The 55,909-nt window shown below is 74.5% G+C and carries 49 protein-coding genes, 1 tRNA gene and 1 pseudogene; 30 read left to right on the forward strand and 21 right to left on the reverse strand.

Annotation, left to right across the window (positions count from 1 at the left end):
- The 3 genes from ACH4J0_RS35900 to ACH4J0_RS35910 form a co-directional block, all read right to left on the reverse strand.
- Positions 1–209, reverse strand: a 209-nt coding sequence (locus tag ACH4J0_RS35900; RefSeq protein ID WP_396245368.1) for an acetyl-coenzyme A synthetase N-terminal domain-containing protein, incomplete at its 3' end; no start/stop codon positions are given.
- A 240-nt stretch (positions 210–449) separates the two neighbouring features.
- A complete protein-coding gene (locus ACH4J0_RS35905) occupies positions 450–2,849 on the reverse strand; it encodes a SulP family inorganic anion transporter (RefSeq protein WP_396245369.1) in 2,400 nt (799 codons plus the stop codon).
- Positions 2,850–3,272: 423 nt separating this feature from the next.
- The gene (locus ACH4J0_RS35910; RefSeq protein WP_396245370.1) at positions 3,273–4,292 is read right to left on the reverse strand and encodes an ATP-binding protein; all 1,020 of its coding nucleotides are present in this window, start codon (positions 4,290–4,292) and stop codon (positions 3,273–3,275) included.
- Positions 4,293–4,509: 217 nt separating this feature from the next.
- Between ACH4J0_RS35910 and ACH4J0_RS35915 the strand changes: the two genes are divergently transcribed.
- Positions 4,510–5,400: an oxidoreductase gene (locus ACH4J0_RS35915; RefSeq protein WP_396245371.1), complete on the forward strand. Its 891-nt coding sequence runs from the start codon at positions 4,510–4,512 to the stop codon at positions 5,398–5,400.
- A 368-nt stretch (positions 5,401–5,768) separates the two neighbouring features.
- On the opposite strand, the gene ACH4J0_RS35920 is transcribed toward ACH4J0_RS35915, so the two are convergent.
- Positions 5,769–6,689 carry an HAD family hydrolase gene (locus ACH4J0_RS35920; protein WP_396245372.1) on the reverse strand — a complete coding sequence of 307 codons (921 nt, stop codon included), beginning with the start codon at positions 6,687–6,689 and terminating at the stop codon, positions 5,769–5,771.
- Positions 6,690–7,417: 728 nt separating this feature from the next.
- On the opposite strand from ACH4J0_RS35920, the gene ssd reads away from it, so the two are divergent.
- The 8 genes from ssd to ACH4J0_RS35960 all read left to right on the forward strand — a co-directional run bounded on the left by ssd (position 7,418) and on the right by ACH4J0_RS35960 (position 13,201).
- On the forward strand, positions 7,418–8,542 hold the full coding sequence (gene ssd / locus ACH4J0_RS35925) for a septum site-determining protein Ssd (protein ID WP_396245373.1): 1,125 nt from the start codon (positions 7,418–7,420) through the stop codon (positions 8,540–8,542).
- Positions 8,542–9,879 carry a TadA family conjugal transfer-associated ATPase gene (locus tag ACH4J0_RS35930; RefSeq protein ID WP_396245374.1) on the forward strand — a complete coding sequence of 446 codons (1,338 nt, stop codon included), beginning with the start codon at positions 8,542–8,544 and terminating at the stop codon, positions 9,877–9,879. The genes ssd and ACH4J0_RS35930 overlap by 1 nt, the downstream gene beginning before the upstream one ends.
- A complete protein-coding gene (locus tag ACH4J0_RS35935; RefSeq protein WP_396245375.1) occupies positions 9,876–10,046 on the forward strand; it encodes a hypothetical protein in 171 nt (56 codons plus the stop codon). The genes ACH4J0_RS35930 and ACH4J0_RS35935 overlap by 4 nt, the downstream gene beginning before the upstream one ends.
- Before the next feature lie 17 nt (positions 10,047–10,063).
- On the forward strand, positions 10,064–11,056 hold the full coding sequence (locus tag ACH4J0_RS35940) for a type II secretion system F family protein (RefSeq protein ID WP_396245376.1): 993 nt from the start codon (positions 10,064–10,066) through the stop codon (positions 11,054–11,056).
- 218 nt (positions 11,057–11,274) lie between these two features.
- Positions 11,275–11,874: a type II secretion system F family protein gene (locus ACH4J0_RS35945; RefSeq protein ID WP_396245377.1), complete on the forward strand. Its 600-nt coding sequence runs from the start codon at positions 11,275–11,277 to the stop codon at positions 11,872–11,874.
- Between the two features lie 94 nt (positions 11,875–11,968).
- Entirely contained in the window at positions 11,969–12,226 is a 258-nt protein-coding gene (locus ACH4J0_RS35950; RefSeq protein WP_396245412.1) for a DUF4244 domain-containing protein, read from the forward strand.
- Positions 12,227–12,248: 22 nt separating this feature from the next.
- Positions 12,249–12,698, forward strand: a complete 450-nt coding sequence (locus ACH4J0_RS35955; RefSeq protein ID WP_396245378.1) for a TadE family type IV pilus minor pilin — start codon at positions 12,249–12,251, stop codon at positions 12,696–12,698.
- On the forward strand, positions 12,686–13,201 hold the full coding sequence (locus tag ACH4J0_RS35960) for an Rv3654c family TadE-like protein (protein WP_396245379.1): 516 nt from the start codon (positions 12,686–12,688) through the stop codon (positions 13,199–13,201). The genes ACH4J0_RS35955 and ACH4J0_RS35960 overlap by 13 nt, the downstream gene beginning before the upstream one ends.
- Here ACH4J0_RS35960 and ACH4J0_RS35965 read toward each other — a convergent pair.
- The gene (locus ACH4J0_RS35965; protein ID WP_396245380.1) at positions 13,196–15,613 is read right to left on the reverse strand and encodes a DEAD/DEAH box helicase; all 2,418 of its coding nucleotides are present in this window, start codon (positions 15,611–15,613) and stop codon (positions 13,196–13,198) included. The genes ACH4J0_RS35960 and ACH4J0_RS35965 overlap by 6 nt on opposite strands.
- A 222-nt stretch (positions 15,614–15,835) precedes the next feature.
- Between ACH4J0_RS35965 and bldG the strand changes: the two genes are divergently transcribed.
- The 12 genes and pseudogenes from bldG to ACH4J0_RS36025 all read left to right on the forward strand — a co-directional run bounded on the left by bldG (position 15,836) and on the right by ACH4J0_RS36025 (position 32,638).
- A complete protein-coding gene (bldG, locus tag ACH4J0_RS35970) occupies positions 15,836–16,177 on the forward strand; it encodes an anti-sigma factor antagonist BldG (protein ID WP_188305076.1) in 342 nt (113 codons plus the stop codon).
- Positions 16,178–16,336: 159 nt separating this feature from the next.
- Positions 16,337–16,756, forward strand: coding sequence for an ATP-binding protein (locus ACH4J0_RS35975; RefSeq protein WP_396245381.1), 420 nt, complete (start codon positions 16,337–16,339; stop codon positions 16,754–16,756).
- A 213-nt stretch (positions 16,757–16,969) separates the two neighbouring features.
- Positions 16,970–17,059: pseudogene (locus ACH4J0_RS35980) on the forward strand (hypothetical protein); the annotation flags it as partial.
- A 110-nt stretch (positions 17,060–17,169) separates the two neighbouring features.
- Entirely contained in the window at positions 17,170–17,478 is a 309-nt protein-coding gene (locus ACH4J0_RS35985; protein WP_396245382.1) for a cyclophilin-like family protein, read from the forward strand.
- Between the two features lie 41 nt (positions 17,479–17,519).
- Positions 17,520–18,308: a small secreted protein gene (locus tag ACH4J0_RS35990; RefSeq protein ID WP_396245383.1), complete on the forward strand. Its 789-nt coding sequence runs from the start codon at positions 17,520–17,522 to the stop codon at positions 18,306–18,308.
- 382 nt (positions 18,309–18,690) lie between these two features.
- Positions 18,691–20,223: a methyltransferase gene (locus ACH4J0_RS35995; protein WP_396245384.1), complete on the forward strand. Its 1,533-nt coding sequence runs from the start codon at positions 18,691–18,693 to the stop codon at positions 20,221–20,223.
- Between the two features lie 177 nt (positions 20,224–20,400).
- Positions 20,401–20,853, forward strand: a complete 453-nt coding sequence (locus ACH4J0_RS36000; protein ID WP_396245385.1) for a DUF3592 domain-containing protein — start codon at positions 20,401–20,403, stop codon at positions 20,851–20,853.
- A gap of 357 nt (positions 20,854–21,210) precedes the next feature.
- A complete protein-coding gene (topA, locus tag ACH4J0_RS36005) occupies positions 21,211–24,087 on the forward strand; it encodes a type I DNA topoisomerase (RefSeq protein WP_396245386.1) in 2,877 nt (958 codons plus the stop codon).
- A 270-nt stretch (positions 24,088–24,357) separates the two neighbouring features.
- A complete protein-coding gene (tmk, locus tag ACH4J0_RS36010) occupies positions 24,358–27,837 on the forward strand; it encodes a dTMP kinase (protein ID WP_396245387.1) in 3,480 nt (1,159 codons plus the stop codon).
- A 257-nt stretch (positions 27,838–28,094) separates the two neighbouring features.
- The gene (locus ACH4J0_RS36015) at positions 28,095–29,306 is read left to right on the forward strand and encodes a DNA polymerase III subunit delta' (RefSeq protein ID WP_396245413.1); all 1,212 of its coding nucleotides are present in this window, start codon (positions 28,095–28,097) and stop codon (positions 29,304–29,306) included.
- 320 nt (positions 29,307–29,626) lie between these two features.
- Positions 29,627–30,781, forward strand: a complete 1,155-nt coding sequence (locus ACH4J0_RS36020; protein ID WP_396245388.1) for a hypothetical protein — start codon at positions 29,627–29,629, stop codon at positions 30,779–30,781.
- A gap of 114 nt (positions 30,782–30,895) precedes the next feature.
- Positions 30,896–32,638, forward strand: coding sequence for an alpha/beta hydrolase (locus ACH4J0_RS36025; RefSeq protein WP_396245389.1), 1,743 nt, complete (start codon positions 30,896–30,898; stop codon positions 32,636–32,638).
- Between the two features lie 288 nt (positions 32,639–32,926).
- Here the strand turns inward: ACH4J0_RS36025 and leuE are convergent, their stop codons facing one another.
- Positions 32,927–33,607, reverse strand: a complete 681-nt coding sequence (gene leuE / locus ACH4J0_RS36030) for a leucine efflux protein LeuE (protein ID WP_396245390.1) — start codon at positions 33,605–33,607, stop codon at positions 32,927–32,929.
- 155 nt (positions 33,608–33,762) lie between these two features.
- Here leuE and ACH4J0_RS36035 point away from each other — a divergent pair.
- Positions 33,763–33,836: transfer RNA gene (locus ACH4J0_RS36035), tRNA-Thr, on the forward strand.
- 297 nt (positions 33,837–34,133) lie between these two features.
- On the opposite strand, the gene ACH4J0_RS36040 is transcribed toward ACH4J0_RS36035, so the two are convergent.
- The 9 genes from ACH4J0_RS36040 to ACH4J0_RS36080 form a co-directional block, all read right to left on the reverse strand.
- Positions 34,134–35,846, reverse strand: a complete 1,713-nt coding sequence (locus tag ACH4J0_RS36040; RefSeq protein WP_396245391.1) for a phytoene desaturase family protein — start codon at positions 35,844–35,846, stop codon at positions 34,134–34,136.
- On the reverse strand, positions 35,818–36,273 hold the full coding sequence (locus ACH4J0_RS36045) for an SDR family NAD(P)-dependent oxidoreductase (protein WP_396245414.1): 456 nt from the start codon (positions 36,271–36,273) through the stop codon (positions 35,818–35,820). Before ACH4J0_RS36045 ends, ACH4J0_RS36040 begins: the two co-directional genes overlap by 29 nt.
- Positions 36,270–36,722 carry a hypothetical protein gene (locus tag ACH4J0_RS36050; protein WP_396245392.1) on the reverse strand — a complete coding sequence of 151 codons (453 nt, stop codon included), beginning with the start codon at positions 36,720–36,722 and terminating at the stop codon, positions 36,270–36,272. Before ACH4J0_RS36050 ends, ACH4J0_RS36045 begins: the two co-directional genes overlap by 4 nt.
- Before the next feature lie 218 nt (positions 36,723–36,940).
- Positions 36,941–37,507, reverse strand: coding sequence for a hypothetical protein (locus ACH4J0_RS36055; protein WP_396245393.1), 567 nt, complete (start codon positions 37,505–37,507; stop codon positions 36,941–36,943).
- 154 nt (positions 37,508–37,661) lie between these two features.
- The gene (locus ACH4J0_RS36060) at positions 37,662–39,248 is read right to left on the reverse strand and encodes an ABC transporter permease subunit (protein WP_396245394.1); all 1,587 of its coding nucleotides are present in this window, start codon (positions 39,246–39,248) and stop codon (positions 37,662–37,664) included.
- The gene (locus tag ACH4J0_RS36065) at positions 39,242–40,138 is read right to left on the reverse strand and encodes an ABC transporter ATP-binding protein (protein ID WP_396245395.1); all 897 of its coding nucleotides are present in this window, start codon (positions 40,136–40,138) and stop codon (positions 39,242–39,244) included. Before ACH4J0_RS36065 ends, ACH4J0_RS36060 begins: the two co-directional genes overlap by 7 nt.
- Before the next feature lie 213 nt (positions 40,139–40,351).
- Complete coding sequence (locus ACH4J0_RS36070; protein WP_380421146.1) at positions 40,352–40,927, reverse strand: TrmH family RNA methyltransferase; 576 nt, start codon at positions 40,925–40,927, stop codon at positions 40,352–40,354.
- The gene (locus ACH4J0_RS36075; RefSeq protein ID WP_396245396.1) at positions 40,924–41,568 is read right to left on the reverse strand and encodes a class I SAM-dependent methyltransferase; all 645 of its coding nucleotides are present in this window, start codon (positions 41,566–41,568) and stop codon (positions 40,924–40,926) included. Before ACH4J0_RS36075 ends, ACH4J0_RS36070 begins: the two co-directional genes overlap by 4 nt.
- 179 nt (positions 41,569–41,747) lie before the next feature.
- A complete protein-coding gene (locus ACH4J0_RS36080) occupies positions 41,748–42,215 on the reverse strand; it encodes a carboxymuconolactone decarboxylase family protein (RefSeq protein ID WP_396245397.1) in 468 nt (155 codons plus the stop codon).
- 199 nt (positions 42,216–42,414) lie between these two features.
- Here ACH4J0_RS36080 and ACH4J0_RS36085 point away from each other — a divergent pair, with 199 nt between their 5' ends.
- Positions 42,415–42,612 (forward strand): hypothetical protein, encoded by a 198-nt coding sequence (locus ACH4J0_RS36085; RefSeq protein ID WP_396245398.1) that lies wholly within the window; start codon positions 42,415–42,417, stop codon positions 42,610–42,612.
- Positions 42,613–42,696: 84 nt separating this feature from the next.
- On the opposite strand, the gene ACH4J0_RS36090 is transcribed toward ACH4J0_RS36085, so the two are convergent.
- Positions 42,697–46,083, reverse strand: coding sequence for a lysylphosphatidylglycerol synthase domain-containing protein (locus ACH4J0_RS36090; RefSeq protein ID WP_396245399.1), 3,387 nt, complete (start codon positions 46,081–46,083; stop codon positions 42,697–42,699).
- A gap of 57 nt (positions 46,084–46,140) precedes the next feature.
- Positions 46,141–46,902: an SDR family oxidoreductase gene (locus ACH4J0_RS36095; RefSeq protein WP_396245400.1), complete on the reverse strand. Its 762-nt coding sequence runs from the start codon at positions 46,900–46,902 to the stop codon at positions 46,141–46,143.
- A gap of 181 nt (positions 46,903–47,083) precedes the next feature.
- Here ACH4J0_RS36095 and ACH4J0_RS36100 point away from each other — a divergent pair, with 181 nt between their 5' ends.
- The 4 genes from ACH4J0_RS36100 to ACH4J0_RS36115 all read left to right on the forward strand — a co-directional run bounded on the left by ACH4J0_RS36100 (position 47,084) and on the right by ACH4J0_RS36115 (position 49,866).
- Positions 47,084–48,070, forward strand: a complete 987-nt coding sequence (locus ACH4J0_RS36100) for a helix-turn-helix transcriptional regulator (protein ID WP_396245401.1) — start codon at positions 47,084–47,086, stop codon at positions 48,068–48,070.
- Between the two features lie 9 nt (positions 48,071–48,079).
- Entirely contained in the window at positions 48,080–48,346 is a 267-nt protein-coding gene (locus ACH4J0_RS36105) for a UBP-type zinc finger domain-containing protein (protein ID WP_396245402.1), read from the forward strand.
- Positions 48,347–48,463: 117 nt separating this feature from the next.
- On the forward strand, positions 48,464–48,733 hold the full coding sequence (locus ACH4J0_RS36110) for a hypothetical protein (RefSeq protein ID WP_396245403.1): 270 nt from the start codon (positions 48,464–48,466) through the stop codon (positions 48,731–48,733).
- A gap of 155 nt (positions 48,734–48,888) precedes the next feature.
- Positions 48,889–49,866 carry a sigma-70 family RNA polymerase sigma factor gene (locus ACH4J0_RS36115; protein WP_396245404.1) on the forward strand — a complete coding sequence of 326 codons (978 nt, stop codon included), beginning with the start codon at positions 48,889–48,891 and terminating at the stop codon, positions 49,864–49,866.
- Here ACH4J0_RS36115 and ACH4J0_RS36120 read toward each other — a convergent pair.
- The gene (locus ACH4J0_RS36120) at positions 49,774–50,109 is read right to left on the reverse strand and encodes a hypothetical protein (RefSeq protein ID WP_396245405.1); all 336 of its coding nucleotides are present in this window, start codon (positions 50,107–50,109) and stop codon (positions 49,774–49,776) included. The genes ACH4J0_RS36115 and ACH4J0_RS36120 overlap by 93 nt on opposite strands.
- A 110-nt stretch (positions 50,110–50,219) precedes the next feature.
- Between ACH4J0_RS36120 and ACH4J0_RS36125 the strand changes: the two genes are divergently transcribed.
- The gene (locus ACH4J0_RS36125; RefSeq protein WP_396245406.1) at positions 50,220–50,711 is read left to right on the forward strand and encodes an NUDIX domain-containing protein; all 492 of its coding nucleotides are present in this window, start codon (positions 50,220–50,222) and stop codon (positions 50,709–50,711) included.
- 67 nt (positions 50,712–50,778) lie between these two features.
- Here the strand turns inward: ACH4J0_RS36125 and ACH4J0_RS36130 are convergent, their stop codons facing one another.
- The 3 genes from ACH4J0_RS36130 to ACH4J0_RS36140 all read right to left on the reverse strand — a co-directional run bounded on the left by ACH4J0_RS36130 (position 50,779) and on the right by ACH4J0_RS36140 (position 53,224).
- On the reverse strand, positions 50,779–51,540 hold the full coding sequence (locus ACH4J0_RS36130) for a Clp protease N-terminal domain-containing protein (RefSeq protein WP_396245407.1): 762 nt from the start codon (positions 51,538–51,540) through the stop codon (positions 50,779–50,781).
- Between the two features lie 101 nt (positions 51,541–51,641).
- Positions 51,642–52,379, reverse strand: coding sequence for a tyrosine-protein phosphatase (locus ACH4J0_RS36135; RefSeq protein ID WP_396245408.1), 738 nt, complete (start codon positions 52,377–52,379; stop codon positions 51,642–51,644).
- A 131-nt stretch (positions 52,380–52,510) separates the two neighbouring features.
- A complete protein-coding gene (locus ACH4J0_RS36140) occupies positions 52,511–53,224 on the reverse strand; it encodes a VC0807 family protein (protein WP_396245409.1) in 714 nt (237 codons plus the stop codon).
- A 429-nt stretch (positions 53,225–53,653) separates the two neighbouring features.
- Here ACH4J0_RS36140 and ACH4J0_RS36145 point away from each other — a divergent pair, with 429 nt between their 5' ends.
- Complete coding sequence (locus ACH4J0_RS36145) at positions 53,654–54,430, forward strand: RNA polymerase sigma factor (RefSeq protein ID WP_396245410.1); 777 nt, start codon at positions 53,654–53,656, stop codon at positions 54,428–54,430.
- The gene (locus ACH4J0_RS36150) at positions 54,427–55,389 is read left to right on the forward strand and encodes a hypothetical protein (protein WP_396245411.1); all 963 of its coding nucleotides are present in this window, start codon (positions 54,427–54,429) and stop codon (positions 55,387–55,389) included. The genes ACH4J0_RS36145 and ACH4J0_RS36150 overlap by 4 nt, the downstream gene beginning before the upstream one ends.
- Positions 55,390–55,909 lie beyond the last annotated feature (520 nt).

Genomic DNA, 55,909 nt, shown 5'->3' on the forward strand with positions numbered 1-55,909 from the left:
TTGGCGAAGGGCGGGTTGGACCAGTCGAGCGTCTCGGTCGGCTCGACGGCCCAGCTGAGACGGCGGGCCTGCTCGGCCCAGAAGCCCAGACGGTCCTCGGAGGCGTGAGCGTACGCGTCCGCGGTGACGTTGGCGGCTGCGGCGAGCTCTGTCGGCGGGGCGAAACGCCGCTCCTCCTTGAGCAGGTTGGCCAGGCTCTCGTTGCTCAACGCGCACTCCTCATCGAGTCATGATCTGGGGCGATCCCGTGCGTGGGGATTGTCCCGTGTGTCCCAGCGCACAAGCTCACCAGGCAAACGGGTCACTTGACAAGAGGCTCCTTGGAATTGGTGTAGACCTTTGACCGGACATCGAACGACCGGCGTGCGGTCGGTCGCGCGGGCGGCGGGTCGTACGGGGGTCGGTGGGCCCGTGCCCCGGCCCGCCCGGCGGGGACACGGACCCGGCTCTCAGGCGGCCAGCTGGGGGCCCTCCTCGCTGCCGCCGGATGGAACCCTGCCGTCCTCCCTCACGCGTTCGGCCGATTCCCCCTCGCGCTGCTCGTCCGGCCGGGCTCCGGCGCAGGCGCCCGAGCGGGCCTCGACCGGGCTGAACGTCCCGGCGGCGCGGTCGAGGACGTAGGCCTGGGCGGTGGCGAGGTCGAAGTACATCCCGACCAGCCGCAGGCTGCCCTCCTCGACCCGGCGCTCGACGGCCGGATTCGCCATCAGCTGGTCCAACTGCTGCACCACGTTGGTGATGCAGAGCTGCTCCACGAGATCGGCCACCGGCCGGTCGGCGAACTCGGCCGGGACCCGCCGCAGCCGGTCCAGCGAACCGCGGCCGTTGCGCAGCCAGCGGGTCAGCGGGGTGGGCGGCCCGGTGCGCTCGTGCACGCCGTCCAGCAGGGCCTTCATCGCGCCGCAGCCGGAGTGGCCGCAGACCGTGATCGAGCGCACCTCCAGCGCCTCGACCGCGTACTGCACCGCGGCGGCGACCGAATCGTCGGCCGCGCCGGGCTCGAACGGAGCTGGCACCAGGTTGCCCACGTTCCGGACGGTGAACAGGTCGCCGGGACCGCTGTTGGTGATCATGCTGGTCACCATCCGGGAGTCCGCACAGGTCAGGAAGAGCTGGGAGGGCGTCTGCCCCTCCCGAGCCAGCCGGGCGAGTTCGGGCCTGATCAGCGGGGCGGTGTGCTGCTGGAACACCCGGACGCCGTCCAGCAGCCGGCCGTGCGGGTCCTCCTGCTGCTCGATGCAGTGGTGGCCGACCCAGGGCGTCCAGGCCCGGCAGCGGTGCGGGGCTGGTGAACTGCCCGCGCGGACCGTGCCGTCGGGGTCGAGCACCTCGTCGTCCTGGCGCCGCGTCACCAGCGAGACCCGGCCGCCCGCGGCCTGGTGCCCCGTCCGCCAGTCGTGCAGGGTCTCGTACGCGGCGTGGTCCAGGAAGGAGCCGTCGTGCACCACGGTGACCTCGGCGGCGGCGGGGATCCCGGCCAGTGCCCGGCTCAGTCGGGGGACGGCGGTGAAGGTGAGCGGCCCGTGGGTCTGGACGGTGACCGAACCGCCGGGGCCGGTCTCGACGTCCACGTGGGCGCGGGTCAGCCGGTAGAGCGCGAGCACCACGGCGGTGGCGGCGCCGAGGCCGACACCCCACAGCACGCCGAAGGCGACCACGGTGAGCATGGTGGTCAGGTAGACGGGGAACTCGCGGTGCCGGTGCACGTTGCGGATGTGTGCGAAGCTCACCATCTGCAGCCCGACCACCAGCACCATCGCGGCCAGGGCGGCCAGCGGGATCCGGCGCAAGCCGCCGGCCAGCGCCAGCGCGGCGGTGAGCACCCAGACGCCGTGCAGCACCGAGGCCCACCTGGTCTGCCCGCCGGCCCGGACGTTGGCGGTGCTGCGCACGGCGCCGCCGGCGATCGGCAGTCCGCCGACCAGCCCGCTGACCAGGTTGGCGAGACCCTGTCCGCGCAGCTCGCGGTCGAGGTCACCGGTGCGCTGGGACATCCGGTCCACCGCCACGGCGGACAACAGCGACTCCACGCTCGCGACGGCGGTAACGGTGAGGACGGCGGCGAGCACCCCGGTGGGCGAACCGTGCGGTAGTGCGGGCGCGAGCGAGTGCGGCTGCCAGGCGGGCAGTTCGATGTGGGCGAGCCGCAGGTCCAGGGCGAGGGCGAGCGCGGTGGCGACGGCCACGGCGGCCAGCGGGCCGGGCACCTTGGCCAGGCGGGCGCCGAACTCGGCCGCCCGGCCGGGGAGTCGGTCGAGCCGGGGCCAGCCCAGCAGCACGGCCACGGTCACCGTGCCGGCCAGCAGCGCCGGTGGGTGCGGACCGGCCAACTGCCCCGGCAGCGCGAGGAGGTTGGCGATCGCCGAGCTCTGCGGGGAGCCGCCGAGGACGACGTGCAGCTGCGCGATGGCGATGGTGAGCCCGACTCCGGCCAGCATCCCGTGCACGATCGCGGGCGAGACGGCGAGTGCCGTCCGGGCCACCCGGCGTGCTCCGAGCAGGAGTTGGAGCAGCCCGGCGGCGACGGTGACGGCGCAGGTGGCGCGCCAGCCGTACTGGGCGATCAGCCCGGCGGTGATCACGGTCAGTGCGGCGGAGGGGCCGCTGACCATGAGCGGGGTGCCGCCGGACAGCCCGCCCACGATGCCGCCCACGGCCGCGGCGGCCAGTCCGGCGCTGAGCGGGGCGCCGGTGGCGAGCGCGATGCCGAGGGAGAACGGCACGGCGATCAGGAAGACCACCAGGGAGGCGGAAAGGTCGCGGGCCCAGCGGGCCCGCGGGCCGGGGCCCGGTGGCGCGTGGTCGGTGGTGTCGGAGGCGATGGGGGCGCTGGAGATGTCGAGTGTCATGGTCTTCCCGTCTGTCCGGGGGAACGAACGCAGTCAGGTCCGGTGGTGAGTCCGGGGTCGGGCTCCGGGGCGGATCGGCTGTCGTGGTCGCGACGGTGTGGCGGGATGGCGTGGGCGCGGCAGGGAGTGCGGTGTCACCGGCCGGCGTCGACCATCTGCCCGCCAAGGGCCAGGGCGAGGTGCGGGGGTCTCGCCGAGGGCCGTCGGGACGGGCTGTCAAGACTCGGTAAACCGAGGGTAATGAAAGCTTTGCATAGCGTCGTTCCCGGAGGAAGCGGAAAGTCCCCGGTTCACCCCATTGGGTGGCATTCGAACCGACGGGAATCCGCAGGTGGGCGGCTCGGGCCGACACGGCGGACGGGCCGTGGCCGCCCCGGATGGAGGGGAGGCCACGGCCCGTCGGTGGCGGTGTCGTAGGTGGGATCAGGCGGTGACGCCCGCCGGGGCGGTCGGCGCGCCGTCCGCCGCGAACTCGCCCGGGAACCCGCCGAGCACGAATCCCTCGTCCACCTGGGTCGCGAGGTCGATCCCGACCTTGGCGTTGGCCCAACTCTCCGCGTTGCGCCGGTGGAAGTGCACGGCCTGCTCGGTGTAACGGTGCGCGTCGCGCAGTCCGTACGCCGCCTCGGCCTCGGTCCGCAGCTCCTCCAGCACGGCCCGGTTGGCCGGCTCCAGCGACCTCAGCGGCGGCTCGGCGCCCTGCTCCAGCCGGCGCACCCAGTCCGACTGCCCGAAGGTGGTGAGCAGGTCGTCGCCGACCTCGCGCCGCAGGAACGCCAGGTCGTCCGGGCCCTGCACCTTGTTGCCGATCACCCGCAGCTGGACCCCGAAGTCCCGCGCGTAGTCCTTGTACTGGCGGTAGACCGAGACGCCCTTGCGGGTCGGCTCGGCCACCAGGAAGGTGAGGTCGAAGCGGGTGAACAGGCCGGAGGCGAAGGAGTCCGAACCGGCCGTCATGTCGGTGACCAGGTACTCGTCCGGTCCGTCCAGCAGGTGGTTGAGGAGCAGTTCCACCGCGCCGACCTTGGAGTGGTAGCAGGCCACCCCGAGGTCCTCCTCGGTGAACGCGCCGGTCGCCAGCAGCCGGACCGAGCCCTCGTCCAGTGCGATCGGTCGGGCGCAGGCGGCGTAGACCGGGTTCTCCTCGACGATCCGCAGCAGGCGCGAACCGCGGCCGGGCGGCGTGGTTTTGATCATCTCGTCGGACGAGCGGATCAGCGGGTTGCTGCCACGCAGGTACTCCTTGATCTCCGGCAGGTGTCCGCCGAGCGGGGGCAGCTCGGCCGCCTGAGCGTCGGTCAGGCCGAGGGCGGGGCCCAGGTGCTGGTTGATGTCGGCGTCGACGGCGATGACCGGCCGACCGATGGCGGCCAGGTGGCGGATGAACAGTGCGGACAGCGTGGTCTTCCCGCTGCCGCCCTTGCCGACGAAGGCGATCTTCATCTGGGGCTCCGGCTCTCGCTCTGGGCCCTGGGGGGCGGGCCGCGTGCTCAGGGGCGCGCGCGGGGGCACCCCTAATTGGAAATCGTTATCGTCTCCGATAGTGGCCATGCTAGCCGGGGTTTGGGCCCCACCGGGAGAGGGAAGTGAGGATTGCCTCGAAAGGGTGATGCGGGGTTGCTGTTCCGGGAGGGGCGGGCTGTTCATTACTCTCGGGTAGGTGAGCACTGGAACAGATCCCCTCGCCCCGCTGGCCCAGCTCCCCGGGGTGTCCGACGCCGTGGCCGAAGTGCGCAAGGCCGTCGACCGGCTCTACGGCCACCGGGTCATGCGCCGCCGCGCGGCCGAGGTCACCTCCGAGTCCGCGCTGCGCGGCGCCCGTGCGTCGGCGGCCGTGGCCGGGGCCGACTGGCCGCTAGAGGAGGTCCGGCGCCGCACCGACTTCAGCCTGGACGCCGACGCCCGCACGGTCGGCGCTGCCCTGCGGATCGCCGCCGAGGCGGGGCAGCTGCTCAGCGTCTGGCGGCACTCGCCGCTGCAGGTGCTGGCCCGGCTGCACCTGCTCGCGGTCGGCGACGCCGACCCGGCCGCCGGCCGGCCGCGCCGGGCGGGGGAGCGCGCCGAGGAGCTGTTTCCGTTGGAGCTCGAGCCGGTGGAGAGCGTCGAGGTCGACGCCGGGGTCGGGCCGCTGCCGGTGCTGCCGCCCGCCCCGGACGCGGAGGAGGTCGCGGCCCGGCTGGACCAGCTCTCCCGCCTGCTGGTGGCCCGCACGGAGGGCCACGGCGTGGGCGCGCCGGCTCTGGTGGTCGCCGCGGTGGTGCACGGCGAGCTGCTCGCCCTGCGGCCGTTCGGCACCAACAACGGGCTGATCGCGCGGGCCGCCCAGCGGATCGTGCTGATCGCCGAGGGGCTCGACCCGAAGTCGATCTGCCCCGCCGAGGTCGGCCTGGCCGAGCTGGGCACCGACGCCTACCGCCGCGCCCTGGCGGGCTACCTGGCGGGTACGTCCGAAGGGATGGCGGCCTGGATCGCGCACTGCGGACGGGCGCTGCGGCTCGGCGTCCGGGAGAGCACGGCGGTCTGCGAGGCGATGCAGCGCGGCATGGTCTGAGCGGCCCGGCCCGCGGGTGCTGCGGGCATCACCCGCCTCGCGGGCACGGAGATGCGGCGGCACCTGATCCTGCTGGGTGCCGCCGCTGGTGCAGATACCGGGTGACCAAGCATGCACCGGAAGTGCCGATCAGACGGGGATCCTGCCCGTTCGTCTGGTCCGGCGGCCCGACAGCGGGTCGGCTGCATGTGGGTGCTCGGTTATCTGTACGTGCGGTCCGTGGGCCTGAACTGCGTTGTCGGTTTGACCTCTTCGGTCCTGACCGGGTCTCGCGGGCCGTGCTTCATTTGTATCGCGTTTCGGCCGAAAGGGGAACCCGAAACGAGAAGTCTGTACCGATTACCCGTTTTAGCAGCCTTGCTGCCGGATCACGGCTTCTGGCGGGGGCTCCGCGCGGCGGGCCGGCGCCGCCGCGCCAGGTACCAGATGACCCTGGCGGTCACCGCGGCCGTCCCGATCGCCACCGCGGTCAGCACCGAGCCGCTCGGCGCGGAGAACTCGGGCAGCCGCCGTCGCAGTTGCACCGGCCGATCGAAGACCAGCACGGGCCATTCCCGGGCGTGCGCCTCCCTGCGCAGCGCGCGGTCGGGGTTGACGGCCGAGGGGTGGCCGACCGCCTCCAGCAGCGGCAGGTCGGTCGCGGAGTCGCTGTAGGCGTAGGACTCGGCGAGGTCGTAGCCTTCCGCCCCGGCCAACTCCCGAATGGCGGCGGCCTTGTTCTCGGCGTAGGCGTAGTACTCGATCTCGCCCGTGTAGCAGCCGTCCTCGACCTTGAGCCGGGTGGCGATCACGTGGTCCGCGCCGAGCAGCGCGCCGATCGGCTCGACCACCTCGGAGCCGGAGCTGCTGACGATCACCACGTCCCGGCCGGCCGCGTGGTGCTGTTCGATCAGTGAGGCGGCCTCGTCGTAGATGATCGGGTCGATCAGGTTGTGCAGCGTCTCGGCGACGATCTCGCGGACCTGCTGGACGTTCCAGCCCCGGGTGAGCGCGGAGAGGTACTCGCGCATCTTCTCCATCTGGTCGTGGTCCGCGCCGCCGACCAGGAAGACGAACTGGGCGTACGCGCTGCGCAGTACGGCCCGACGGTTGATCAGACCGCCCTGGTAGAAAGGGCGGCTGAAAGCCAGCGCGCTCGACTTCGCGATGATGGTCTTGTCGAGGTCGAAGAAGGCGGCCGTGCGCGGTCCGCCCGGCCGGGGGCGGGCGGGGGCGGTCGGCTCATCGGGCCCGGTGGGGCCGCCCTGGGACTCGTCGGCGGGGTCGTCGGCGTTCTCGGTGGTGTCCACGGGAACCGAGGATAGAGGGAGCCACAAAACACCCCGCCATTCGGTGTACTCGCGGGCGTGCGGGTTTGTGTTTCTGGCCGCTCGGGTACACCATGGAAGTCACGGATCGTTCGCGACCGTGCTAACCCGGTCCGGCTCCTCCCCCCCGAGTCGGGCTGTGGATAGACGACCCCCGCTCTCCCCCCCGGCGGGGGTCGTCGCACGTCCGGGGCCATTTTCAGGGCTTGGAAGCCGTTCTCGGCGGCTTCCGCGAAGGCCTCGCTGACGGTGTGCAGGGGGTGTCGCCAGCTTCGTCCGCCCACCACCTTTCGTCACTCTGCGTTGCCGTTTGCTCATGGCGCCCGCAGCGCGGGCGGCTGGTTGCGGGAGGCGCCACGGGGCCGCACCGACGGGCGCGGGAGGGCCTGCGCGAGGGTGTGGGGAAGGCGGTCGGAGGAGGGTCGATGGATGGCCGGTTCATCTCCGTGACCCCTTTCGTCAATTCTTCGCCGAATAGCCCCCCGCCCGGGTGAACGTTTTCATCCACAGCCCCCGAGTTATCCACAGGCAATCGGAACGTGGATGACGGAATCCGGATCTCCCCCCACCGTGATGGTCGGCGGCGGTCGCCGGGCAGGGCCTCAAACCCCTTCATCCCCCAAGAGGTCTGCCTGGCGGCCGTCCGTCGGAACCGTCCGACGCGCGTCGTGGCCGCCCCGGGTGGCCCGCGGCGCAGAGGGGAGAACACCATGTCGACGCCGATCGCCGACCACGTCACCGCCGAGGGGCCCGCGGCCGCCGGGCCGCTCGTCGTCACCGAGGACGAGGGCCTGGCCGAGCACCTGCTGCGGCTCTGCGCGGCGGCGGGCAGCGAACCCAGGCTGATCAGGGGTGAGCCGCCGCCGCGCGAGCTGTGGGAGGCCGCCCCGCTCGTCCTGGTCGGGGACGACCAGGCGGAACGCTGCGCCGGGCTGGACAGGCGTACCGGGGTGCTGCTGCTCGGGCTGGACCTCGATGATCCCGGGGTGTGGGTCAGAGCCGTCCGACTCGGCGCCGAGCACGTGCTCTTCCTGCCCGACGCCGAGGCCTGGCTGTTGGACCGGATCGCGGACGCGGCCGAGGGCGTCGGCTCGCCGGCGGTCACCGTCGCCGTGCTCGGCGGACGGGGCGGGGCCGGGGCCTCGACGCTGGCCTGCGCCCTCGCGGTCACGGCCGCGCGGACGGGGCGGCGGACGATGCTCCTCGACGGTGATCCGCTCGGCGGGGGCCTGGACGTCCTACTCGGCGGCGAGGCGGCCCGCGGGCTGCGCTGGCCCGACCTGGCCGGCGCGCGGGGGCGGGTCAGCGGGGCCGAGCTGGCCAGGGCCTTGCCGGCCCTCAAACGGCTTTCCGCGCTGTCCTGCCTGTCCTGGGACCGCGGCGACACCCTGATGGTGCCGCCGGAGGCCATGCGCAGCGTGCTGGCCGCCTCCCGGCGACGCGGCGGCCTGGTGGTGGTCGACGTGCCGCGCCATCTCGACGCGGCCGCCGGGCAGGCGTTGCTCCAGTCCGACCTGGCGTTGCTGGTGGTTCCGGCCGAGCTGCGCGCGGTGGCCGCCGCCGACCGGGTCGCGGCGGCGGTCCGGATGCGGCTCGGGGACGTCCGGGCGGTGGTCCGGCCGGTGCGGACCGGCGGGCTTCCGGCGCACCGGATCGCCCGCGGACTGCGGTTGGAGCTGGCCGGGGAGTTGGAACCGGAGCCGGGCCTGGCCGAGGACGTCGAGAAGGGTGTCCCGCCCGGCATGCGGGACGGCGGCCCGCTCGCGCGCTTCTGCGCGACCTTCCTGAACGAAGTGCTGCCGCCGGTGTCGGCGGTCGGAGGAGGTGTGTACTGATGGTCCGTCTGCGCAGAACAGGACTTCGGGTCGGTGCCCCGGTCCCCGGCGACGGTGCGCGGGAGCACCGGTGGCTCAGGAGCGTGCCGCCGCCCGGCGGGCCGCCGTCGGCCGAACACGGTCCCTGCCCGTACGGCCGGACGGCCCGCGAGGAGCGGACGGCGGAGCTGGTGGACGCGGTGCGGCTACGGCTCGCCGAGTCGGGGTCCGCCCCGACGGCGGGCTCGGTCGCGGCCGTGCTGCGGGCCACCCGGCCGCCGCTCGGCGGGGACGAGGTGCTGGACACCGTGCGCTCGCTGCGTGCCGAACTGGTGGGTGCGGGCCCGCTGGAGCGGCTGCTGGCGGCGCCGGACGTCACGGACGTGCTGGTGAACGGTCCGGAGGAGGTGTGGGTCGACCGTGGCGGCGGCCTCCACCGAGCCAACGGAATCCGGTTCGCCGACGCCGAAGCGGTGCGGCGGCTGGCCCACAGGCTGGCCACCGCGGCCGGGCGGCGCCTGGACGACGCCCGGCCCTGGGTGGACGCCCGGTTGCCGGACGGCACCAGGCTGCACGCGGTGCTGCCGCCGATCGCGGCCGGCTGCACGCATATCTCGCTGCGGGTGTGCAGGCCCCGGCCGTTCACGCTCGACGAGTTGACGGCGGGCGGGGCGCTGCCACCCGAGGGTGCCGAGCTGCTGGCCGGCATCGTCCGGGCGCGGCTGTCGCTGCTGGTCTCCGGCGGGACGGGATCGGGCAAGACGACCCTGCTCGCGGCGTTGCTCGGCCTGGTCGGACCGGACGAACGGATCGTGGTCGCCGAGGACTCCGCCGAGCTGCGGCCGGCCCACCCGCACGTGGTCCGGCTGCAGAGCCGACCGCCGAACCAGGAGGGGCTGGGCGAGTTCACCCTGCGCGACCTCGTCCGGCAGGCACTGCGGATGCGGCCGGACCGGTTGGTGATCGGCGAGGTGCGCGGGGCCGAGGTGTCGGACCTGCTGGCCGCGCTCAACACCGGACACGAAGGCGGCTGCGGCACCGTCCACGCCAACACGGCGGCGGACGTGCCGGTCCGGCTGGAGGCGCTGGGCTCGCTCGCCGGGCTCGACCGGCCGGCGCTGCACAGCCAACTGCGCGCCGCGCTCGACGTGGTGGTGCACCTGGTCCGGGATCCGGGCTCCGGGTGCCGCCGGGTGGCGGAGATCCACACGCTGACCGGGGACCGCGACGGGCTCGCCGTGACCATCCCGGCGGTGGAGTTCCCCGCGGCGGGCGGCCTGGTGCCCGGGGCGGGCTGGGAGCGGCTGGTCAGGCTGCTGGCCGCGCGCGGGGTGGTGCTCGGGGCGGTGGCGCCATGAGTGCGTCAGCGGTGGTGCCGGTGGTGGTCGCGTCGGTGCCGATGGCATCGGCGGCCCAGGCGGCGCGGGAGTTGCGGTTGGTGGAGATCGGGTTCGTGCTGCTGCTGGCTGCGTGCGCGGCGGGCGCTCTGGTGCTGCTCGGCTCGTGGGGCCGGAAGGGGCGATGACGTTGGAGGCGATGGCTATGACACGTGATCAGGTCCTGCTCTGCTGGGCGACGGTGCTCTGCATGCTGGCTGTTGCCGGATGGCGCGCCGTCCAGGAACAGTTGCCCGGCGGGCGGCGCTCCAGGCTGGTGCTGGCAGGCAGCGGGCCTCCGGTGTGCGGGCCGGGTCCGCGGGCGGTGCGACGCGGGCGGGCTCTCCTTCCGGGGCTGCTGGCTCCCGAACTGCTGATCCTGCCAGTGGGGTTGGTCTTCGGGCAGGTCACTGCCTCGCCGGTACCGGTGCTCGCGGCGGCGCTGGCCGTCCTGCCGTTGCGGCGGTGGCGGCTGCGGCGACGCCTGGCCGTGGAGGCCGGGCAGCGGGCCACGGCGGTGGTGGAGCTCTGTGTCGCGCTGGCAGGGGAGTTGCGCAGCGGTGCGACGCCGGAGCAGGCACTGCACCTGGTCACCGCGCGGCTCACCGTCGAGCCGGACGGGCTGCGCCGGCTCGGAGCCGAACCGGTGGCCCGGTTGGCGGCGGGCCGCTACGGCGGGGACGTCCCTGCCGCGCTCCGACTGCTGGCCGAGCTGCCCGGTGGCAGTGGGGCGGCAGCGATCGCGGCCTGCTGGCGGGTCGCCTCCGACGGTGGGTCGGGGCTGGCCGCGGCGCTGGACCGGGTCGCGGAGGCGCTGCGCGGTGAACAGGCGCTGGCGGAGGAGATCGCCGGGGAGTTGGCCGGACCGCGTACGACGATCGCGGTCCTGGCCGCCCTGCCGGGCGCGGGTCTGCTCCTGGGCGGTGGGCTCGGGGCCCGTCCGCTGGAGGTCCTGCTGCACACCTCGGCCGGACTGGGCTGCCTCGTGGCGGGAGCGGTCCTGGAGGGGCTGGGGGTGCTCTGGACGGCCCGTATCGTCCGGGCGGCGGCCCGGGGTGCGCTGGAGGCTCCGCGAGGCGCTGAGGACCGGGGTGAGGGTGGTGGTCGTCGAGGGCTTGTGCGGGCGCGGGCCCTCGGTGCCGGAGCGGGGGCGGCGTGATGCGGAACCTCGGATGGGTGGCGGCCGAGTCCCTGGTTGCGACGGCAGTGACAGCGGCGGTGATGGCGGCGGTCGTGGCGGCGGGGTCGGCGCGGCGCAGGACCGGGCGGCGGGCGTTCGCCTGGGAACGGGAACGAGAACGGGAGCGAGAGCGGGAACAGGAGGCGGCGCCACTGCGAACGGGGCTGAGACCGCGGGGTGTTGGGCTCCGGCGCCGAGTGGTCTCGGCACTCGGCGCAGGGCTGGCGGTGGCGGTGCTGGTCGGCGGTGGGGTCGGGGCGGTGGCCGGGGTGCTGGCGGCGGTGGGCGTCCATCGGTGGTCGGCTCGGGCCCGGTCGCCGACGGATCGTCGGGCAGCGCGGGAGGAGGAGTCGCTGACCAGGCAACTCCCGCTGAGCGCGGAACTGTTGGCCGCCTGCCTCGGATCGGCGGTGCTGCCCTCGGCGGCGGTGTCTGCGGTGGGCCGGAGCATGGGCGCGCCACTGGGGCCGAGGCTGGTGGCGATCGGGGCCGAACTGGCCCTGGGCGCACCACCAGAGCTGTGCTGGACCAGGCTCGGCGAACAGCACCCGTCGCTGGCTCCGCTGGCGCGCTGCCTGGTCCGGACGAGTGTCGGCGGGGCGCCCGCGGCCGGTCCGCTGATCGAACTGGCCCAGGCGCAGCGGACGGCCGCCGCCCGGACCGCCCACACCCGGGTCCGCCGAGCCGCAGTGCTCGCCACCGCTCCGCTAGGGCTCTGCTTCCTCCCGGCCTTCGTTCTGATCGGGGTGGTGCCGGTGGTGATCGGCCTCACCAGCCGGTTCGCCCAGGCCATGTGAGAGGGCGTCGGGTCCGCTATCGCCGGAGCCGTGGAAGGGGCCGGAACAAACCCAAAGACAATCCAGACAGGAGAGAACGATGGCCGCAGTGCTGATGATCAAGGCTGGGACGGGGCAGCCGCTCCGGCAGTTGCTCGGGGTGTGGCGACGGAGGAGTCGCGGGGCCGAGGGCCGGGTGCGCAGGGCGGTCCGGCGCCGGGGTCGGTCGGACGCCGGAATGACCACCGCCGAATACGCGGTGGGAACCCTGGGCGCGTGTGCCCTCGCCGCCGGGCTCTACAAGGTGGTGACCAGCACGGCCATCACCGGGGCGCTGACCGAGATGCTGGAACGGGCACTCCATGCGACGTAGGGGCAGGCCGGGAACCCCCGCCGTGCCCGCTCTCCAGCTGGTCGGCGGGAGTTCGCGGGCAGGGTGTGGCCGGGTGGTGCGGCCGCTGCGGCGTGGGGACGGGGGCTTCGTCACGGCGGAGACGGCGGTGGTGCTGCCGGCGCTCGTCCTGCTCGCGGCGATGCTGATCTGGGGCGTGCTCGCGGCGGCTGCGCAGATCACCTGCGTGGACGCGGCCCGGATCGGCGCCAGGGCCGCCGCGCGCGGGGAGGCGGACGCCGTCGAGCTCGCCCGCGCGGCGGCCCCGCCGGGAGCGCGGGTGCGGTTGGCGGTCGCGGCGGACACGGTGCGCGTCGACGTGGACGCCCCGTGCGCGGCGCCGGGCAGGCTGGGCGGTCTGCTGGCGGTGCGGGTCGGCGCGATGGCCGTCGCCGCCCGGGAGGACGTCCTGGACAGCACCGCGGAGGGAGGTGGCGGCCCGTGGCCCGCCTGACCGGTCCCTGGCGGGCGGTGGAGCGGTTGGTGCGAGCCCGGACCGCCCGCGCCGCCGCCGTCGGCCGGCACGGGTACGGGGCGGACGCGGGCTCGGCGACGGTCTGGCTGCTCGCCCTGGCGATGCTGGGCACGGGGGTCTTCGCCGCGACGATCGCGGTCGGTGCGGTGGTGGCCGCCCGGCACCGGGCCGAGTCGGCCGCAGACCTGGCGGCCCTCGCGGCAGCGGACCGACTCCTGCTGGACCCGGACGGCGGCTGCGGTCGGGCCGCCGGGATCGCCGCGACCCAGGGTGCCGCTCTGGCCTCCTGCGCGGTGGACCGGTCGGCGGACGCCGTCGAGGTGGTGGCCGAGGTGCCGGTCGGCGGGCTCCCGCTGCGGCTGCCGGTCGGACCGGCGCGGGCGAGGGCCCGGGCCGGACCGGTTCGGGCTCCGGTCACCCCGCCCGGGGACGGCGCCGGTGACGTTCCGCACAGCACGAGCGGTGCGGTGGCGGTGTCATGAAGCGGCCGGCGCTCCGCCGTCCGGGCCCGCACCTTCGCCGGGGCCCGCACCTTCGCCGGGGCCCGCACCGCCGCCCGGGCCCGCTGCGGAGCCGGTCTCCGGTGCCCCGGCCAGCAGGATGTCCAGCAGCCGGACGGCTGCCGCCTTGTCCAACGGGTCGTTCCCGTTGCCGCACTTGGGTGACTGGACGCAGGACGGGCAGCCGCGCTCGCACTCGCAGGAGGCGATCGCGGCGCGGGTGGCGGTGAGCCACGGGACGGCCCGCTGGAAACCGCGTTCGGCGAAGCCGGCCCCGCCAGGGTGGCCGTCGTAGACGAACACCGTGGGCAGCCCGGTGTCGGGGTGCAGCGGGACGGACACGCCGCCGATGTCCCACCGGTCGCAGGTGGCGAACAGCGGCAGCAGGCCGATCGAGGCGTGCTCGGCGGCGTGGGCGGCGCCGGGCAGCCGGTCGAGCGGGAGGTCCGCGTCGAGCAGCTGGTCCTCGGTGACGGACCACCAGACCGCGCGGGTGCGCAGTGTGCGGGGCGGGAGGTCGAGCTTGCTCTCACCCATGATCTCCCCGGTGGAGATCCGTTTGCGGAGGTAGCCGACCACCTGGTTGACCACCTCCACCGAGCCGAAGCTGAGCCGGCCCTCGCCCCACCGGACGGTGGTGTCGGTGTCGAGGACGGAGATGGAGGTGATGTCACGGGCGGCCGTCGTGTACGGCGGGTCGGCCGGCTCCACCAGGGCGACCGAGTCCTCCAGGTCGAGCTCCCGGACCAGGTAGGTGCGGCCCTGGTGGAGGTGGACGGCTCCGGTGTGGACCGTGGTGTGGGCGGCCGCGGTGTCCACCGTGCCGAGCAGCCGGCCGGTGTCGGCCTCGACGATCTGCACCGGGCTGCCGCCGCTGCCGCGCAGGTCCACGGCGTCGGCGGCGCGCTCCCGGCGGGTCCAGTACCACGAGCCGTCAGTGCGCCGACGCAGCAGTCCGCGCCGCTCCAGCACCGGCAGCAGCGGTGCGGTGGAGGGGCCGAACAGCTCCAGGTCGGCGTCGGTGAGCGGGAGTTCGGCCGCCGCCGCGCACAGGTGCGGGGCGAGTACGTGCGGGTTGTCGGGGTCGAGCACGGTGGCCTCGACGGGCGTCGCGAACAGCGCCTCCGGGTGGTGCACCAGGTAGGTGTCCAGCGGGTCGTCCCGGGCGATCAGGACGGCCAGCGCTCCCTGGGCCTCACGGCCCGCCCGGCCCGCCTGCTGCCAGAGCGAGGCCCGGGTGCCGGGGTAGCCGGCCATCAGGACGGCGTCGAGTCCGGAGATGTCGACGCCGAGTTCGAGAGCGGAGGTGGAGGCGAGGCCGAGCAGTCGGCCGGAGTGCAGATCGCGCTCCAGGGCCCGGCGCTCGTCGGCGAGGTAGCCGCCGCGGTAGGCGGCCACCCGATCGGCGAGCGGCCGGCCGAGCTGGTCCTGGGTCTGCAGTGCGACCAGTTCGGCGGCGCGGCGGGAACGGACGAACACGACCGTCCGGGTCTGCCGTTCGACCAGGTCGGTCAGCAGGTGCGCGGCCTCGGCGGTGGCGGTTCGGCGCACCGGCGCGCCGTGCTCGCCGACGTTCTCGGTCAGCGGCGGCTCCCAGAGGCCGAAGACCATCGGTCCGCGCGGCGAGGCGTCCTCGGTGACGGCCACGGCGGGCAGGCCGGTCAGCCGCCGGGCCGTGACGGCCGGGTCGGCGGTGGTGGCGGAGGCGAGCAGGAAGGTGGGTGACGACCCGTAACGGGCACAGATGCGGCGCAGCCGCCGCAGCACTTGGGCGACGTGCGAGCCGAACACGCCGCGGTAGCTGTGGCACTCGTCGACGACCACGTAGCGCAGCACCTTGAGGAAGGAGGACCAACGGGCGTGCGCGGGCAGGATACCCCGGTGCAGCATGTCCGGGTTGGTGAGCACGTAGGAGGCGTACTGGCGGACCCACTCGCGTTCCTCGGGCGGGGTGTCGCCGTCGTACAGGGCGGCCCGGACCCGCGGCGGGGCGAGTTCGGCGGCGCGGCGGCGCTGGTCGGCGGCCAGCGCCTTGGTCGGGGCCAGGTAGAGCGCGGTGGCGCCGCGGCCGTTGCGGGCCTCGGTGCCCTGCAGCAGGTCGCTGAGCACCGGGGCCAGATAGCCCAACGACTTGCCCGAGGCGGTGCCTGTGGCGATGACCACAGTCTGGCCGCTTTTGGCCAGGTTCATCGCTTCTGCCTGGTGCGCCCAGGGCTGTTCCACTCCGACGTCCAGGGCCGCGGCGACGATCTCCGGTCGGATCGAGTCGGGCCATGGCGCATAACGTGCGGGTCGGGCGGGAAGGTGCTCCGTATGGGTGAGCCGGTCGGCCCGCCCCCGACTGATGGACAGGGTCGTGAGCAGTGCCTCGGGCAGGCTGTGTCGGGGCGGCATGAGGACCCAGTGTGTCACCGGCGTGACGGAGAATCGTCGTAAGCCATCGTGCGGGCATGGTCGCAGGTGGTTGAATGTGGCCGTGACGGCCGTACGGCCGTGGGTCGCAGCGCCGAGGCTTGCCACGCGTTTGCTTGGCGCGTCCGGGCTCGCGACCATGCGGTGGCGGCCGTCCGGCCGAGGATCGCACATGACGTAGCAAGGCAAGGTGCTGGAGGTTCCGTGGACCTGTCCCTGTCGACCCGTGCAGTCGGCGATCGTACGGTCGTCGAGGTTGGCGGCGAGATCGATGTGTACACCGCCCCGAAGCTGCGGGAGCAGCTGGTCGAGCTCGTCAACGACGGCAAGTACCACCTCGTCGTCGACATGGAAGGCGTTGACTTCCTCGACTCGACCGGCCTGGGCGTGTTGGTTGGTGGCCTGAAGCGGGTGCGCGCCCACGAGGGCTCGCTGCGCCTGGTGTGCAACCAGGAGCGCATTCTCAAGATCTTCCGGATCACCGGTCTGACCAAGGTCTTCCCGATCCACACCTCGGTGGACGACGCGGTCGCCGCGACCGACTGACGCGTCCGGGCCGGTCCACGCGGCCGGCCCGCCCGTTCCACGCGTCCGGGGTGCGGGGCCCGCGCGGCCCCGTGCTCCCCGGGCGCCTCAGGGCCGGTCGAGTGCCGGCTCGCGGGGCCGCTTCGTCGGCTCCGGTCTGGAGCACCCCGAAGGGGAGAGATGGCAACCGTCGAACTTCGATTCAGCGCGCTTCCCGAGCACGTGCGGACGGCCAGGCTGGTCGCCGCGGCCGTCGCCAGACGGGCCGGGGTCGACGAGTCGGTGCTCGACGAAGTGCGGCTCGCGGTCGGTGAGGCGTGCTCGCGCGCGGTCGGTCTGCACCAGCGCGGTGGCATCGGTGGCACGGTGCGGGTCGCGCTGATCGACCAGGAGAAGCGTTTCCTCATCGAGGTCGAGGACGAGGCGGGCCCCGCCGCCGTCCCGGCCTCCGGCGCTGCCGAGGGCGGCGACCCGGACGAGGACACCCTGGGCCTCGCCGTGATCACCGGTCTGGTCGAGGACCTGGAGGTCAGCAACGGCGCCGACGGTGGCGTGATCCGGATGAGCTGGCCGGTCTCGGTCGCCTCCGTCGCGGTCTGAGGCGGCTGCTCTGTCGCGTTGCCGTGATGTCGCTCTGTCGTGAAACGACGTCGACGACATCGCCGACGTCGTCGTGGTCCGCGAACCGCTTCCTGGCCGTGCCCGGATCCCGCCCCCCGGCACTCGTTGACAAATTGTTGATCCTGGCGGTTCGCTGCTTCCGGCACGACCAGGTCCGATCCTCGATCGGACCTGTCGCGGAAGAGGAACCACATGCGGATACGCATCCTGTGGCCGGCCGGGCAGGTTACCGCCACGCTGGCGGCCACCTCCGCCACCAAGGCGCTCTGGGCCGAGCTGCCGATCAGTTCGACCGCCAGTACCCGGGGCGAGGAGGTCTACTTCGGCACGTCCGTCAGCGTGCCGCGCGAGGACGGTGCCCGACGGCGCGCGAGGACGGTGCCCGACAGGTCGTGGAGCCGGGCACGGTCGCGTTCTGGACCGACGGCGACAGCCTCGCACTGCCCTACGGCCCGACCCCGGTCTCGCACGACGGCGAGTGCCGACTGGCCAGTCCCTGCAACGTCCTCGGTGCGCTGGACGGGGACTCCCGGGTGCTGCGCACCGTCCGGCCGGGCGATCCGATCGGGTCGAGCGGGCCTGAGTGGCGCCGTGAGCGGGCGCTGGGTCTGGGTGGTGGCGTGAAGTTCGGGGCAGGCGCGGACAGGGGCCGTCCGGGGGACGAGCAGCCGGGAACCGGGCACCGGTTGACGGCCGTGTAGGTTCGACGACCGAAGACGACCGAACCGAAAGGCTTCTCCCGGTGAACAAGCGACTGCTGGCCGTACCCGCCCTCGGCGTGCTGCTCGCGTTCGGAGCCGTCGGCTGCGGCGGCGACAACAGCAAGCAGCTGGAGTCCTGGGCGTCGAACGTCTGCGGCGCGGCCAAGGACCCGATCGCCCAGGCGCAGACCGCCCTCGCCGACACCGGCCAGGTGAAGACCGGTGAGTCCCCGGCCGACCTGCAGAAGCGGCTCTCGACGGACATCGGGCGACTCGCCAAGACCAATCAGGACATCGCGGCTGCCATCGACGCGGCCGGTGCACCCAAGGTGGACAACGGTGCGACGCTGCAGAAGGACACCGTCGACGAGCTGAAGAAGGCGTCCGACGGCTACCTGGACGTCCAGAAGAAGCTGGACGGGTTGCCCAGCAACGACCAGGCGAAGTTCGCGGACGCACTGCACAGCGTCGCCGACCAGCTGCAGCAGCTGTCCTCGCTGTCCACCCAGGCACAGGCCAAGCTGCAGCGCGGCGACCTGGGTGCGGCGATGGCCAAGCAGGAGGGCTGCAAGTCGACCCAGGCCGCTCCGGGCGCCGGTGCGAGCGGCAGCGTCGGCGGTTCCCCTGCCCCTGCGGGCGCGAGCGCGGCTCCGAGTGCCGGCGCCTCGGCCTCGACCGGCGCCCCCAGCGGCACCCCCGCGCCGGGCGCGACGGCCCCCGCGAGCCCGGCAGCCACGCCCTCGGCGGGCGCCGCCAACACCCCGGCGGCCCCGGCCCCGGCCACGACTCCGGCCACGACCCCAGCCACTCCGGCACCCAGCGCGAGCTGACCCGAGGCGGAGAGCGGCCGGGAGAAGGCCTGGAGAGAGGCCGACAGAAGGCCGGGAGGGGGCCGGGAGAAGGCGGGGAGGGGGCCGGGAGAAGGCGGGACGGACCGAGGGAAGCAGGGGGCCGGGACCCGCTCGAGGAAGCGGGCCCCGGCCCCGCCGCATCTGGGGTCGGCGTTCCGGTTCGCGGGCGGTGAGGCGCCTTGGCCGTGGCGGGGACGCGGGGACGAGGACGCGCTCCTGGTGAGGGGCGGGGTCCGCGGCCCGGCCGAGGGGGCGGTCGTCCGACCCGTCGGGTTGACGGGCCGGTCGGAACCGGGCCCACTCGCCCGTTCCGTACGGGCCGGTGGGGCCGGAGCGGGGCGGGGCGGGGGACAATGGCGGGGTGATCAGTAGTCCCGTTCTCGACCCGACCCGTCTGGCCAAGCTGCGCGAGGCGCTGCTCGCCGCCTCGTTCACCGCCGACGGGTGCCTGGACCTGCTGGGGCCCACCGGCTACGCGGCGTTGGCCCGTAGCGAGGCGGTCCCGGCGCTGCGTGCGACGCGTGGCGGCAGCCCGCTGGAGACGCTGGTGCGGCTGTTCCTGCTGCAGCAGCCGGTGCCGTACAAGGCGGCCGCCGCCGCGCTGCCGGTGGAGGACTGCCTGGCGGACGGCTGGCTGCGCCCGGATGGTGATCTGGTGCGCGCCACGGTGGACGTCCGGCCGTACGCCAACGAGGTTGCCGGGCTGCCCAGTTCGGATGCCTGGGTGGTCTCCGACCTGGGGTGTGCGGTGGGCGGCGCGGGCGGGATCGGCTCCGGCGAGACCGCGCACGGAGTGGTCCGCAAGGACCTGGTTCTGGGGGTTGGCGGGGCGTCCACGACGCTGGCCAACATCACCGTGCGCCGGCCCGTCCGGGCGGCGCTGGACCTCGGTTCGGGCTCCGGCGTGCAGGCACTGCACGCGGCCCGGCACGCCCGCAGCGTCACCGCCACCGACCTCAACCCGCGCGCGCTGCGGTTCACCGAACTGACCCTGGCGCTGTCCGGCTTCGACAACACCGAGGCGCTCACCGGGAGCCTCTTCGAGCCGGTCGGGGAGCGGAAGTTCGACCTGATCGTCTCCAACCCGCCGTTCGTCATCTCGCCGGCCGGTCGGTTCACCTACCGTGACGGCGGCATGGCCGGGGACGACCTGTGCCGCAGCCTGGTGCGCTCGGCCGCCGACCACCTGGAGCCGGGCGGATACTGCCAGTTGCTCGCCAACTGGCAGCACGTCAGGGGCGAGGACTGGCACGAGCGGCTGGCCGGCTGGGTGGCGGGCACCGGGCTGGACGCCTGGATCGTCCAGCGCGAGGTCCAGGACGTGGCCCAGTACGCCGAGTTGTGGCTGCGCGACGGCGGTGACCACCGCGGTCCGGGCGGTGACTACCAGGCCCGGTACGGCGAGTGGCTGGACGCCTTCGAGGCGGGCCGGGTCGAGGGCATCGGGATGGGCTGGATCACCCTGCGGGCGAGCGGTGCCGAGCGCCCGACCGTCCGGGTGGAGGAGTGGCCGCATCCGGTGGAGCAGCCGCTCGGCCCGCACATCGACGAGTGGTTCGACCGGCAGGACTTCCTGCGCTCCCACGACGACGCAGGCCTGCTCGCGGCCCGCTACGTGCTGGCCGACGAGGTGGTCCAGGAACAGGTCGGCGCGCCGGGGGCGGAGGACCCGGAGCACGTGGTGCTGCGGCACAACCGGGGCATGCGGCGGGCCACCAAGGTGGACACCGTCGGAGCCGGCTTCGTCGGGGTCTGCGACGGAACGCTGTCGGCGGGCGAGATCGTGGACGCCATCGCGCACCTGCTCGGTGAGGACCGGGTGGTGCTGCGGGACCGGGTGCCGGAGTCGCTGCGGCTGCTGACCGAGCAGGGGTTCATCAACCCCGTCCGCTGAGACCCGGTCCGGTCCGGTGAGTCCGCGTCGGTGCGGCCCCGCGCGGAGAACCCCTGGTTCACCCGCCCGTGTCCCCGGGTTCGTCCGCCGCCCCCCGTCCGGCCACTCCCTGTTGGCCGGATGCTGTGAGGCTCCGTCCACAGGCTGTGGACAGAGCTGGGGAGCCGGGGGCCAGGGGTGGACGCGACGACGGCGGTCGTGAGCGGGCTGGTGCTCGCCCTCTTCGGTGGCGCGCTGCTGCTGTGGTGCGCCGCCGAAGTGCGCCTTCGCCACCGGGTACGCCGCCGCGGGGTGTCGGCGGTGGCCACGGTCGTGGCCGAGAACGACCCGCACGGCCAGCTCGACAGCGCGCCGCTGCTCTCCTTCTCCGTACTGCCGTCGGTGGCCGGCGCCGGCCGGATCGCGGAACTGGTGCTCACCCGGCCGCGCGGGCACACCCCGCTGCGCCGTCCGGAGCGCCTCGCGCCCGGTGCCTCGGTGCGGATCTGCTACGACCCGGACCGCCCCTGCCGGGCGGTGCTGGCGGCGAGGGAGGTGGGCCGGGCAGCGGTCGCCGACCTGCTGTGGACCGCCCTGGGCGCGGCCTGTCTGGTGGCGGGCGCCGGACTGCTGGCGGCGGTCGGCCGCTGAGGCCCCGGCCGTCCGGTCGTCGCCCCCGGCGCGATCCGGAGAGCGCAATGCCGCGAGCGCGCCGATTTATCCGTTGACAGATCTTGAAATCCGTCATTCCATCCTCCGGAACCTGCCGAAGCCCCCCTCCACGGGGCGCGAACCTCCGTCATCGGGTTACCGTTCGAGTGGCGTCGGTGAGCGCGGCAAGCGAAAAAGCGGGATCCGTCCGTTTGACAAGGGTGGCCAAGGTACGGTCACACTCCGCTGGTGGGGTGTCGTGCAGCGGCGACCCCGGGACGGTGGAGGGGTCGGGCGGAGCGCAGCCCGTGCTGCCAGCGCCGACCAGCCAATAAGGACCGGGAGAGAAGAGCGAAGGTGTCCCCGAGCAGCGAGACCGCGCACGGACAGCGACTCGTCATTGTCGAGTCGCCGGCCAAGGCGAAGACGATCAAGGGCTACCTTGGCCCCGGCTACATCGTCGAGGCGAGCGTCGGGCACATCCGCGACCTCCCCAGCACCGCGGCCGAGGTGCCGGACAAGTACACCGGCGAGGTGCGCCGCCTCGGGGTGGACGTCGACCACGACTTCGCACCCATCTACGTGGTCAACGCGGACAAGAAGTCCCAGGTCAGCAAGTTGAAGTCGCTGCTCGCGGAGTCCGACGAGCTCTTCCTCGCCACCGATGAGGACCGCGAGGGCGAGGCCATCGCGTGGCACCTCCAGCAGGTGCTCAAGCCCAAGGTGCCGGTGCACCGGATGGTGTTCCACGAGATCACCAAGTCCGCGATCCAGGAGGCCGTGGCCAACCCGCGCGAGCTGAACCAGCGCCTGGTCGACGCCCAGGAGACCCGCCGCATCCTTGACCGCCTCTACGGCTTCGAGGTCTCGCCGGTGCTGTGGAAGAAGGTCATGCCGAAGCTGTCGGCGGGCCGGGTGCAGTCCGTGGCGACCCGCCTGGTGGTCGAGCGCGAGCGTGAGCGGATGGCCTTCCGCACCGCCTCGTACTGGGACCTGGTCGGCACCTTCGGCACCGGCCGCACCCCGGCCGACGCCGCCAACCCGGAGACCTTCGGCGCCCGGCTGGCCTCGGTCGACGGCAAGCGGATCGCCAGCGGCCGTGACTTCGGCTCGGACGGTCGGCTCAAGGCCGGCAGCACCAACACCCTGCACCTGGACGAGCAGGCCGCCCGCCAGCTGGCCGCCGCCCTCGCGCAGACCGCGTTCAGCGTCCGCAGCGTCGAGTCCAAGCCCTACCGCCGCTCGCCGTACGCGCCGTTCCGCACCACCACGCTCCAGCAGGAGGCCAGCCGCAAGCTGGGCTTCGGCGCCAAGCGGACCATGCAGGTGGCCCAGAAGCTGTACGAGAACGGCTTCATCACCTATATGCGCACCGACTCCACCACGCTGTCGGACACCGCGATCTCCGCCGCCCGTGCGCAGGTCACCCAGCTGTACGGAGCCGACTACCTGCCGGACGCCCCGCGCACCTACGCCAGCAAGGTCAAGAACGCCCAGGAGGCGCACGAGGCGGTCCGCCCCTCCGGCGACCGCTTCCGCACCCCCGCTGAGACCGGGCTGAGCGGCGACGACTTCAAGCTGTACGAGCTGATCTGGATGCGCACCGTCGCCTCCCAGATGAAGGACGCGGTCGGCCAGTCGGTCACCGTCCGGGTCGGTGGCGCCTCCGCCGACGGCCGGGACGTCGAGTTCTCCGCCTCCGGCAAGATCATCACCTTCCACGGCTTCCTCAAGGCCTACGTCGAGGGCGCCGACGACCCGAACGCCGAGCTCGACGACCGCGAGCGCCGGCTGCCGCAGGTCGCCCAGGGCGACCCGCTGGCCGCCGACCGGATCACCCCGGAGGGTCACGCCACCAAGCCGCCGGCCCGCTACACCGAGGCCTCGCTGGTCAAGGAGCTGGAGGACCGGGAGATCGGCCGCCCCTCCACCTACGCGTCGATCATCGACACGATCATCCAGCGCAGGTACGTCTTCAAGAAGGGCACGGCGCTCGTCCCGTCCTTCCTCTCCTTCGCCGTGGTGAACCTGCTGGAGAAGCACTTCGGCCGGCTGGTCGACTACGACTTCACCGCCAAGATGGAGGACGACCTCGACCGGATCGCCGCCGGTGAGGCGCAGTCCGTGCCGTGGCTGAAGCGCTTCTACTTCGGCGAGGGCGAGGGCGCGGCCGGCGCCGCCGCCGAGGCCGGCAACGGCGACGGCGACCACCTGGGCGGCCTGAAGGAGCTGGTCACCGACCTCGGCGCGATCGACGCCCGGGAGATCAGCTCGTTCCGGATCAGCGAGGACATCACCCTGCGGGTCGGTCGCTACGGCCCGTACGTCGAGCGCGCCTCCGCCGTCGAGGGCGAGCCCGGCCAGCGTGCCGACATCCCGGACGAGCTGCCGCCGGACGAGCTGACCGTCGAGCTGGCCGAGGAGCTGCTGGCCAAGCCCAGCGGTGACTTCGAGCTCGGCCCGGACCCGGTCAGCGGCAACATGCTGGTCGCCAAGGACGGCCGCTACGGCCCGTACGTGACCGAGATCCTGCCCGAGGGCACGCCGAAGACCGGCAAGAACGCGGTCAAGCCGCGCACCGCCTCGCTGTTCAAGACGATGTCGCTGGACACCGTCACCCTGGAGGACGCGCTGCGGCTGCTCTCGCTGCCGCGCGTGGTCGGCACCGACCCCGAGGGTGCGGAGATCACCGCGCAGAACGGCCGCTACGGCCCGTACCTCAAGCGCGGCACCGACTCGCGCTCGCTCACCAGCGAGGACCAGCTCTTCACGATCACCCTCGACGAGGCGCTGGCGATCTACGCCCAGCCCAAGCAGCGCGGCCGGGCCGCCGCCGCCCCGCCGCTCAAGGAGCTGGGCACCGACCCGGTCAGCGAGCGCCCGGTAGTGGTGAAGGACGGGCGGTTCGGCCCGTACGTGACCGACGGTGAGACCAACGCCACTCTGCGCAAGGACGACGACGTCGAGACCATCACGCCGGAGCGCGGTTACGAGCTGCTCGCCGAGAAGCGGGCCCGCGGGCCGGTGAAGAAGGCGGCGAAGAAGGCCCCGGCGAAGAAGGCGGCGGTTAAGAAGACGACCACCGCCAAGACGGCGGCGACCAAGACCGCCGCGAAGAAGACGGCCGCGAAGAAGACGACCGCCGCCAAGACGGCGACGGCCAAGACCGCCGCCAAGAAGACGGCCGCGAAGAAGGCCACGGCCGGCAAGGCCGCCGCCACCGACGAGGGCTGATCCTCCGACAGCGGTACCCGGGCCCGTGCCCCCTGTCCGGGGGTGCGGGCCCGGGGTCCGTCCGGGGTGCGGGCCCGAGGTCCGTCCGGGGGACGGCGCCGGGCCGGCGCGGGGCGCCGCGGGTCGGCCCCGGTCCCGTGCGGGGCGGTACCCCCGACCTGTACGAGGCGGTCCGCGGTCTGTGCGGGGATCGTCACAGGCCGGTGATGAGGGGGAACCGGAACCCCGTTCGTCTCAATCGGGCAAAGCCCGGACCGCTACGCTGACCGTATGACGAGCGAGGAGCAGCCCACCCCCAGCGCCGCCCCGGCCGCCAGAGCCACCGGGCCCGACCTGCCCGAGGTCCCGCCCGCCGGAACCCCCGTGGACCGGGCCCGGGCACTGTTGCGGACCAGGCCCTACCGGCGCCTGTGGACCACCCAGCTGATCGGTGGCACCGCCGACCGGCTCGGGCTGCTGGTGCTGCTCGCGCTCACCGTGATCGCCGCCGCGCAGGGCGGCCAGCTCGGCGACCTGCCGCGCAACCTCGCCTTCGCCACCGCCGCCGTCCTGGCCGTCCGGGTGGCGGCCACCGGACTGGTCGGCGTGGCACTGCTGGAGCCGGTGCACCAGCTGGTCGCCGGGAAGCTCGACCGGCGCTGGACGCTGTTCGGCGCGGACGCGGTGCGCGCCCTGCTGATCGGCGTCGCACCCTGGTGGACGGTCTGGCTGGGCTCCGGCCCGAAGCCGTCCGGCGCGGCCACCTACGTGCTGCTCGCCACGGTGTTCCTCACCGGTGCCGCCGAGCGGGTGTGGGAGATCGCCAGGGCCGCCGCCGTCCCCGGCCTGCTGCCGCCGGCCAACCCGTACGCGCCCGTCGCCGAGCAGCGGCCGGCCGCCGCCAACCTGGACACCGTCCGGAGCATCGACCGGTTCACCGGCTGGGTCACCGTGGCGCTCGGCGCCGTCGGCCTCGTCGCCCTCACGCTGGTCAACAACATCGGTGCGGCGCTCGGCTCGGACTGGCTGCGCGCCCACCAGCTGACCTTCGCGGCGCTCGGCGCGGCCGGTCTGTTCGTCGCCGCGGCCCTGCGCGGCTACCTCCAGCAGCTGCCCGGCGGTCCGGTGGCCGTCGCCCCGCACCCGCCGCTGACCGGCCTGCGCGCCCCGACCGACGCGACCCCCGGCCCCGCCCTGAGCAAGGGCCGCACCGGAAGCGCCCCGTACTTCACCTTCGCCGTCGCGGCCGGCTTCGCCTCGATGGCGGGCGTCGCCGCGCTGGCGCTGCTCACCGCCGCCGAGCACCGGGCCGGGCCGATCGGCTACGGCCTGATCGTGCTCGCCGCGGTCGGCGCCCCCGCGCTCGGTGCCGGGCTCACCCGGGCGACCCTGCCGTCGCTCTCCCGCCGCCGGCTGCTCGCGCTGGCGCTGCTCACCGAGGGCGTCGCGCTGATCCTGGCCGGGCTGGTGCTGGACTTCGTGCTGGTCCTCCTGCTCACCGCGCTGGCCGGGCTGGCCGCCGGGGTCGTCGTCTCGGCCGGGCGTACCCTGCTCGCCCAGGAGGTCGAGGAGGCCCGGCTGGCCAAGGTCACCGAGCACCTGCACGCGGTGCTGCGGGCCGTGGTCGCCGCCGCGCTGGTCGCCGTTCCGCTGATCGCCGCGGCCTACGGGGACGTCGAGTACGGCACCGTCGAGCCCGGTTCCTTCACCTTCATCCACGGCGGGGCCGGCCTCGCCGTCGCCACCTCGGGGCTGCTCACCCTGGCGCTGGCGGCCGTCGTGCTGCTGCGCACCGACGACCGGCGCGGCACCGTGCCGTTCGGCCGGGACCTGGTCCACGCGCTGCGCGGCGGCAGCGGCCCGGTGCCGCACCGGGGCGCGGGCACCGGCTTCTTCATCGCCCTGGAGGGTGGCGACGGCGCCGGCAAGTCCACCCAGGCGCAGGCGCTCGCCGAGTGGATCCGCGGCAAGGGGCACGAGGTCGTGCTCACCCGTGAGCCCGGCGGCAGCCCGGTCGGGCAGCGGCTGCGCGGACTCGTCCTGGACGTCGGCAACACCGGCCTGTCGCACCGTGCCGAGGCGCTGATCTACGCCGCCGACCGGGCCGAGCACGTCGAGAACGTCATCCGGCCGGCCCTCGCCCGCGGCGCCGTGGTGATCACCGACCGGTACATGGACTCCTCCATCGCCTACCAGGGCGCCGGACGCGACCTGGCCGCCACCGAGGTCGCCCGGATCTCCCGCTGGGCGACCGGCGGGCTGCTGCCCGACCTGACCGTTGTGCTGGACGTCGACCCCACCAGGGCCCGGGAGCGCTTCACCGAGGCGCTGGACCGGCTGGAGTCCGAGCCCACAGAGTTCCACCAGCGGGTCCGGGCCGGCTTCCTCGCACTCGCGGCCGCCGATCCGGCGCGCTACCTGGTCGTGGACGGCAGCCAGGCCCCCGGCTTCGTCACCACCGCCATCCGGCACCGGCTCGACCGCGAGCTGCCGCTCTCCGAGCGGGAGAAGGCCGCCCGCGCCGAGCAGGAGCGGCTGGCCAAGGAGGAGGCCGAGCGGCGCGCCGCGGAGGAGGCTCGCAAGAAGGCCGAGGAGGAGGCCGCCGAGCGCAAGCGCCAGAAGGTGCTGGCGCAGCTGCGGGCCGAGCAGGCCGAGCAGGAGCGGCTGGCCAAGGAGGAGGCCGAGCGGGTCGCCGCCGAGGCCCGGCGCAAGGCCGAGGAGGAGGCCCGCCGCCGGGCGGAGGAGGAAGCGCGCCGCCGCGCCGAGGAGGAGGCCCGTCGACGGGCGGAGGAAGAGGTACGGCTGGCCGCGGAGGCCGCCGAGCGCAAGCGGATCGCCGACGAGGCGGCTGCCCAGGCGGAGCTTCAGCGGCAGCGGGAGCTGGCGCGCGAGGAGCAGCGGCGCCGGGCGGAGGAGGCGCTCCAGCGGGCCGAGGAGGCCCGGCTGGCGCAGGCCGCGGCGCTCGCGGCGGCTGCTGCGGCGGCGGAGACGGCTTCGGACCGGGCGGGTTCGGCTTTGGGTTCGGCTTCTGATTCGGGTTCGGGTCCGGGTCCGGGTTCTGGTTCGGGTCCGGGTTCCGAGTCGGACCAGGCGGGTTCGGGTCGGTCGGGTTCCGGTTCGGCTTCGGGTTCGGACCGGTCGGGTTCGGGTTCGCCGGCCGGGGACGCGGCCACCACGGAGCTGCGGTCGGTCACGGAGACTCCGCGGGGCGCGGGGGAGGGTCTCGGCGACGAGGCGACGCGCGAGCTGACGCTGCGTGACCGGCAGGCGGCCGTCCGGGCGGCGGAGGCCCCCGACGCGACCGCACGCCTGCCCAGGGTCCCGGCGGCCGCGGACGAGACGGCGGTGCTGCCCAGGGTTCCGGCGGCGGACGAGACGGCCGTGCTGCCGAAGGTGCCCGCCGTGGACGAGACCGCGGTGCTGCCGAGGGTCGGGCCGGGGCGTTCCGGGGAGCCGGTCGACAGCACCCGCGAGCTGCCGGTGGTGGACGGCCGGTCCGCCGTCGAGCCACTCGCTGCCCCGCCCGCGGTCGACCCCCAGTCGACCGCCGAGCGGCCCAGGCCGGAGTGGGCCGAGGAGACCCCGATGGACGACCTGCCGAGCCTGACCGACACCCTGCTCGGCTCGCGCGACGAGTGGGCGCGCTGGGAGCAGGGCAGCGGCGACCAGGGCGAGGCGGGGCCGCGCGACGCCGGCGACCGGCAGGGCGGGGACGGCCGCGGCGAGGGCGACGGCAAGGCCAAGGGCCGGCGCTGGGGTCGCCGGAGCTGAGCCAGCCGGTACGGATGACGGGCGGACGGGCGGCGTCGTCGGGGCAGTGATCTCCGGGGCGCCGCCCGTCACCGTACTGCCGGTCGCCCGGTCGTCGCCTGGTCCCGCCCGGTCGTCGCCTGGTCGCCTTGTCTCGTAGCCGCCCGGTCGCGTAGCCGCGTGACCCGGACGGAGCAGTGGCTGTCGGAGTGGAGACGTATGCTCGACGGCGGGGAATCGGCGCCGGGAGCGCTGCCGTACGGAGCTTGGGAGCAGCAGTGGCCGTCTGGGACGACCTGGTGGGCCAGGATCGGGTGGTCGACCAGCTGACCGCCGCGGCCCGGGCGGCCGGGGCGACGGTCGAGGCCGGTCGCGGCGCGGCTCCTGCCCAGGGCGGGAACGCCTCCCTGATGACCCACGCCTGGCTGTTCACCGGCCCGCCCGGGGCCGGGCAGGTCACCGCCGCGCGAGCCTTCGCGGCCGCCCTCCAGTGCACCAGCCCCGATCTGGCGCTCGGTGGCACGCCCGGCTGCGGGTTCTGCGACGGCTGCCACACCGTGCTCGCCGGCAGCCACGCCGACGTCAAGTACGTGCGGACCGACGGCCTGTCCATCGGCGTCGGCGACATGCGCGACCTGGTGCTGCGCGCCTCCAGCTACCCGACCGGCGGCCGCTGGTCGGTGATCCTGGTGGACGCCGCCCACCGGCTCACCGAGGCCGCCGCCAACGCCCTGCTCAAGGGCGTGGAGGAGCCCTCCCCACGCACCGTCTGGCTGCTCTGCGCCCCCTCCGTTCAGGACGTGCTGCCGACCATCCGCTCCCGCTGCCGCCTGCTGGTCCTGCGCACCCCCGCCGCCGACGCGGTCGCCGACATGCTGGTCCGCCGCGACGGCGTCGACCCGGAGACCGCCCGGCTGGCCGCGCTCGCCGGGCAGGGCGACATCGAACGCGCGCGCCGCCTCGCCGTGGACGAGCAGGCCCGCACCCGCCGTGCCGAGGTGCTGCGGATCCCGCTGGAGGTCGCCGACATCGGCGGCTGCCTGTCCGCAGCCCAGCGCCTGGTCGACACCGCCAAGGCCGATGCCGAGGCGCTCGCCGAGACCCAGGACGCCAAGGAGACGGGCGACCTGAAGGCCGCCTACGGCGCTGCCGAGGGCGGAAAGGCACCGCGCGGCATGGCCGGAGCGGTCAAGGAACTGGAGAAGCGGCAGAAGAGCCGCGCCACCCGCACCCGCCGGGAGACCCTCGGGGTCGCGCTGCTCGACCTGCTCGGCTTCTACCGGGACGTGCTGGCGATCCAGCTCGGCTCCACCGGCGCGCTCGCCAACGAGGACCAGCGGCAGGCCCTGCACCGGGTCGCCCAGGCAGGGCCGGCCGAGGGCACGTTGCGCCGGATCGAGGCGGTGCTCGCCTGCCGTACGGCGCTGGACCGCAACGTGGACCCGCTGCTCGCGGTCGAGGCGATGACGGTGGCGCTGCGGGCGGGCTGAGGCCGGCCTGCGTTTCTTCCGACCGCGTTCCTCCCGACCGCGTTCCTCCCGACCGCGTTCCTCCCGAGCCGTTCCGGTGTTCGGGGCCGCTCCCGTAGGCCTCCCGGAGTCGGCCCGGAGTCCCACCTTCGAGTGAACGGGCGATACTCGCCGGGCACACCCGCGTGTGACGGCGCACCCGTTGTGCACGCTGGGGGCCGACTGCGCACCGGCCGTACCCGAGCCTCCCCCGTCCGGGAGGGCCCACCGCCGGGGCGGTCGCCTTCATACGGCACCGGGTTCGGTCCGGCGCCGGCCCTCCTCCCGAGGTGGTGCGTTCCGTGGTCCGTCCGCTCCTCGTCATCCCCCTGCTGGTCGCCGCCGTCGGCGGGCTCTGGCTGGCGCGCGGTGCGCGCCAGCGCTGGCGTGACCTGCGGGCCGCGGCGACCTACGAGCTGCCGGGCGACCGGTGGCCGATGCTGATGAGGGCGGGCGGGGCGATGGTGTGCGGGGTGTGTGTCACCGCGTTGACGCTGCTCACCGCGCTCGGCGCGTTCGGCGGTCTGAGCAGGAGCGGTGCGGGGACGGACCGGGCGGAGACCGCCGTGGACGCTGCCGGGGCGGGGACCTGGCCGGGGTCGGCACCCGGTGCGGCAGTCCGGCAGCAGGCGGCGCCGCCCGCGGACACCGCGTCGGCCGCGGCGACGCCGGCCGCGAGTGGGGCGCCCGCCGTGGCCAGCCGCTTCGACAGCGTCGGCCACCCCGGCGGTGGCGAGCTGCTCCAGTCCGCCGTGTTCGGCCCCGACGGTAAGCCGCGCAACGTCCGGGTCTGGCTGCCGCCGCAGTACGCCAAGGAGCCGAACGCGCGCTTCCCGGTCGTGGTGATGCACTCCGCGACCCCGGCCAAGACCGCCGACGCCGAGGTGCCGGACGTCTTCGAGGGCGTCGGCGCCGCCCTGCAGACCGGCCGTGTCCGTCCGTTCATCCTGGTCGCGCCCGAGGCGCCGAACGGCACCTCGCACCCCTGCGAGCTGGTCGCCGCCGCTCCGGCCGCCGTCGCTGACGACGCGACGCTGCGCACCGCCATCACGGCCTCCTTCCGCGCCCTCCCGCCCGGCCCGTCCTCCTGGGGCGTCCTCGGAGTCGAGGGCGGCGCGCCGTGCGCGGCTGCGGCCGGGCTGGCCAGGCCGGACCTCTACGGCGTGGCCGCCGCCGTCTCCGGCCGCTACGACGCCGCCGCGCTCGTCCAGACCGGCGCCGAGGCCCCGGCGGGCAGCTCGGCCAAGCTGCTGCTGGCCGCCGCCAAGGGCGACGCCGCCGGGCTGGACGCGGCTCGCAAGCTCCAGACGGCGCTCAAGGCCGGGTCGGGCCCGGCGGCCAAGGCCGAGGTGCGGATCTCGGACAACGTGCAGGACTACTCCGCGGACCGCGAGCGGCTGCGGCTGCTCCGGCAGGCGGCGCAGTTCCTGGCCGAGACGCTGGCCACGGTGTCCTGAGCACCGGCCGAGCGGGCGCTACGCTGCCCGGTACCCCGGGGCGGGTGCCGGGCAGCGGCGTTTCTTCGTTCTCGTACTTTTCTCGGATTTCCCGGAGCGGTGGAGAGGAAGCGGATGAGGGCCTTCGGGCGGGTGCGGGGCCGGGTGCGGGTGTGGGTGCGGGGCCGGACGGGGGCGCGAGTGCGGGGCCTGGGCTGGATGCGGGCGGCGGCAGCGGTGCTCGCGGCCGGGCTGGCGGCGGTCTCGGCGGCCGGGTGCAGCGGGGGGTTGCCCGTGGCGTCCGGTGGGCCGGGCTCGTCCGACGCGACCGACTCGCCCGACGCGCCTCATGCGACCCACTCGACGGGACGCGGCCCGGCTTCCGTCGCCACCCCGCTGGAGCCGCTGCCCACCGTCGTACCGGCCGCGCTCGCGCCGTACTACGCGCAGCGGCCGACCTGGCAGCCGTGCGACGGCGGGTTCGAGTGCACCACCTTCCGGGTACCGATGGACTACGACCGCCCCGGCGACGGGGACCTCACGCTCTCGGCCGCCCGCGCGGCCGCCGAGCAGGGCGGGCCCGGGGGAGCGGCCGCCTCGGGCGCCTCAGGCGCCTCGGGCAGTGACTCCCGGCTGGGTTCGCTGCTGCTCAACCCGGGCGGCCCCGGCGGTTCGGCCATCGAGTACCTGGAGACCGTCGCCAGGACGTACGCACGCGCGGTGCACGCCCGCTACGACCTCGTCGGCCTCGACCCGCGCGGGGTGGGCCGCAGCAACCCCGTCAGCTGCCTGAGCGGCGAGCGGATGGACGCCTTCACCGCCGCCGACCTGGCCCCGGGCGACCAGCGGGCGATCGACGCGCTGGTCGCCGCCGACAAGGAGTTCGCCGAGGGCTGCCGCAAGCAGGCCGGGCCCGCGCTCGGCCACCTCGGCACCGTCGAGGCGGCCCGCGACATGGACGTGCTGCGTGCGCTGCTGGGCGACGAGCGGCTGAACTTCGTCGGCAAGTCGTACGGGACCTTCCTCGGCGCCACCTACGCCGGGCTGTACCCGAGCCGGGTCGGGCGGGTGGTGCTGGACGGCGCGATGGACCCGGCGCTCGACTCGGTCACCGGCAACCGCACCCAGGCCGGCGGCTTCGAGACCGCCTGGGCCGCCTTCGCCAAGGACTGCGCCAAGCGCGAGGACTGTCCGTTCGGCCGCACCGAGCAGCAGGTCGGCGAGCAGCTCACCGCCCTGCTCGCGGCCGTCCACGCCCAGCCGCTGCCGACGAGCACCGACAACCGGCGCCGGCTCACCGGGGCCCAGGCCACCACCGGCGTCATCCAGGCCCTATACGCCGAGTTCCTCTGGCCCGAGCTGCGCACCGCCCTCGCCGACGCCAAGGCGGGCGACGGCACCGGCCTGCTGAAGCTCTCCGACGCCTACTACGGGCGCGGGGCGGACGGCTCGTACCTCAACCTGATGTTCGCCAACACGGCGGTGAACTGCCTCGACCTGCCCGCGCCGTTCCGCTCGCCGGAGGACGTCCAGCGGGCGGTGCCGGACTTCGAACGTGCCTCGCCGCACTTCGGGCGCGACATGGCCTGGATGGCGCTGACCTGCGCCTACTGGCCGGCCCGGGCCACCGGGGCGGCGCACACCATCCGGGCCGCCGGCGCCGCCCCGATCGTCGTCGTCGGCACCACCCGCGACCCGGCCACCCCGTACGACTGGGCCCGGTCGCTGGCCGGACAACTCGAATCCGGTCGCCTGCTCACCTACGACGGGGACGGCCACACCGCGTACGGGCGGCGCAGCACCTGCGTGGACGGTGCGGTCAACCGGTTCCTGCTCACCGGGGAGTCACCGGAGCAGGGCAAGCGCTGCGACCTGTAGCCGTGCCCGCCGGGGTGCCGCCGTTCCGCCGTGCCGCCGTTCCGCCGTTCCGCCGTGCCGCCGTTCCGCCGTGCCGCCGTGCCGCCGTTCCGCCGTGCCGCCGTGCCGCCGTGCCGCCGTTCCGCCGTGCCGCCGTTCCGCCGTGCCGCCGTTCCGCCGTTCCGCCGTGCCGCCGTGCCGCCGTTCCGCCGTGCCGCCGTTCCGCCGTTCCGCCGTTCCGCCGTTCCGCCGTTCCGCCGTTCCGCCGTTCCGCCGTTCCGCCGTTCCGCCGTTCCGCCGTTCCGCTGGTCAGGCGGAGGAGACCGCCAGCTTCGCGGCGAAGCCCGCGAACAGCACGGCGACACCGCTGGTCAGGGTCGCGGACAGGCGCCGGCGGCGGCGGAAGGCGGCGGCGAGCGTGGTGCCGGCGAAGATCAGCAGCGAGAGGTAGAGCAGGCTGAAGGTCTGCAGGATGCCGCCGAGCAGGGCGAAGGAGAGCGCAGGCTGCCCGTAGGACGGGTCGACGAACTGGGTGAAGAACGACAGCAGGAACAGGATCGCCTTCGGGTTGAGCAGGCTGATCACCAGCGCCCGCCGGAACGGCCGCTCACCCGCCTCCGGCGCCGCCTCGGCCGCCGGACCGGCCTCCGCCCGGCGCTCGCGCCACAGCTGGCGGGCGGCCCGCAACATCCCGAAGCCGATCCACAGCAGGTAGGCGGCGCCGCCGAACTTGACCACCGCGAACACCGCGGGGTTGGCCTTCAGCAGGGAGGCGGCCCCCAGCGAGGTCAGGCTGATCAGCGTGAGGTCGCCCACGAACACGCCGGCCGCCGCCCGGTACCCGGTCCGGATGCCCTTGCGGGCGGCGACCGAGAGTACGTACAGCGAGTTGGGGCCGGGCAGCAGGATGATGACGAGGGCGCCGAGGACGTACGTCGCCAGGTCGTTGACACCGAACACGGTGCGCTCCGAGAGGTGGGGGAGGGGCATCAGGGGGGCGCTCATCGTAACGTCGCACCGGCGATCGATTGAAGCGAAAACCATCCGCCCCCCACGCACCCCCACCCACCCCCGACCCCCCTGGCTACGGATCACCTGCGAACCTGTGTAGACTGACCCGCGTTGCCACCACACGTGGCCACGGTGCCGCCTTAGCTCAGTTGGCCAGAGCAACGCACTCGTAATGCGTAGGTCGCGGGTTCGAATCCCGCAGGCGGCTCAGATGGTGGAGGCCCGGTCAGACGTTCTGACCGGGCCTCTTGCGTTGTCTGGGGCGGGGGTGGGGTGACTGGTCGAGGTGGGCGAGGACGGCGAGGACGCGGCGGTTGTCGGTGGGGGCGGAGGTCGCCGTAGGCGGCGGGCGGCTGCCTGGGCTGCTGACGGTGAGGACGTCGTCGAAGGTGGCCAGCCGGCGTTCGGTGCCGCGCGGTCCATGGCCATGGGTGGCGGGGAGGGTCCCGGGAAAGGCTGTGGAACGGCGTGACGCCCGCCCGGGGAGGGGCGGGCGTCGTGGGGGTCAGCCGATCCGGGCGAGGCCCTTGGCGTTCCGGCGGGCGAGGCCGCGGGAGACCAGCAGCGGGTCCCAGTCGGGGCCGCGGTCGGGCAGCTTGGCCGGGTCGCCGAGCACCGCGCCGGCCGCCACCTCGGGCAGCAGCTGGCGCCCGAGTATCTGTCCGGCGGCGGCCATCCCGCCGGTGGCGACCGCGCTCAGGCCGCTGCCGAAGCGGATGCTCTGGCCGACGACGTAGAGGCCCTCGACATCGGTGCGCACGTCCGGCCGCTGGCTGACGTTGCCCCAGCGGGCCATGCCGTACGGAGTGCCGCCGGTGCCGCGGATGTAGCGCTCGTGGCTGAGCGGGGTGGCCGTCTCCAGGTGGGTGACGCGGTCCCGGAAGGGGCCGATGACCTTTTCGGCGGCGGTGACCATCAGCTCGGTGAAATGGCGCTTGCGGGCCTGGTAGGCGGCGTCGCGGCGGTACGGTTCGCCGTCCACCGGGCCGCCGCGGACGCCCCAGAATTCGTGGCCGGGCGGGCAGAGGGTCATCAGCTGGAAGTTGCTGTGGCCGGGCGGGCAGACCGCGGCCGCGCCCGGGTCCTTGTGGGATGCGAAGGAGAACAGCAGCTGCGGGACCGAGTCCACCGTGCCGTCGCGTTCCCAGCTCTCGACCATCGCGGCGTACGCGGCCTCCATGTCGTCGCTGCCGTGCCACCAGATGTTGGCGTTGGGCAGGCCGGGCAGCTCGGTGTCGAGCGCGACGTACACCGTGGCCAGGCCGCCGCGCATGGTGGCCGCGCGGGTCCGCTCGACCACCTCGGCCGGGAAGGCCTGCTCGCCCCCGCACAGGTCGAGCACGGTGCGGCGGTAGTCGGCGTTGGAGATCACCAGGGGGGCGGATATCCGGGTGCCGTCGGTGAGTTCGACGCCGGTGGCGCGCCCCTGGTCGACCAGGATGCGGCGCACCTCGCAGCGGGTGCGCAGTTCGCCGCCGTACGACTCCAGGGCCTCGACGAAGGCGGCGACCAGGGTCTGCCCGCCGCCCTCCGGGTAGTAGGCGCCGCGCATGTAGTGGTCGAGCATGGCGGCGTGCTCGGCGAAGGTGATGCCGTCGGGCATGGTGCCGTAGTTGCCGGCCTGGGCGGCGATCAGGGTGCGGGCCTTGGGCGAGAGCCCGCAGTGGTCGAGGGCCTCGGCCAGGGAGCGGTTCCGGCGGGCCCAGCGCATGGTGTCCGGGAACTGGCGGAACAGCTCGACCATGTGGTTGCCGACCAGGCTCTCCCGGGTGGCACCCGACACCGTCTGGGCGATGTGGATGAAGCGGTCGACCCCCTCGGCCTCCTCGGGCAGCGCCGTGCGGAGCCGGTCCCGGTAGGCCGCCCAGTCGGCCGGCACGTCCAGCGTGGCGGTGGGGGTGATGATCCGGTCGAAGCCCTGCTCGTTGTCCATCGGCCGGAAGGTCACCCGGTCGCGGACGCCGAGGCCGGACAGGATGGCCGGGAAGATGCCGCCCGGCCCGCAGTCGCCGATGTAGTGGGTGCCCACGTCGAACTCGTACTTGCGCCGGCGCCGGAACACGTGGGCGTTGCCACCGGCCACGTCGTGCTGTTCGAGGACGAGCACCCTGCGCCCGTCGGCGGCCAGGTAGGCCGCGCTGACCAGTCCACCGAGGCCGCTGCCGACCACGATCGCGTCGTAGCGGTCTTCACCGGCTCTGGCCGTCGGACCCTGCACTCCCCGCATTCCCGCCCCCACTCGTCTGCCCATCGTAAGGTGCCGCCGCCGTGGCCGTGGATCTGGAAGGCCGGCCCGTTGATGTGCGCCGCTCGACCGGACGGCAGGGAGGAGACCGGATCAGCCACCTCCTCGGGCTTGCCGACCCGGTCGAGCGCAACGTTCCCCGCATCCGCTCCAGCGTGGCCCCGGACATCTCGCCCACCGTGTCGGTGGCGATCAGGCCCGGGGCTACCACGTTGGCTCGCACGCCGCGCGGGCCGCACTCCTCGGCCGGGGATTCGGTGAATCCGGTGATCCCCGCCTGAAGGGCGGCATAGTCGGCGGCGCGGGCGACGTTACCGCAAATCCCTGACGGTGACGACGGGTTGACGATCGGTTGGTCGCTGTGCTCGCCCGCCGGTCGATCGGGGGCGGGCAGGCTCAGCCGTTCGGGGTGGGCTGCGGCCGGTTGATCGAGTCGATGACCGGGAAGTCGTGCAGATCCCGGGTGACGTCTGCTGCGGCGGACCGGCGGGGGAGCGGATCGCGCCGGGGGCGCCCTGGGGAACCGGCCGGGAGGTCATACGCGATGCGCTCCTGCCAGCCGCGGACGCGGGTGGGCGCGGTGGCGCGGCTGAACCGCCCGGGTCTGCTGAACTGGCCGGGCGGGCAGGAGGGTTCGGGGTGGCTGGTCCGTCCGGTCCGTCCGGTCCGGGCGGACCGGACGGACCGTCGGCTGGAGAGGTCGGCGTCGGATGCCTCGCGGGCGCAGAGGAGGGTTCCGACCGCCAACACGCCGACAACGAACGCCATCCAGAGCGCGAGCGCCCACCAGGGGTGGCTGGCGCTCCAGTGCGCCACCCTGGTGATCATGCTCCTGCCCTCCACGGTCATGCTCCCCTCCTCCTCGGCGCGGTCGCCCGGAGCCGGAGCCGGGGCGGGCATGGGCATGGGCGTCGGCGTGGGCGCGGCTGCGGGCCGATCCGGGCGCCGGTCCGTGCGGTGCGGTGAGCGGTCGCACCGGACGAATCCAGTGGCGGCCAGTCAATCGTTCACGGGCGCAGCCACGCCGGTTCGAAGGGGAGTTCCTTCCGCTTGACACGCCCGTACCGTTACCGCCGCAGGAAGGTCCCGCCGTCGATGACCCAGAGACTGGCCGGAACCGGGCCGCACTTGGCGACTTCGGAGTGCATCTTGGGGTCGGTCCGGCTCCAGCCGACCCGGCGCTGGTGCTGCTCGTCGATCGGGTAGAAGGTGAGGCCCGCCTCGGGGTGGTGGCCCTCATCGAAGAGGTACGGCTCACCCACAAGCGGGGTGATCACGGTCTTCGAGATCGGCCCCGTCACTGTGATGGCGCCGTTCTCGTCGACCGTCAGGCAGTCCACATCGAACTCGGCCCGGACGGTGCCGGACGTCTCGAAGACGTGCTGCACCGCGACGTGCCCCCGGGCGCGGCCGTCGAGCGTACGGGCGCTGACCTGCGCGGTGAGCCGCTCGCCCGGGGTGGGACCCGGGCCGTGGTCGCTGAGCAGGGTCCAGCCGTGCAGCGTGAGGTGCTGGGCGGATGCGGATGCGGATGCGGATGCGGATGCGGACGCGGCCGAGGCGGTGCCGGCGGTTCCGGCGGCCAGGGCCGTGACGGCGGCGGTGAGCGCGACGGCGGTGATGAGCTTGCGCATGGTCAATCCTCCGTGGAAAGGAAGGGAGTCGGCCGGTTCTCGGCTGCCTCCAAGCTCCCAGCCCGCGCCCGGCCGCGGCCTCCGCCGCGGGGAGGGACCAGCTCCCCCCGGCGGGGGAACCGCCCCTCCTCCGCCCGGCGCACCGAGTGACCGGTCACCGGGCGGCGTGGCGTATCGCGTCCAGGGCGAGCGCGGCCGCGGCGAGTGCGGCGGCCAGGCCTGCGACCGTGAGCGGGGCCGGGGCGCGCTCCCCGGAGACGCCGAGGAAGTCCAGCCCGGAGACGTGGTTGATCATCCCGTACCAGAGCAGCGGGTAGACGGTCTGGAACAGCCGGGGCCCGCGGGTGAGGCTGCCGCAGAGCAGCGCCAGGGCCGGGATCAGCAGGGCGCCCGCAAGAGCGCCGGCGGCGGCCCGGGACTGCCCGGCGGTGGCCAGTCGCAGAGCAGGTACGACGGCAACCGCCAGGGCCGGGACGATCCCCGCGAGCAGACCGGCCAGCCCCCGGCCCAGCGGGGACGGGCAGGCGCCGAGCAGCTGGTCGATGTTGCCGCCGTCGGCCCGGTGGCCCATCCGGGACCAGAGCAGCATCGGCCAGAGCATCGCGAACGGCAGCACCGCGTGGCTCGGCCCGTCCGGGGTGACGGCCGCCGCCGCCATCGCGAGCAGGGCCACCCCGGCCCACCACAGCCGCTGCCCCCGCACCAGGATCCGCAGCTCCCCGAGCAGCGCGTCGAACCCGATCTGCCCCAGCTGGGGAGCGGTGAGCCGGGCCGGGCCCAGGGTGAAGCCCGCCGGGCCGGCCGAGGACACCGCCGCGCCCCCGGCCGGACCGTCCGGGCCGGTCGGCCGGGCAGCCTCGTCCGACCCGGTGCCGGGGTGGGCCCGGAATCCGTCGAAGCGCGGGAACCACAGCGCCCCGAGCAGCGCGATCCCCACCGCCGCACCGACCAGCAGCACCCCCGTAGCCGCTGGTCCGGACGCCTCGCCCGGCCCGAGACCGGGCCAGTCGAAGGTGCCGAGCACCCGGTTGTCCGCCGTCAGGCCCACGCCGAACTCCACCCCGTCGACCGGTCGCCCGCCGGCCGCGAGCACCTCCCGGATCGAGGCGGTGATCCGCCGCATGCCCAGCAGGTCCGGCCCGCCGCCGGCCTGCGCGCCCAGCACGACCACCAGCCAGACCGGGAACCAGACCGCCGCCCCCAGCCCGCCGCGCAGCCCGGGCACGGTGTCGAAGAGCACCGCGCACCCGGCCACCGCCGCCAGCAGCGGCAGCGTGACCAGGACGTACGGCAACAGCAGCCGCACCACGTCCACCCGGTCCGAGTCGCCCTTGACCAGCTGCACCGCCAGCGCCGTCCCGGCCAGTGCGAGCAGCATCGAGCCGAACAGCATCAGGTTGCTGACGAACTTGCCCGCCAGGTACCCGATCCGGCTCAGCGGGGTGGCGGCGAGGAGGCGCCCGACGCCGCTCTGCTCGTCCCGCCCGATGGTGCCCCGGGCGATCCCGAAGCCCGCCAGCGAGAGCCAGACCGCGCCGCCGAGCGCCGTCACCGTCCCGACGTAGCCGCTGGTGTAGCGGCCGTGCAGGTCCGTCACCTGGAACACCTCCCAGCGGGAGTCGCCCACCGGCGCGGCCAGCAGTCCGAGCGCGAGCGTGCCGAGCAGCACGACCAGGTAGCCGGGCCGCCGTCGGCGCTCCCGGAAGTCGGCCAGGGCCAGCGCCCCGATGCGCGTCACCATGCCGTCACCTGCTCCGTCGCGGCCCGGTCGGCGGTGAGCAGCAGGTACGCGTCCTCCAGCCGGGGCGCTACCGGCCGGGCCTCGGTGGCGGGCGCGTGCCGGGACAGCACCCGTGCCCGGACGCCCTGCGGGGTGCGGGTGGTGCCGCCGATCAGGAACCGCGAGCGCAGCAGCGGGAGCCGGTCGGCCGGAACGGTCAGCTCCCAGACCGAGCCTTCGGCGCCGTGCAGCAGTTCCTCCGCGCTGCCGTGGTGCAGCAGCCGCCCGCCGCCCATCACCGCGATCCGGTCGGCGGTGGCCGCCACGTCCGGGACGATGTGGGTGGAGAGCACGACGATCCGCTCGGCGCCGAGCCCGCTCAGCAGGCTGCCGAAGCGCAGGCGCTCCTCCGGGTCGAGCCCGACCGTCGGCTCGTCCACGATCAGCAGAGCCGGGTCGTTGAGCAGCGCCTGGGCTATGCCGACCCGCTGGCGCATACCGCCGGACATCGCGCCGAGCCGCTGCTCGGCCGCACCCGAGAGGTTGACCAGTTCGAGCAGTTCCTCGATCCGGACCCGGGCGGGGCGCCGCCGAAGCCCCTTGGCGGCGGCCAGGTAGGCGAGGAACTCGCGGGCGGTGAGCTGCGGGTAGACGCCGAAGTCCTGCGGAAGGTAGCCGACGGTGCGGCGCAGCGGCCCGGGTCGGCGGGCGATGTCGACCCCCTCCCACAGCACCCGCCCCGAGGTGGGCCGGGTGACCGTGGCCAGGATGCGCATCAGGCTCGACTTGCCGGCGCCGTTGGCACCGAGCAGGCCGAGCACGCCGGGCCGGAGCGTCAGCGTGAAGGAGTCCACGGCGCGCTTACCGCCGCGGTACTCCTTGGTGAGGTCGAGGATCTGGAGTTCGGTCACGCCCGAAATGCTTCCGTCCGGGCCGCTTGCGCACATCTGCCGTTCGGCAGATATCCGAGGGCTTCCGGGGCGGAGAACGCCGGAGGGGTGGGCCTTTCGGCACACCCCTCCGGTCAGTTGATCCTATGTCAGGCGCGGCTGAGCCCGGTGGGGGCTGGTCGGGCCCGACCGGGCCTGCGGTCGGGTCCGGTCGGGCCCGAGGTCGGGCCCCGTTCAGTCCTCGTCGCCGAAGTCGCCCCCGGCGTCGCTCCCGTCCGGGGTGCCGCTGAGGGCGTACCCCTGGCGGCGCGCCTCGTAGCAGGCCACCGTCGCGGCCGCCGAGACGTTCAGCGAGCCGACCCGGCCCAGCTGCGGCACGAACACCACCTGGTCGCAGAGCGCCAGCGCCTCGGGCGTGATCCCGCGGTCCTCGTGTCCGAGCACGAAGGCCACCGCCGGGGTCAGCTCGGCGGCGAACATCGGCACCGCCTCGTCCGCCAGCTCCAGCCCGACCACCTTGAAGCCGTCCGCCTTCGCGGCCGCGACCGCCTCGGCGACCGTCGGGAAGTGCTCCACCTTCAGGTACTTGTCGGTACCCATCGCGGCCTTCTGCGCACCGGACGAGCGCACCGACGGGGTGTCCCCGGTCAGGTACAGCTTCTCGGCGCCCATCGCCGCCCCGGTCCGGACCACCGAGCCGACGTTGAACGGCGACTGCAGGTTCTCCAGGATCATCGCGAGCCGGAACTCGTTGCTGCGCCGCCACGAGCGGTGCAGTCGCTTCAGTTCGGTCCCGCGCAGCTGCTTCACGACGTCGTTCCCCGTCCACTCTCCGAGCCCTCGCCCGCATCCGGGCGGGGCCGCGCTTCCAGAATCCGGAACCCGTTGACCGACGTCACCCGAGAGGTCGGGTAACCCTGCTCGTTGAGCCACTTCTGCAGCGAGTCCGAGCCCAGGTGCTTCTGCACCACGAGGAACGCCGAGCCGTCCGGAGTCAGCCGGCCGAGCCAGCGCGTCAGCAGGCTGCGCAGCTCGGCCTTGCCGATCCGGATCGGCGGGTTGGAGTAGATGGTGGCGAACCGGAGGTCCTCGGGGACGTCGTCCGGCAGCGCGGCCTGGACGTTGCCCAGCCGCAGCGCCTCGGCGTTCAGCCGGACCAGGTCCAGCGCGCGCTCGTTGACGTCCACCGCCCACACCGGGAGCCGCTTGCGCCGGCTCGCCCAGGTCAGCGCGATCGGACCGTAGCCGCAGCCGACGTCCAGGATCGGGCCGCGCACCCGGGGCTGCGGGGCGTGCTCCAGCAGGATCCGGGTGCCCGGGTCGAGCCGACCGTGCGAGAACACCCCTGTGTCGGTGGTCAGTTCGAGGGTCAGGTCCGGAAGCGAGACCGTGATCGGCCGGCGCTCGCTGGCGACCTCGGGTGCACTGGAGAAGTAGTGCGAGCCGGACATCGTTTCCCCGTCGTTGGTATGGGCCTCGGGGCCACCGGGTGGGTGTGGGTAAGCCCTGGGTACGGCACCGATCGTACCCCCGGTGGCCTGCGGCGCGTTCCGCGCGGCCCTGCGGTGCGGGGCCCGACGCTGCCGCCGGGGAACCACCTGGCCGGGCCCGGGCGGCCCGGCTGGCGCGGTTACAGCGTGCCCGGGGTCTTGCGGGTGGCGATGTTGATCCGGTTCCAGGTGTTGATGGTGAAGCACACCGAGATCAGCTGCGCCAGCTCCGCCTCCGCGAAGTGCTCGGCGGCCCGGGCGTACGCCGCGTCCGAGACCCCGTCGCCGATCCGCACGATCTCCTCGGCCAGCGCCAGCGCGGCCCGCTCGCGTTCGCTGTACACCCCGGCCGGGGCCTCGTGCCAGACCGGCAGCAGGTAGATCCGCTCGTCGGTCTCGCCGGCCTTGCGGGCGTCCTTGGTGTGCATGTCGAGGCAGTACGCGCAGTTGTTCAGCTGCGAGGTGCGCATCTGCACCAACTCGACCAGCGCCGGGTCCAGGCCCTCGCGGGCGGCGGCGTCCAGGGCGATCATCGCGCGGAACACCTTGGGGACGGTGCGGGCGTAGTCGAGGCGGGCGGGAGCGGTGGTGGTTCCGTTCGTCGTCATGACCACGACTCTAGGAGTGGAATGAACCAGTGCCTTGGGTCATTCCCGAGCAGGATCCATGGGTCAATTCCGGGTTCGCGGTACGGCCCGGGCAACACGCCCGGGCGGTCCCGGCGCGTCGCGTCCACGCGCCCGGCGACGGATACTGCCAGTACGCCATCCGGGCCCTGGGAGTCTCCCGACAGTGAGGAAGGACACCATGCCGCAGGACCACGAGGAGTACCTGATCGACGAGGCTGCCGAGACCGTCGAGCCCGACGAGGAGGAGGCCACCGGCGACGAGTACGACGAGGTCGCCGAGCGCCGGGCCCTCGGCGCGGACCCGGCCACCGACGTCGCGGACGCCGCCGAGCAGAACCGGATCGTCCAGCTCGACGAGGACGACTACCGCGAGTAGGCCGCCCCGGCCCGCAGCCTTCTACGGCTCTACGGCTCTACGGTTCTACAGCAGCTCCACAGCTCTACCCACAGCTCCACAGCTCTACAGCGCCTTGCGGCGCTGCAGCCAGGTCATCGCCGCCCAGCCCGGCAGCACCGGCAGGATCAGTGTCAGCAGCCGGAACAGCGCCACCGCCGCCACCGCACCGCCCTCCTCCATCGACGCGGTCTGCTGCAGCCCGAACACCAGCGCCCCGTCCACCGCGCCGGCCCCGCCCGGGGTCGGCGCGGCGTTGCCCGCCGCGTTGCCCACCAGGAACACCACCGCCACCGAGGCGAAGGACGGCTCCCGGCCGATCGCCAGGGCACAGCAGTACAGGCAGGCGATCAGGCAGAGCGACACCAGCAGCTGCCCGGCCACCCCCACCGCCAGCCGCCCGGGGTTGCGCAGCAGGTCCAGCAGTCGCGGCAGCACCTCGGCCGTCAGCGGTCGCAGCCGCGCCGCCAGCCACCGTCGGGCCGGCGGGATCGACCACACCACCGCCAGCAGCACCGCGGCCACCACCAGCCCGACGACCACGGCGGGCAGCGCCTCCAGCTCCGAACCGCCCGGCTGCGCGTCCACCAGGTAGACGAAGGCCCCCAGCTGGAGCAGGTGGAGCACCAGGCCGATCAACTGCCCCACCCCGACGCTGGACAGCGCCTTCGCGGTCGGGACGTTCGCCTGCTGCAGCAGCCGGGTGTTCAGGGCGATCCCGCCGACACCACCGGGCGACACCAGCTTCACGAACGCCCCGGCGAGCTGTGTCAGCACGACGTTGCGGAAGTTCAGCCGCTCCGGGACGAAGCCGACGAACCCCATCCCCGCCGCCACGTGGCTCAGCCCCGCCGCCACCAGCGCCAGCGCCAGCCACCACGGGTCGGCGTCCGCCAGGGCAGCGACCGGGTTGTCCTCGGCCGCGAAGAACTGCGGGATCAGCAGCCACCCGGCCACCACCCCGCCCACCACGGCCAGCAGCGTCCGCGGCCGCAACCGCTCCAGCCGCACCGGCCGCCCCACCACCTCCGGTCGACCGCGCAGCACCTCCGCCCGGATCTCCTCCAGCAACCCGCCGGTCGGGCCGGCTTCGCCGCTGCTGCCGGCGGCGGCCTCGTCGTTGCCGCGACGGTCCGGCTGCGCCGCTGCCTCGGCAGCTGACCGGGAGTGGCTCGCCTCGACCGTGGCCCCGTCCCTGGGTGCGGGTGCGGGTGCGGATACGGGTACGGGCGCCGGGACCGAGCGGTCGGCGTCGGCCCCGGCGCCGACGACGGCACGGTGTTCGCCCGCGCTGCTGCCCGGGGCCGCCGTCGGCCGGCCGCTCCCGGGTTGTCGCGGTGGCGTCCCGTCGAGCCCGTAGCCCGTCGCCCCGGTCCGAGCCGTCGGCTGGTCGGCTCCGAGTGGGTCGACCGGGCCGACCGGGCTGACCGGCGGTGTGGCGTACGACGCGGCGGAGACGGCAGCGCTGCCCGTGCCGCCGTCCCCTTCCGCGGTCGGCCCGGCAGCTGCGGAATCGATTGTCGTGGGCTCGCCCTCGTCGGCGTGCCGGGAGCGCGCTCCGGTCGGGTCGGTGACCGGTGTCGCGGTTGCCGGACGGGTCGTGCCGGCCGCCGGTCGGGCGTGGTCGCCGACGGTGTTGTGGCCGGGCTGTGCTTCGGTCGGATCGGCGCTCGAAGCCGCGGCCGCGGGGCGGGTCGTGCCGTTCGCCGGCGGCGCGTCGCCGGGCCGCCGCTCTGGCTGCGCCCCGGCCGCTGGTACGGCGGTGTCGGCCGCGCGGGTGAGCAGGAGCGGGGCCGTATGCCGCCCGGTGGGGCGCGCGCCGCCGGATGCCTCCGCCGGGCCGCCGTCCGGCTCACGCCGGTCCGTGCCCGTGGCCGCCTTCCCGCCCTGCCCGCGCCTGAGCGACTGTCGCGTCGCGCGGGCGAGGGCTATCGGCTGGAGCAGGGGCAGGGCGGCGCCCAGGGGGTCGGGGCCGAGGACGGTGGTGGCGGTGCGGACGGAGCGGGCGGCGCCGGCTCGGAGGGCGAGGGTGGTGAGGAGCTGGACGATGTCGCAGCGCAGGACGAGTTCGCTCGCCGCGATGTCGCCGTCGGCGAAGTCGACCAGGTGGACCGCGCCGCTGTCATCGACCAGCAGGGAGGACGGGACGAGGGCGCGGTGGGCGATCTCACGGCGCTGGAGCAGGGCGAGCTGGCGCCAGGCGTCGGTGAGGAGCCCGTCGGTGATCTCCGCGTCGTCGAGCTGGTCCAGGGTGCGCCCGGCCAGGTGCTCGTACGCGATCAGGGCGGTGTCGTGGCCGAGGCCCGCGGTGGCGGCGATCCGGCGGGTGCGCACCCCGGCGGCGAGGGCCGCGTACGTGACCAGGGCCTCGTGTTCCAGCCCGGTGCGTGGTGAGCGCAGGGCGCGGGGGTGGGGGGCGGTGCGCAGTCGAAGGCGGCGCCAGGCGCGTCGGACGGCGGCGGCGGTGACGGCCTGCCGGTCGAGGAGCTGGACGTCGAGGTCGGGCTGCCTGTCGGCCTGCCGGACCCGGTAGCGGTCCGGTCCGGCGGGGAGGGCCTCGACCGGCCGCAGCCCGCTGTCCCGCAGGGCGCGCAGGACTTCTCCGGGCCTCGGCCGCGGATCCGGCGTGCCGACGGCGTACAGGGTGCCGTGGGCGCCGGTCCAGCCGATCAGCAGGCCGAGCAGCAGCGCGGTGGGGGTGGCGTACCCGCCGGCCAGTCCGGCGAGGCCGGAGAGGGCGAGGACGGCCCAGGGCAGGCGGCGTTCGCGGCTGCCGGAGGCGGTCATGAAGGCGAGGACCGGTGCGAGGTAGCCGTAGACCGGTTCGGTGTGTCCGAGCACGTCGCCGGGCGGCCGCTGGGTGAGGGCGGTGAGCAGCGAGGTCGGGGCGAGGTCGTCGGCCCACAGGTCCAGGGCGAGGGTGGCGCCGTACGCGGTGACGGCGGCCAGCAGGCCGTCGGAGACCTGTTGGAGGGCGCGCCGCCGGTCGGGGCCGAGCAGTCGGCGGACGGCGAGTCCGACGGGCAGCAGCAGGACGGCGGCGGTGGTGAGTCCGCCGGCCAGGCTCGCCAGCGGCCGGGGTACCAGCGCGGCGGCCTCGGCGACGTCGGCGGCGAAGCCCCCGGTGGTGGCGCGGGCGTAGTCGGCGAGCAGCAGGGTCAGCGCGATCGCGAGCAGGCCGGTGAGCAGCCGGATCAGGGCGACGGGCTGCCGGATCCGGCCGGATTCGGACAGCGGTCGGGCCCGCCGCCGCTCGCGACCCGGCTGGCCGGGCGCGTCCGTGCCGTTGCCCGGCTGCCCGAGGGTGCCCCTGCCGTTGCCCGCCTGCCCGGGCGCGCCCGTGCCGCTGCTCGCCTGCCCGGGTATGCCCCCGCTGGTGTCCGGTCGCCCGACCGGGGCCGTACCGCCGCCCCCGCCGGTGTCGCCGCTCGTTCTCCCCGTCACGATCGCCACGGGTGGCATGCTCCCATGCCACCCGTGGGCCGGGAGCGGGGATCCGACGGCCGTCCGTCAGGCCTGCCGGGTCGGCAGCACGACCTGGTGGCGCAGGTTGACGTGCCGGGGGCGGCTGACCGTGTAGGCGATGAGGTCCGCGACGTCCTCCGCGGCGAGCGCCGGGATGGCGGCGAACATGCCGCCGAGCTGCTCCTGCAGTGCGGGGTTGTCGATGTGCCCGCCGAGTTCGGTGTCGGTCAGGCCGGGCTCGATGGCGCTGACCCGGACGTCGCGCGGGCCGAGTTCGGCGCGCAGGGCGGCGGACAGCTGGGTGAGCGCGGCCTTGGTGGCGCCGTACACCGCGTAGTCGGGGAAGACCACGTGCGCGCCGATGGAGGAGACGTTGACCAGGTCGGCGGTGCGGCCGTCGGCGGCGGCCGAGGTGAGGTCGGCGGTGAAGGCGCGGATGGTCCGCAGGGCGCCGGTGAGGTTGGTGTCGACCATCCGGGTCCACTCGTCGATCCGGCCGTCGGCGACCGGGTTGGGCAGCATCACCCCGGCGTTGTTGACGACCAGGTCGGCCGGGCCGTACGCGTCGTGGACGGCCGCGGCGGCCTCGTCGACCGAGGACTGGTCGGTGATGTCGGCGGTGACGGCGAGGGCCCGCCCACCGGCCGCGGTGATCTCGGCGGCGAACGCCTCGATCCGGTCGGTGCGGCGGGCGAGCAGCGCGACCCGGGCGCCGTTGGCGGCGAGCAGCCGGGCGGTGGCGGCGCCCATGCCGCTGGCGGCTCCGGTGACGACGGCGGTGCGGGTGGCGAGGGCGGGGTAGCTCATCGGGAACTCCTGGAACGGGTCGGCGGGCTGACGTCGACCACTCTGCGCCGGTGCCGCGCGCCCACCCAGGGCCACGTCGTTCCGGGGAACGGCCTTCCCGGGAACTGCCTTCCGGGGAACCGGCATCCTGGGAAGAGCGGTGCCACCCTCGCGCCGCCCGCCCGGAGCTACCCTGCCTGGCATGGAGAACACCCTGGGGGACTTCCTCCGCTCGCGCCGGGCCCGGATCCAGCCGGAGGAGGTGGGCCTGCCCGCGCACGGCCGCCGCCGGGTGCAGGGCCTGCGCCGGGAGGAGGTGGCGCAGCTCGCCGGGGTGAGCGTGGACTACTACATCCGGCTGGAGCAGGGCCGCGGCGGCAGTGCCTCGGACGCGGTGCTGGACGCGGTGGCCCGGGTGCTGCGGCTGGACCAGGTCGAGGCGGCGCACCTGCGCTCGCTGAACCGCCCGCCGAAGGCCGCGGCCGACCGGGCCCGGGGGGACCGGAGGGTCCGCCCGGGGACGCGGCTGCTGCTGGACCTGATGACCGGGGTGCCGGCCTTCGTGCTGGGACGCCGGATGGACGTCCTGGCCTGGAACGCGCTCGGCGACGCGGTGAACGGTTTCTCCGGCCGCGCGGGTGCCACGGCTGGTTCGCCGCCCAACCAGGCCCGGGACGCCTTCCTCGACCCCGCCGCCCGCGACTTCTACCCCCAGTGGGACGCCGTCGCCGCGGAGACCGTCGCCCAGCTGCGCCGGGACGCCGGACTGCACCCCGACGACCCGGCTCTGGCCGCCCTGGTGGGCGAACTGTCGCTGCGCAGCGAGGAGTTCCGCCGACTCTGGGCGGACCACCTGGTGCGGGAGAAGACGAGCGGCGTGAAGCTGCTCCGGCACCCGCTGGTCGGCGAGCTGGAGTTCGGCTACGAGACCCTGACGGTCAACGGCTCGCCGGACCAGATGCTGGTCGTCTACACCGCGCCGCCGGGCTCGCCCACCGCCCAGAAGCTGGCCCTGCTGGCCAGTTGGACGGCCTCCGGCGCGGCCCACGGCGCCGCGCCCGCGCCGTCCCACGGCGCCGCACCCGCCCCGCTTCGCGACGCCGCGCCCGCCCCGCTCCCCGGCACCGCGCCCGCCCCGCCCCCACCTCTGGTGCGCCCTGAAGCGGCGGTCCGGCCCCGACCGTCATAGCCTTCGACCATGAGCGCCTGCGAAGACCTCGCCGTGGCACCCCGGGACATCGATCCCCTCCCACCCGCCGACGGCTGCGCCGACTGCCTGGCCCAGGGCCGTCGGGACTGGGTGCACCTGCGGATCTGCCTGGACTGCGGCCACATCGGCTGCTGCGACTTCTCGCCGCAGCGGCACGCCACCGCGCACTTCCACGACACCTCCCACCCGGTGATCCGCTCGTACGAGCCGGGGGAGGACTGGCGCTGGTGCTTCGTCCACGAGGTCATGGGCTGAGCACGTCGCCGGCCGCGCGGTGGCGCCGGCCTGCAAACCGGTTAAAATCCGGACATAACGCTGTGCGGCCCTCCGGCCGGCATCCGTCCGGCAGCGGTCGCCGAAGGGAGGTCGACGATGACCAAGCGAACAGCGGGCAGTACCGCCAAGTTCCGCCAGGGCACCCAGGAACTGCTGGAGCGCCGGGCGATGGCGACCACGCCCGGCCGGCTCGGGCCGAAGGCGCGGGCCGGCGTGCTGTCCTCCGCCGCCGGGAACCCCGCCGGCGGTGCCTTCCGCCACGGTGGGCGCGAGGCGGCGTCCTCGATGCTGCCCTCCGCCCCGGCGATGCACGCGGAGCTCAAGGGGCACCGGCACCGCGGCGCGGAGAAGCACTCCGCCCACTGACCGGCGACCCGCTCGCGGCAGCTCCCGATCGACGCACCGGGGAGGCTCCCTGATTTCGCGTCAGGGAGCCTCCCCGGTGCGCCCCGCCCGCTGTCGGTGGGGTGCGCTACGTTCGTCCCGTTCGACAGCACGCGGCAGCACGACGGGGGCGCACCATGGCCGATGTGATCACGGAGGAGCCGGTCGAGCTCCAGCTGGAGCGGTACCGCACCGAACTCACCGGCTACTGCTACCGGATGCTGGGCTCGGTCTTCGAGGCCGAGGACGCGGTGCAGGAGACCATGGTCCGGGCCTGGCGCGGGCACAAGGGCTTCGAGGGGCGGGCCGCGCTGCGCTCCTGGCTGTACCGAATAGCCACCAACGTCTGCCTGGACGCGCTGAACGGCCGCAAGGGCCGCGCCCGTCCGATGGACCTCGCCGGTCCGGTGACGGTGGCCACCGCGAGCGACACCCGGCTGCCCGAGGTGACGTGGATCGGCCCCGCGCCGGACGGCCGGGTGCTCCCCGAGACGGGGGACCCGGCCGAGGTGGCCGCCCAGCGCGAGTCGGTGAAGCTGGCCTTCGTCGCCGTGCTGCAGCGCCTCGCGCCCCGGCAGCGGGCGGTGCTGATCCTGCGCGAGGTGCTCGGCTGGAGGGCCGCCGAGGTGGCCGAACTGCTCGGCGCCACCGTCGCGTCGGTCAACAGCGCGCTGCAGCGGGCGCGCGCGGTGCTCGCCGCCGACGCCTCGGCCACCCGCCCGGCTCCCGCGATGGATGAGGCGCACCGGGCGCTGCTGGACCGCTACGTCCGCGCCTTCGAGGCGTACGACATGGACGGGCTGGCCGCGCTGCTGCACGAGGACGTCACGCTCAACATGCCGCCGTTCTCGATGTGGCTGCGGGGCCAGGAGGAGATCCGGGCGTGGATGCTGGGCCCGGGGCACGGCTGCCGGGGGTCCAGGCTGCTCCCGGTGACGGCCAACGGCGGCCCGGCCTTGGCCCAGTACCGGCCGGGCCCGGACGGCGGGCACGAGCCCTGGGCGCTGATCGTGCCGGAGGTGTCAGAGGGCCGGATCACCGGGCTCACCAACTTCCTCGACACCGACGTGCTCTTCCCGTTGTTCGGCCTCCCGGCCCGGCTCCCCGCGGAATAGGCGGCCCGGGGAGGCCGCTTCCACGGCGTCCAGCGGATCGCCCGCTTCCGGCAGCAGCGCCGCGAGCCCGCTGAACGCGAGCAGTTCCCGCAGCGGGCCGCCCGCGTTCAGCAGCACCACGCCCACCCGGTGCCGCCCGGCGGCGAGCCGCAGCCGGGCGAGGGCGTCGACGACGGCCAGGTCGGGGGCGCTCAGCGCACCCAGGTCACAGGTCAGTACGGCTTCGGCCGCTCCGGTCTCCACGCGGATTGGACCGTCGCGGTGGCACCGACTCATCGGTCCGGTCCGAACGGCATCGCAACCGCGGTGGCAGAGTGGGGTCGACCGAACTGCCCTGCCCCAGGAGGAACACCGTGACGGCTGAGCCCTTGAGATCCCGCGAGGAGTGGCTGGCGTCCCTGCCCCGGATCTACGCGGCGGCCGGCTGCCTGCTGCGCGACGAGTCCGGCCGGATCCTGATCGTGAAGGCCGGCTACCGCGAGCACTGGCAGTTCCCGGGCGGGACGATCGACCTCGGTGAGGGCCCGGTCGAGTGCGCCGAGCGGGAGTTGGAGGAGGAGACCGGCATCGTCAAGGAGGCCGGCGAGCTGCTGGCCATCTCCTGGACCCACGCCTCGGACGAACTCGACCACCCCGCCCAGCACTTCATGTTCGACTTCGGCACCGTCCCGGACGGCACCCCGGTGACCGTGCCGGCCGGTGAGCTGGACGCCCACCGCTGGGTCCCGCTGGAGGAGGCGACGGGCCTGCTCGGCCCGGCCCGTTCGGCGCGGCTGCGGGCGGCACTGGAAGCGGCCGTCGACGGCCGGGTCCGGATCGTCACCACCCACGTCTCCGGGTTCTGAGCGGAACGCGGAAGAGCCGTGCCCCGGGCGGGAGTTCCACCCCGGGCACGGCGGGCCGACGGAGACTTCACCGCTGCTGCTCGGACTCCGCGTCCCGGGCGGCGATGATGGCGGCGATGGCCTCCGCGACGAAGGTCTCCGCCTCCGGCTTGTCCACCTTCAGCCCGGCGAGCACGCCCTCACCGTTCTCGAACTCCAGCAGCGCGAGCAGGATGTGCTCGGTGCCGACGTAGTTGTGGCCGAGCTTGAGCGCCTCGCGGAAGGTCAGCTCGATCACCTTCTTGCCCTGTGCGTCGTACGGGATCAGGGCGGGGATCGCCTGCTCGACGGCGGCCGGCAGGGCGGCGGTGGCCGCCGTCCGGACGGCTTCCGGGGTGACGCCCTGGGCGGCGAGCGCCTTGAGGCCGATGCCCTCGGGCTCGGTGAGCAGGCCGAGCAGGATGTGCTCGGCGGTGATCTCGGGGTTGCTCGCCTTCCTGGCCTCCTCCTGCGAGGCCACGATGACCTTGCGGGCCCGGGGCGTGAACCGGGCGAAGCCCTGCTCCGGGTCGAGGTCGGCCGTGGTGCCCGGGCCCTTGGAGACGAAGCGCTTCTGGGCGGCCTGCTTGCTGACGCCCATGCTCCGGCCGATGTCGGTCCAGGAGGCGCCGGAGCGGCGGGCCTGGTCCACGAAGTGGCCGATCAGGTGGTCGGCGAGGTCGCCGAGGTGGTCGGCGGCGATGACCGCGTCGGAGAGCTGGTCGAGCGCGTCGGTGTGGACCTTCTTGATCGCGGCGATCAGGTCGTCGAGGCGCAGCGGAGTGGTGTTGGGAACAACGGGATTCTCCATGCGTCAACCGTAGGTTGTCGATCCGAGGATCGTCAACCATTAGTTGACGCCGACCCGTAGGTAGATTGTTGTCGCGTCCCGTCGAACGCTCCCGGCGCGCCCTACGCGCCGGGCAGCAGCCGGTCCCGGACGGCGGCGATCCGGTCCGGCGTGACCCCCGCCGCGAGCAGGTAGCCGACCGGGTCGAGCCCCTCCAGCGTGGCCGCCAGGGCTGCCTCCGCGGTGGTCCCGGCCTCCGCGAGCACCGCGTCGATCCGGCGGTGCGGGTCCGGCAGGCCGAGCATCCCGTACAGCGGGCGGACGTTGGGTCCGCTCAGCAGGTAGTCCTCGGCGATCGCGGCCCGGTCGACCCCGGCCAGGGCGAGCAGCAGCAGGGCGGCCAGACCGGTGCGGTCGCGGCCGGCGCCGCAGTGCACCACCAGCCCGCCGGGCCGGGTGTCGGCGATCGTGGTGACCAGCGCGGCGGCGGCCTGCGGGCAGTGCTCCAGGTAGGGGCGGAAGGCCAGCGGGGTGCCGTCCAGCCGGCCGTGGGCGTCCCACCAGGCGGGGCCGGCCAGTTCGTCCAGGGGGACGCGGACCAGTTCGACGTCCTCGGGGAGCGGGAGGAGCGGCTTGTACTCCTCGGCGTCGCGCAGGTCGACCACGGTGCGGACGCCGTGGTCGAGGAGGGCGTCCCAGCCCTCGCGGGTGAGGCGGTCGAGGTTGTCCGCCCGGGCGATCGCGCCGCGGGTGGTCACTCGGCCGGAGGCGGTGGGCAGTCCGCCCAGGTCGCGGACGTTCAGGCAGCCGTCCCAGGCGAGGGTGCGGTCCTCGATGGTGGTCAGCGCGTCGGTCCGCATGGTGGAGTCCCCGTTTCCTCGGTCGGGGGTCCGTTACCCCCTCGTTATCAGGACTCCCGGGGGGCGTCGATGGTTCCTGACCGTTCGAGCGGTCAGGAACCACCGGTTCGGGCAGCGGCCCCGGGTTGGGCTCAGGCGGCGGCCGGAGCCTCGGTCTCGGCCTCCACCAGCTTCTCGATCGGCTCGACCGCGATCTGGCCGAGCAGCGAACCGCCCACGATCGCGCCGATCAGGAGCACGGTGGACAGCCAGGCCATGGTCGACACCGGCAGGGTGAAGGCGCCGACCACCCGGGCTGCGCACTCGGCCAGCAGGGCGGTGCCCCAGATGCCGGCGAACACCTGCTCGTGGCGGCGGAAGGTCCGCGAGGCGGCCGCCCGGCCCTCGACCAGTCGCTGCCAGGCGGCGGCGCGGTCCCGGTTGCCCTTGGTGACGAAGGGCATCAGCATCGGGGTCATCACCGGCCGGCCGATCAGCGCCGAGGCCAGGATCGTCAGCGCCACGCTGCCGCTCAGCAGGCCGTCCTTGGCGATCATCATCCGGGCGTCGCCGGTGACGAAGGTGAGCGCCAGGCCGGCCAGGTTGACCACCAGCATCAGCGAGGACCACAGGTTGAGCTCGCGCTCCCGCAGCAGGCCGAGGGCGGTCCGGCCGGCCGAGAAGGCACTGCTCCAGGCCAGCGCGGCGAACTCGCTCAGGCCGCAGGCGGAGTGCAGCAGGTAGTACCCGGCCAGCGGGACGACCACGTCGAGGGCGAGCGGGCGCAGACCGGAGGCCAGCGGGTTGGGCGCCCCGGCGGCCTGGGCGGGAACGGCGGTGGCGACGGTGGCGGTCTGGCTGCTCATGGTGGGTTCCTCCCCCGACTGGTGACTGCGGGCCGCTGCCCGCGTCGTGCCTCCAGTGTTTCCGGCCGGCCCTCCGTCGGAGCAGTGCCGTCCGTTGCGGGATCCGCATGACAGTTGTCACTGCGCGGCCCGTGACACCTCCGCTGACCTGCGACGATCCGGCAGGAAACGTCCACGGCTCCCCCTCCGCGCGGAGACCGTGGGCAGTCGTCGTCGCGGCGCTCCCTGCCGTCGTGCGTTCGCCTCCACCCGGACGGGCACCAGGACTACGGGCGCCGCCGGCTCGCGGCTGAATCCATTCGTCCACTGACGACCCGGGTGGGGGCGGTCTCCAGGGGCTCCGGGCGAACGGCAGTCTCCGTCGTGACCCTGGCTCCGACCGGTGCGGTCCTTCGACCGGAGCCGACCCGTTCGCCCGGATGGCGCATCATGTGGCGGGTGCAGAGTGCAGAACGCCCCGGAGCGGGCACCGGCAGCCCCCTCGGCCGGTCCGGACCAGTACCACCACCGGGTGGGGACCACGCTCCCACCGACCTGGCCGAGGCGGTCCGGGCCGCTCAGGAGGGGGACGAACAGGCGTTCCGGCTGCTGTTCCGGTCCGTCCAGCCGGGCCTGCTGCGCTACCTGAGAGTGCTGGTCGGCGGACGGCCGGAGGACGTGCAGGACGCCGAGGACATCGCCTCCGAGACCTGGCTGCAGATCGCCCGTGACCTGCGCGGCTTCTCCGGCGACGGGGACGGCTTCCGCGGCTGGGCCGCCACCATCGCCCGCAACCGCGCGATGGACCACCTGCGCGCCCGGCGCCGCCGCCCGGTCGCCGACCTGCCGTTCGAGTACCTGGTCGAGCTGGCCGCCGGGGACGACACCGCGCGCGCCGCGCTCACCACGGTCGGCACCGCCGACGCACTGGCGCTGATCTCCCGGTTGCCGCGGGACCAGGCCGAGGCGGTGCTGCTCAGAGTGGTCATGGAACTGGACGCCGAGAGCGCCGCCCGGGTGCTCGGCAAGCGGGCCGGCACCGTCCGGATGGCCGCCCACCGGGGGCTGCGGCGACTGGCCAAGCTGCTGGAGCAGCCCTTCGTCCCCGGCGCCGGGCTCCCGGCCGCCAAGGAGCCCACGGAGGAAGCCGCCGGAAAACCCGCGAAAAAAACTTCTCCGCAGGGTGTGACAGAACGCCGGGCCGCGACGCTGAAGGACATGAGATGAGCACCAACCGATCCCGTCGGATCGACCGTGATGCCGCCGAGCAGCTGCTCGGCGGTGCCGTGGGCGGCCCGTCGGCCGGGCAGGACGCCTCGCTCACCGGACCGGACGGTCCCGGGCAGCTCGCCCGGGTGCTGGCCGCGGCCGCCGCCCCGGCGACGGCCGCGGAACTGGCCGGGGAGGAGGCCGCGCTGGCCGCGTTCCGGGAGGCGAGTCTCACGCCCGACCCCCTAGTGACCCCCGTCCGGAGACGATCGATGGCAACCGCCGCGCTGGCCAGGGCCTTCAGCACGAAGGCCGCTGCCGCCGTGCTCGGAGCCACCGCGCTGTGCGGGGTCGCGGTCGCCGCCGGCACCGGGAACCTGCCGTCCGCCCTCGGCGGCGGCCCGACCGAGCCGGAACACACCTTGGCCGCCCCGGGCAGCCCGACCAGTTCCACGCACGGCACCACCGGCGGCCCGGGCACCGCCTCCCCGAGCGGATCCACCCGGCCGTCCACCGGCGCCCAGGCCGATCCTCCGCACGGCGTCGCCCCGCCCGCCGCCACCAGCGCCCCGCCCGGCGGACACGGCGACCACGCCTCCCCACCCCCCGCGCTGGTCCCGCTCTGCCAGAGCTTCACGGACCGCACGAACAAGGGTGAACGTCCCCGCCAACTGGCCGCCGACCCGTTCTTCGCCCCGCTGATCGCGGCGGTCGGCGGAGCGGACGGAGTGCCGGACTTCTGCGACGGCACCCCCGCCCGCCCGAACGGCGACCGCCAGGACCCCACCGCACAGCCGAGCCCGACCAGTCACAACGGCAAGGGCAACGGCAACGCGAACGGTGGAGACACCGGCAACGGTGCCAAGCCCGGCAAGGGTGGCGTGACCATCCCGGACCCACCGGCCGTACCCACCCCGCCGGACGCCCGTCCGAGCAGGAACGGCCCCTCCGAGGACGAGCAGTCGGCCCGGAGATGACCCCCAGAACTCCGGGTGGGCGGCGAGCGACTCCCCCCGGGCTCGCCGCCCACCCGGACCGCACCACCCCGCAGTAACCGCAGGACGCACAACCACCCGAACCCCGGGTGGCCGGTCGGCTCCCCCGTGCCCGCCGTCCACCCGGCCGGCCCCGGCCGGACCGGCAGGCGCTCACCCCGGACGCGCCCCCGGCCCGGCCGGCCCGGAACGTGCGGCCCGCCCGCCCGCAGTCAGGGCGGGCCGCACCCCGATCCGGCGGTCGGGGGACCGCTGCCCGGTCCCCCGCCCGCCACCCCCACAACCCGCACCCTTCGGCGCACGGGCCACGCCCCCCGGCCCCACCCCACGCCCCACGCCCCACGCCCCCCGGCCCCACCCCACGCCCTACGCCCCACGCCCCACGCCCCCGCCCACCCCTTCCCCCTCCCAGGCGAGAGGGACGCGCTGCGGGAGGGGCGGTGGAGGGGGTGGCCGCGGAGAGGGGCGTAAAGGGTGATTTTCAGACTGCCAACGGCGAGCA

Source organism: Kitasatospora sp. NPDC017646, from assembly GCF_044329365.1.
Taxonomy (GTDB): Bacteria; Actinomycetota; Actinomycetes; order Streptomycetales; family Streptomycetaceae; genus Kitasatospora.

Bases quoted from the DNA above. Each gene is read 5' to 3' on its own strand.
- ACH4J0_RS36055 (WP_396245393.1), bottom strand. From the start codon at position 37,507: ATGCGCAAGCTCATCACCGCCGTCGCGCTCACCGCCGCCGTCACGGCC.
- ACH4J0_RS36085 (WP_396245398.1), top strand. From the start codon at position 42,415: ATGCCGCAGGACCACGAGGAGTACCTGATCGACGAGGCTGCCGAGACC.
- ssd (WP_396245373.1), top strand. From the start codon at position 7,418: ATGTCGACGCCGATCGCCGACCACGTCACCGCCGAGGGGCCCGCGGCC.
- tmk (WP_396245387.1), top strand. From the start codon at position 24,358: ATGACGAGCGAGGAGCAGCCCACCCCCAGCGCCGCCCCGGCCGCCAGA.
- ACH4J0_RS36135 (WP_396245408.1), bottom strand. From the start codon at position 52,379: ATGCGGACCGACGCGCTGACCACCATCGAGGACCGCACCCTCGCCTGG.
- ACH4J0_RS36060 (WP_396245394.1), bottom strand. From the start codon at position 39,248: ATGGTGACGCGCATCGGGGCGCTGGCCCTGGCCGACTTCCGGGAGCGC.
- ACH4J0_RS35940 (WP_396245376.1), top strand. From the start codon at position 10,064: ATGACACGTGATCAGGTCCTGCTCTGCTGGGCGACGGTGCTCTGCATG.
- ACH4J0_RS35930 (WP_396245374.1), top strand. From the start codon at position 8,542: ATGGTCCGTCTGCGCAGAACAGGACTTCGGGTCGGTGCCCCGGTCCCC.
- ACH4J0_RS36095 (WP_396245400.1), bottom strand. From the start codon at position 46,902: ATGAGCTACCCCGCCCTCGCCACCCGCACCGCCGTCGTCACCGGAGCC.
- ACH4J0_RS36050 (WP_396245392.1), bottom strand. From the start codon at position 36,722: ATGACCGTGGAGGGCAGGAGCATGATCACCAGGGTGGCGCACTGGAGC.
- ACH4J0_RS36080 (WP_396245397.1), bottom strand. From the start codon at position 42,215: ATGACGACGAACGGAACCACCACCGCTCCCGCCCGCCTCGACTACGCC.
- ACH4J0_RS35965 (WP_396245380.1), bottom strand. From the start codon at position 15,613: ATGCCGCCCCGACACAGCCTGCCCGAGGCACTGCTCACGACCCTGTCC.
- ACH4J0_RS36110 (WP_396245403.1), top strand. From the start codon at position 48,464: ATGACCAAGCGAACAGCGGGCAGTACCGCCAAGTTCCGCCAGGGCACC.
- ACH4J0_RS36100 (WP_396245401.1), top strand. From the start codon at position 47,084: ATGGAGAACACCCTGGGGGACTTCCTCCGCTCGCGCCGGGCCCGGATC.
- ACH4J0_RS35935 (WP_396245375.1), top strand. From the start codon at position 9,876: ATGAGTGCGTCAGCGGTGGTGCCGGTGGTGGTCGCGTCGGTGCCGATG.
- ACH4J0_RS36150 (WP_396245411.1), top strand. From the start codon at position 54,427: ATGAGCACCAACCGATCCCGTCGGATCGACCGTGATGCCGCCGAGCAG.
- ACH4J0_RS36140 (WP_396245409.1), bottom strand. From the start codon at position 53,224: ATGAGCAGCCAGACCGCCACCGTCGCCACCGCCGTTCCCGCCCAGGCC.
- ACH4J0_RS35950 (WP_396245412.1), top strand. From the start codon at position 11,969: ATGATCAAGGCTGGGACGGGGCAGCCGCTCCGGCAGTTGCTCGGGGTG.
- leuE (WP_396245390.1), bottom strand. From the start codon at position 33,607: ATGCCCCTCCCCCACCTCTCGGAGCGCACCGTGTTCGGTGTCAACGAC.
- ACH4J0_RS36075 (WP_396245396.1), bottom strand. From the start codon at position 41,568: ATGTCCGGCTCGCACTACTTCTCCAGTGCACCCGAGGTCGCCAGCGAG.
- ACH4J0_RS36145 (WP_396245410.1), top strand. From the start codon at position 53,654: ATGTGGCGGGTGCAGAGTGCAGAACGCCCCGGAGCGGGCACCGGCAGC.
- ACH4J0_RS36130 (WP_396245407.1), bottom strand. From the start codon at position 51,540: ATGGAGAATCCCGTTGTTCCCAACACCACTCCGCTGCGCCTCGACGAC.
- ACH4J0_RS36105 (WP_396245402.1), top strand. From the start codon at position 48,080: ATGAGCGCCTGCGAAGACCTCGCCGTGGCACCCCGGGACATCGATCCC.
- ACH4J0_RS35905 (WP_396245369.1), bottom strand. From the start codon at position 2,849: ATGACACTCGACATCTCCAGCGCCCCCATCGCCTCCGACACCACCGAC.
- ACH4J0_RS35910 (WP_396245370.1), bottom strand. From the start codon at position 4,292: ATGAAGATCGCCTTCGTCGGCAAGGGCGGCAGCGGGAAGACCACGCTG.
- ACH4J0_RS35975 (WP_396245381.1), top strand. From the start codon at position 16,337: ATGGCAACCGTCGAACTTCGATTCAGCGCGCTTCCCGAGCACGTGCGG.
- ACH4J0_RS36025 (WP_396245389.1), top strand. From the start codon at position 30,896: ATGAGGGCCTTCGGGCGGGTGCGGGGCCGGGTGCGGGTGTGGGTGCGG.
- ACH4J0_RS36115 (WP_396245404.1), top strand. From the start codon at position 48,889: ATGGCCGATGTGATCACGGAGGAGCCGGTCGAGCTCCAGCTGGAGCGG.